This is a genomic window from Brumicola pallidula DSM 14239 = ACAM 615, assembly GCF_000428905.1.
Classification (GTDB): Bacteria; Pseudomonadota; Gammaproteobacteria; order Enterobacterales; family Alteromonadaceae; genus Glaciecola; species Glaciecola pallidula.
This window is the reverse complement of the sequence record NZ_KE386815.1, coordinates 430,487-488,157: the sequence shown is the minus strand read 5'-3', so window position 1 is coordinate 488,157 and position 57,671 is coordinate 430,487. Positions and strand designations below refer to the sequence as shown.

The 57,671-nt window shown below is 40.9% G+C and carries 50 protein-coding genes, 4 tRNA genes, 1 other RNA gene and 1 riboswitch (2 of these 56 running past the window's edge); of the genes, 42 read left to right on the top strand and 13 right to left on the bottom strand.

The window, feature by feature from the left end; genetic code table 11:
* From G399_RS0116140 to G399_RS0116125, 4 genes are all read right to left on the bottom strand, one after another.
* Positions 1-706: the 5' end (the start) of an alpha/beta hydrolase family protein gene (locus G399_RS0116140; RefSeq protein WP_006013907.1), read on the bottom strand. 1,274 nt of this gene lie to the left of the window's left edge; 706 of the gene's 1,980 nt are visible here — the first part of the coding sequence; it begins with the start codon at positions 704-706; its stop codon lies beyond the left edge, outside the window.
* A gap of 76 nt (positions 707-782) precedes the next feature.
* Entirely contained in the window at positions 783-3,971 is a 3,189-nt protein-coding gene (locus tag G399_RS0116135) for a TonB-dependent receptor domain-containing protein (RefSeq protein WP_006013909.1), read from the bottom strand.
* A 524-nt stretch (positions 3,972-4,495) separates the two neighbouring features.
* Positions 4,496-6,583: a M13 family metallopeptidase gene (locus tag G399_RS0116130; protein ID WP_006013911.1), complete on the bottom strand. Its 2,088-nt coding sequence runs from the start codon at positions 6,581-6,583 to the stop codon at positions 4,496-4,498.
* Positions 6,584-6,781: 198 nt separating this feature from the next.
* On the bottom strand, positions 6,782-8,083 hold the full coding sequence (locus G399_RS0116125; protein ID WP_006013912.1) for a GNAT family N-acetyltransferase: 1,302 nt from the start codon (positions 8,081-8,083) through the stop codon (positions 6,782-6,784).
* A gap of 37 nt (positions 8,084-8,120) precedes the next feature.
* Between G399_RS0116125 and G399_RS0116120 the strand changes: the two genes are divergently transcribed.
* From G399_RS0116120 to G399_RS0116055, 14 genes are all read left to right on the top strand, one after another.
* Positions 8,121-8,564 carry a regulatory protein RecX gene (locus G399_RS0116120; protein WP_006013913.1) on the top strand — a complete coding sequence of 148 codons (444 nt, stop codon included), beginning with the start codon at positions 8,121-8,123 and terminating at the stop codon, positions 8,562-8,564.
* 288 nt (positions 8,565-8,852) lie between these two features.
* A complete protein-coding gene (gene alaS / locus G399_RS0116115; protein WP_006013914.1) occupies positions 8,853-11,444 on the top strand; it encodes an alanine--tRNA ligase in 2,592 nt (863 codons plus the stop codon).
* Positions 11,445-11,658: 214 nt separating this feature from the next.
* Complete coding sequence (gene csrA, locus G399_RS0116110) at positions 11,659-11,856, top strand: carbon storage regulator CsrA (RefSeq protein WP_026843809.1); 198 nt, start codon at positions 11,659-11,661, stop codon at positions 11,854-11,856.
* A 192-nt stretch (positions 11,857-12,048) separates the two neighbouring features.
* Positions 12,049-12,141 (top strand) — tRNA-Ser (locus G399_RS0116105).
* 86 nt (positions 12,142-12,227) lie between these two features.
* Positions 12,228-12,304: transfer RNA gene (locus tag G399_RS0116100), tRNA-Arg, on the top strand.
* A 70-nt stretch (positions 12,305-12,374) separates the two neighbouring features.
* Positions 12,375-12,451, top strand: a tRNA-Arg gene (locus tag G399_RS0116095).
* Positions 12,452-12,809: 358 nt separating this feature from the next.
* On the top strand, positions 12,810-13,103 hold the full coding sequence (locus G399_RS0116090; RefSeq protein ID WP_006013916.1) for an OadG family protein: 294 nt from the start codon (positions 12,810-12,812) through the stop codon (positions 13,101-13,103).
* Positions 13,104-13,113: 10 nt separating this feature from the next.
* Entirely contained in the window at positions 13,114-14,889 is a 1,776-nt protein-coding gene (gene oadA / locus G399_RS0116085) for a sodium-extruding oxaloacetate decarboxylase subunit alpha (RefSeq protein WP_006013917.1), read from the top strand.
* A 4-nt stretch (positions 14,890-14,893) separates the two neighbouring features.
* Positions 14,894-16,027 carry a sodium ion-translocating decarboxylase subunit beta gene (locus G399_RS0116080; RefSeq protein ID WP_006013919.1) on the top strand — a complete coding sequence of 378 codons (1,134 nt, stop codon included), beginning with the start codon at positions 14,894-14,896 and terminating at the stop codon, positions 16,025-16,027.
* 184 nt (positions 16,028-16,211) lie between these two features.
* Entirely contained in the window at positions 16,212-19,133 is a 2,922-nt protein-coding gene (locus G399_RS0116075; RefSeq protein WP_006013921.1) for a fimbria/pilus outer membrane usher protein, read from the top strand.
* Positions 19,134-19,245: 112 nt separating this feature from the next.
* The gene (locus tag G399_RS0116070) at positions 19,246-20,235 is read left to right on the top strand and encodes an SPOR domain-containing protein (RefSeq protein WP_006013923.1); all 990 of its coding nucleotides are present in this window, start codon (positions 19,246-19,248) and stop codon (positions 20,233-20,235) included.
* Positions 20,235-20,708: a hypothetical protein gene (locus G399_RS0116065; protein ID WP_006013924.1), complete on the top strand. Its 474-nt coding sequence runs from the start codon at positions 20,235-20,237 to the stop codon at positions 20,706-20,708. The genes G399_RS0116070 and G399_RS0116065 overlap by 1 nt, the downstream gene beginning before the upstream one ends.
* 10 nt (positions 20,709-20,718) lie before the next feature.
* Entirely contained in the window at positions 20,719-21,531 is an 813-nt protein-coding gene (locus G399_RS21365) for a fimbrial biogenesis chaperone (protein ID WP_006013925.1), read from the top strand.
* A gap of 348 nt (positions 21,532-21,879) precedes the next feature.
* Positions 21,880-22,557, top strand: coding sequence for a hypothetical protein (locus G399_RS0116055; protein ID WP_006013926.1), 678 nt, complete (start codon positions 21,880-21,882; stop codon positions 22,555-22,557).
* A gap of 169 nt (positions 22,558-22,726) precedes the next feature.
* On the opposite strand, the gene G399_RS0116050 is transcribed toward G399_RS0116055, so the two are convergent.
* Genes G399_RS0116050 through pspF form a run of 6 tightly spaced genes read right to left on the bottom strand, consistent with a single transcriptional unit; the run spans position 22,727 to position 29,191 of the window.
* The gene (locus tag G399_RS0116050; protein ID WP_006013927.1) at positions 22,727-23,521 is read right to left on the bottom strand and encodes an ATP-binding cassette domain-containing protein; all 795 of its coding nucleotides are present in this window, start codon (positions 23,519-23,521) and stop codon (positions 22,727-22,729) included.
* Positions 23,518-24,534 (bottom strand): oligopeptide/dipeptide ABC transporter ATP-binding protein, encoded by a 1,017-nt coding sequence (locus tag G399_RS0116045; RefSeq protein WP_006013928.1) that lies wholly within the window; start codon positions 24,532-24,534, stop codon positions 23,518-23,520. Before G399_RS0116045 ends, G399_RS0116050 begins: the two co-directional genes overlap by 4 nt.
* A complete protein-coding gene (locus G399_RS0116040; RefSeq protein ID WP_006013929.1) occupies positions 24,534-25,427 on the bottom strand; it encodes an ABC transporter permease subunit in 894 nt (297 codons plus the stop codon). The genes G399_RS0116045 and G399_RS0116040 overlap by 1 nt, the downstream gene beginning before the upstream one ends.
* Complete coding sequence (locus tag G399_RS0116035) at positions 25,414-26,445, bottom strand: ABC transporter permease (RefSeq protein ID WP_026843808.1); 1,032 nt, start codon at positions 26,443-26,445, stop codon at positions 25,414-25,416. Before G399_RS0116035 ends, G399_RS0116040 begins: the two co-directional genes overlap by 14 nt.
* The gene (locus G399_RS0116030) at positions 26,445-28,073 is read right to left on the bottom strand and encodes an ABC transporter substrate-binding protein (RefSeq protein WP_006013932.1); all 1,629 of its coding nucleotides are present in this window, start codon (positions 28,071-28,073) and stop codon (positions 26,445-26,447) included. The genes G399_RS0116035 and G399_RS0116030 overlap by 1 nt, the downstream gene beginning before the upstream one ends.
* Positions 28,073-29,191, bottom strand: coding sequence for a phage shock protein operon transcriptional activator (gene pspF / locus G399_RS0116025; RefSeq protein WP_006013934.1), 1,119 nt, complete (start codon positions 29,189-29,191; stop codon positions 28,073-28,075). Before pspF ends, G399_RS0116030 begins: the two co-directional genes overlap by 1 nt.
* A 201-nt stretch (positions 29,192-29,392) precedes the next feature.
* Here pspF and pspA point away from each other — a divergent pair, with 201 nt between their 5' ends.
* From pspA to maiA, 7 genes are all read left to right on the top strand, one after another.
* Positions 29,393-30,085, top strand: a complete 693-nt coding sequence (pspA, locus tag G399_RS0116020; RefSeq protein WP_006013938.1) for a phage shock protein PspA — start codon at positions 29,393-29,395, stop codon at positions 30,083-30,085.
* A 149-nt stretch (positions 30,086-30,234) separates the two neighbouring features.
* Positions 30,235-30,474 (top strand): envelope stress response membrane protein PspB, encoded by a 240-nt coding sequence (gene pspB / locus G399_RS0116015; protein ID WP_006013940.1) that lies wholly within the window; start codon positions 30,235-30,237, stop codon positions 30,472-30,474.
* Positions 30,471-30,941 (top strand): envelope stress response membrane protein PspC, encoded by a 471-nt coding sequence (pspC, locus tag G399_RS0116010; protein ID WP_006013942.1) that lies wholly within the window; start codon positions 30,471-30,473, stop codon positions 30,939-30,941. Before pspB ends, pspC begins: the two co-directional genes overlap by 4 nt.
* Before the next feature lie 216 nt (positions 30,942-31,157).
* The gene (gene phhA / locus G399_RS0116005) at positions 31,158-31,958 is read left to right on the top strand and encodes a phenylalanine 4-monooxygenase (RefSeq protein ID WP_006013943.1); all 801 of its coding nucleotides are present in this window, start codon (positions 31,158-31,160) and stop codon (positions 31,956-31,958) included.
* A 172-nt stretch (positions 31,959-32,130) separates the two neighbouring features.
* A complete protein-coding gene (gene tyrR / locus G399_RS0116000; protein WP_006013944.1) occupies positions 32,131-33,684 on the top strand; it encodes a transcriptional regulator TyrR in 1,554 nt (517 codons plus the stop codon).
* Positions 33,685-33,902: 218 nt separating this feature from the next.
* Entirely contained in the window at positions 33,903-34,919 is a 1,017-nt protein-coding gene (locus G399_RS0115995) for a fumarylacetoacetate hydrolase family protein (protein WP_006013945.1), read from the top strand.
* Positions 34,920-34,938: 19 nt separating this feature from the next.
* On the top strand, positions 34,939-35,592 hold the full coding sequence (gene maiA / locus G399_RS0115990) for a maleylacetoacetate isomerase (RefSeq protein ID WP_026843807.1): 654 nt from the start codon (positions 34,939-34,941) through the stop codon (positions 35,590-35,592).
* Positions 35,593-35,609: 17 nt separating this feature from the next.
* Here the strand turns inward: maiA and G399_RS0115985 are convergent, their stop codons facing one another.
* A complete protein-coding gene (locus G399_RS0115985) occupies positions 35,610-36,077 on the bottom strand; it encodes an Lrp/AsnC family transcriptional regulator (RefSeq protein ID WP_006013947.1) in 468 nt (155 codons plus the stop codon).
* A 437-nt stretch (positions 36,078-36,514) separates the two neighbouring features.
* Between G399_RS0115985 and G399_RS0115975 the strand changes: the two genes are divergently transcribed.
* Positions 36,515-37,561, top strand: coding sequence for a Glu/Leu/Phe/Val family dehydrogenase (locus tag G399_RS0115975; RefSeq protein ID WP_006010784.1), 1,047 nt, complete (start codon positions 36,515-36,517; stop codon positions 37,559-37,561).
* A gap of 82 nt (positions 37,562-37,643) precedes the next feature.
* Positions 37,644-37,740, top strand: an RNA gene (gene ffs / locus G399_RS21790) — signal recognition particle sRNA small type.
* 28 nt (positions 37,741-37,768) lie between these two features.
* Here the strand turns inward: ffs and G399_RS0115970 are convergent.
* Entirely contained in the window at positions 37,769-38,047 is a 279-nt protein-coding gene (locus G399_RS0115970; protein ID WP_006010786.1) for a late competence development ComFB family protein, read from the bottom strand.
* Positions 38,048-38,860: 813 nt separating this feature from the next.
* Between G399_RS0115970 and G399_RS0115965 the strand changes: the two genes are divergently transcribed.
* From G399_RS0115965 to G399_RS0115940, 6 genes are read left to right on the top strand one after another with little or no spacing between them, the layout of a single operon-like run.
* On the top strand, positions 38,861-39,631 hold the full coding sequence (locus G399_RS0115965; protein WP_006010788.1) for a DUF3450 domain-containing protein: 771 nt from the start codon (positions 38,861-38,863) through the stop codon (positions 39,629-39,631).
* Entirely contained in the window at positions 39,631-40,995 is a 1,365-nt protein-coding gene (locus G399_RS0115960) for a MotA/TolQ/ExbB proton channel family protein (protein ID WP_006010789.1), read from the top strand. The genes G399_RS0115965 and G399_RS0115960 overlap by 1 nt, the downstream gene beginning before the upstream one ends.
* A gap of 1 nt (position 40,996) precedes the next feature.
* A complete protein-coding gene (locus G399_RS0115955) occupies positions 40,997-41,521 on the top strand; it encodes a MotA/TolQ/ExbB proton channel family protein (RefSeq protein ID WP_006010792.1) in 525 nt (174 codons plus the stop codon).
* Between the two features lie 11 nt (positions 41,522-41,532).
* On the top strand, positions 41,533-41,931 hold the full coding sequence (locus tag G399_RS0115950) for an ExbD/TolR family protein (RefSeq protein WP_006010793.1): 399 nt from the start codon (positions 41,533-41,535) through the stop codon (positions 41,929-41,931).
* Position 41,932: 1 nt separating this feature from the next.
* Positions 41,933-42,541, top strand: a complete 609-nt coding sequence (locus tag G399_RS0115945; protein ID WP_006010794.1) for an energy transducer TonB — start codon at positions 41,933-41,935, stop codon at positions 42,539-42,541.
* A gap of 3 nt (positions 42,542-42,544) precedes the next feature.
* Complete coding sequence (locus G399_RS0115940; RefSeq protein WP_006010795.1) at positions 42,545-43,810, top strand: tetratricopeptide repeat protein; 1,266 nt, start codon at positions 42,545-42,547, stop codon at positions 43,808-43,810.
* Between the two features lie 115 nt (positions 43,811-43,925).
* Here G399_RS0115940 and G399_RS0115935 read toward each other — a convergent pair whose 3' ends face one another.
* Positions 43,926-46,148: a tRNA(Met) cytidine acetyltransferase TmcA domain-containing protein gene (locus tag G399_RS0115935; RefSeq protein ID WP_006010796.1), complete on the bottom strand. Its 2,223-nt coding sequence runs from the start codon at positions 46,146-46,148 to the stop codon at positions 43,926-43,928.
* Between the two features lie 79 nt (positions 46,149-46,227).
* Here G399_RS0115935 and G399_RS0115930 point away from each other — a divergent pair, with 79 nt between their 5' ends.
* The 13 genes from G399_RS0115930 to lysS all read left to right on the top strand — a co-directional run.
* On the top strand, positions 46,228-46,641 hold the full coding sequence (locus G399_RS0115930; protein ID WP_006010797.1) for an acyl-CoA thioesterase: 414 nt from the start codon (positions 46,228-46,230) through the stop codon (positions 46,639-46,641).
* Positions 46,642-46,804: 163 nt separating this feature from the next.
* Positions 46,805-46,907, top strand: a riboswitch (TPP riboswitch).
* A 51-nt stretch (positions 46,908-46,958) separates the two neighbouring features.
* A complete protein-coding gene (locus G399_RS0115925; protein WP_006010798.1) occupies positions 46,959-49,148 on the top strand; it encodes a TonB-dependent receptor in 2,190 nt (729 codons plus the stop codon).
* A gap of 12 nt (positions 49,149-49,160) precedes the next feature.
* Positions 49,161-49,418, top strand: coding sequence for a YkoF family thiamine/hydroxymethylpyrimidine-binding protein (locus G399_RS0115920; protein ID WP_006010799.1), 258 nt, complete (start codon positions 49,161-49,163; stop codon positions 49,416-49,418).
* Positions 49,415-50,008, top strand: coding sequence for a nicotinamide riboside transporter PnuC (gene pnuC / locus G399_RS0115915; RefSeq protein ID WP_006010800.1), 594 nt, complete (start codon positions 49,415-49,417; stop codon positions 50,006-50,008). The genes G399_RS0115920 and pnuC overlap by 4 nt, the downstream gene beginning before the upstream one ends.
* Before the next feature lie 14 nt (positions 50,009-50,022).
* Positions 50,023-50,817: a phosphotransferase gene (locus tag G399_RS0115910; protein ID WP_006010802.1), complete on the top strand. Its 795-nt coding sequence runs from the start codon at positions 50,023-50,025 to the stop codon at positions 50,815-50,817.
* 69 nt (positions 50,818-50,886) lie between these two features.
* A tRNA-Trp gene (locus tag G399_RS0115905) sits at positions 50,887-50,963 on the top strand.
* Positions 50,964-51,100: 137 nt separating this feature from the next.
* Complete coding sequence (locus G399_RS0115900) at positions 51,101-51,511, top strand: hypothetical protein (RefSeq protein ID WP_006010806.1); 411 nt, start codon at positions 51,101-51,103, stop codon at positions 51,509-51,511.
* Positions 51,502-51,987, top strand: coding sequence for a GNAT family N-acetyltransferase (locus G399_RS0115895; RefSeq protein WP_006010808.1), 486 nt, complete (start codon positions 51,502-51,504; stop codon positions 51,985-51,987). Before G399_RS0115900 ends, G399_RS0115895 begins: the two co-directional genes overlap by 10 nt.
* A 99-nt stretch (positions 51,988-52,086) precedes the next feature.
* Positions 52,087-53,664, top strand: coding sequence for a peptide chain release factor 3 (gene prfC / locus G399_RS0115890; RefSeq protein ID WP_006010810.1), 1,578 nt, complete (start codon positions 52,087-52,089; stop codon positions 53,662-53,664).
* A gap of 12 nt (positions 53,665-53,676) precedes the next feature.
* Complete coding sequence (gene argS, locus G399_RS0115885) at positions 53,677-55,410, top strand: arginine--tRNA ligase (protein WP_006010811.1); 1,734 nt, start codon at positions 53,677-53,679, stop codon at positions 55,408-55,410.
* Between the two features lie 64 nt (positions 55,411-55,474).
* A complete protein-coding gene (locus tag G399_RS0115880; RefSeq protein ID WP_006010812.1) occupies positions 55,475-56,047 on the top strand; it encodes an NADPH-dependent FMN reductase in 573 nt (190 codons plus the stop codon).
* Positions 56,048-56,193: 146 nt separating this feature from the next.
* Positions 56,194-57,292 (top strand): peptide chain release factor 2 gene (gene prfB, locus G399_RS20910; protein WP_148277391.1). Its coding sequence is split into 2 segments (ribosomal slippage): positions 56,194-56,268 and positions 56,270-57,292, totalling 1,098 coding nucleotides; the frame shifts between segments, so codons are not numbered across the junction.
* Positions 57,293-57,318: 26 nt separating this feature from the next.
* Positions 57,319-57,671, top strand: partial view of a lysine--tRNA ligase gene (lysS, locus tag G399_RS0115870; protein WP_006010814.1) — the 5' end (the start) only. It continues 1,189 nt past the right edge of the window; only the first 353 of its 1,542 coding nucleotides appear in the window; its start codon is at positions 57,319-57,321; its stop codon lies beyond the right edge, outside the window.

The following is a 57,671-nucleotide window of genomic DNA, read 5'->3' as shown; positions in this document are numbered from 1 at the left end:
ATTCGTCTGAACCTTTTGCTCTAACATATAAATTAATAGCAGATGCTGAAATATCGTAACCAGTACCGGCTCTCACATCGCCATCAAAATCGGTAAGGAATCCGCCACTCACCTTTTCGTTTCCACGATAAATAGTGCGTGTTGAACCCGTATTTATATTATATTTTATAACATCTGTTTTACGATCATCATTGATGTCATAACTTAGTAGTATATGCTCAGGATCTGCAATCAATGTTGAGATAATACCATAGTTAGTAAAATTCTCTTTTGCGAAAGGAACTAGCCATTTACCGGTACCATCGGCATTAACAATTGCCCTTTTAGTTACCCAGTAATTCTCATTCCCATCTTGGATATTTTGACGAAAACTGACCATGATTTTTTTATTGTTTAACCAAAAAAAACTAGTTAGTTCCATTTTATCAGCAGCAAAAGTGACCGGTTCCGTAGTCATATTGTCAGTTGGCCTAACTTCCAATATGTAGTCGCCCCGTTTGCTAGTGGCTTTCATGTAACCAATGCTTTTACCGTTATTACTTAACCTTACAGACTTGATTGCAGCCTCAATTGCAAATGCTTCAATTGGCATTTTTATCGATGCTGGCTCTACTTTAGTAACGTTGTCTTCGGCTATTGCATTTTGCACAATCAGCAGTGAAGCAACGCTAAACAAGCCTATTTTAAAAAAGTGTCTCTTTAACATTATCTTTCTCACTTGTAAAAAAAAAGACCCTCGGACTAAAGCCCAGAGAGTCCTTTATATTAAGTAACGCTGCTAATTAAAACGAGTAACTAACCGTTCCAAATACAGTTCGACCAAACAAGTCATAGCCAACACCCAACGGAATGTTACGAGTAGAGAATACACCTGAGTCATCAACTTTCGGTGGAGCTTCGTTGAAAACGTTTCTAACACCTACAGTGACAGCCCAGTTGTCTTGACTATAGTTGATTGAAGCACTGTGCGTGTAGTAGCTAGCGGTGTAATACACAGGACGACATAAAACGTCTAAACCATCGCAAGGAGCATAAGTGGCAAAATCGTCTGGCTCATCTGCTTCACCTTTACCTATGTAACGAGTGGACCAGTTAAATCTGAAATCACTATACGCTATTGCTAAGCGGGCACCTCCTCTCCACTCAGGAAAAGTAGGCTCACCGAAGTTGTCATCAAAGTCACCCAATATATCCTGCTCTGCAGATTTGAGTTTGGTAGCTTGCACATCTAAAGACACGCTTAGTTCGTTTTCACCAACAACGAAATCTTGTTCATAGTAGATATTGAAATCCGTACCTTCAGAACCTTCAAGACCGATGTTAATGAATGAAGCATTAATAGATTGCAGTCGATTAGTCGTGGCATCACGATTAATACTGCCACAGAACGCACTTGAACCGTCAGGACGGTCAATGTTGTTGTAACAATTATTAACAATGAAACCACCACTTGGCTCAGCGACACTGTCAGTGATACGAATGTTATACCAAGTTGCAGATAATGTTAGGTCAAATGCGTCAGTAAACGGTTGTTCAAATATGAAACCATAGGTTTCAGATACTGACCGTTCAGCGGCTAGTGTTTCAGAACCACCCGTGCTTACTTCTGTAGATGTTCCCGCTTCAAAACGATCTTGCGTGTCAGTTTGAAGGCCAAGAGACGTGGGGTCAATACCGTTAGCGGAGCAAGCAGTAAGAATACGTTGTGCACGTTGGTCTTCTGCTGCATCATAAGTTTCGCTTGAATTAATATCTAGTGGATCAGAAATTCTCGCTGCGTTAGGAACAACACAAGGGTCCGATAGCGTTGCAAAACCAGACGTCCCGTTTAAGAAACGTTCACGTAGGTTCGGAGCTCGGTAAGACGTACCACGCGTTCCTCGAATTGTGAACCATTCTGTCGGACGGTAGATAGCTTTTAAGCTAAACGTTGTTTCGGGATCATAAAAACTCTCGTCAGTCCAACGACCAGATGCCGTTACAGTTAGTTCTTCAGCCCATTTTTCGCCTCGTAACAACGGCGCTTCAGTTTCAAAGAACACTTCTTTCAAGTTTCTAGAACCGTCAGCACCTTCATCGGAGAAGTAACCCCATAACAAGCCTTCGGCAGCTACTGGGTTGGCATCTGTAATGATTTCGTCTTTACGGAATTCAGCACCAAGGACTAAAGGCACTATTTGATCATTCCAAGGCAACGTAAATGCATCACCCGTAATATAACCAGATAACATTGTCTGCTTAACTTCAGTTGAAATTTCACGGCTATCAAACAGGTATGCAGTTTCAGCGCCAGTTAATGTACCGCCACCCTCTTGATAGATGTTAGACGAGAATAAGTTTACCGGTACGCAACCATCTGAACCGGTACCACAAGTGATTGAACCATCAGCGTTACGAACAGAAGTATCCAAAGAATTCAATAGATTCGCTTCATTAATACCGATGATGCTGTTATCGCCTTTAGACGCGCTATAAATAGCAGATACTTCATATGTCCAGTTGCCTTCACCGACGTCTGCCAGTATGCCGAGGTTACCTTGCACACCACCGACTAAACGATATTGAGAAACATCAACAACGTTTTTGTCTCTATCCCCTCTAATACTGACAATTGGTTGTACGTCTTGTGAACCGTACGGGAAGCCAACACCAGCGCGGCAATCTATGCCGTTTTCAATGTCTGTACCACATGGGTTAAATGGATTTTCAGCGCTAACGGATTCAAAAAATTGACCACCTGGGCTAAATACGTTTGTGTCACGCTGTGCATAAAGTGCCTCATAGAAGATACGCGTGTCATTATCATCTTGCAGCAAATAGTCACCGTTTGCATACAGGCTCAAACGTTTAAGCGGGCTAACCCAATCTCTTGAATTCACATAGTCGGAACGTTCTAACGAATAGTACGGGTCTTGGAAATTAAAATCTAAGAAACCATCCCCGTTACCGTCCCATATTGCATTATCGATAATGCCATCACCGTTAGTGTCAACTTCAGTAACGAAACCTGGGAAGAACGCTGCGTTTCCTAAGCCGCTTGTTGAATCACTCCAGTTTGGAATGCCGATGTTCGTAGAACCTTCAGTACGGTAAACACTGCCGAAGAAAGGAATACTCATACGATTTGAGAGCGGAAAAATATCACAAGCATCAGGCGGTGTCGTATTTGGACCAATACCACGGTAATCACCGTAAATGTTACCATCGTCGCCTTCATAGACAAATTCTGTACACTCATTAACGTACTCACTTTCGGCGAAAGTTTGCGAGCGACGCTCATTATACTCAGCAGCAATGTTAAATGAATAGTTGTCACCTGACATGCCGTACATTGCTGACAAGATAGTTTGTTCACCACCCTCGTTTGGTGCGGCTAATGTTGCTTGAAAGTCAAAACCTTCTACGTTTGAACGTAATATTACGTTGGAAACGCCCGCGATAGCATCAGAGCCATAAACCGCAGAAGCACCATCGAACAGGTTTTCAATGCGGTCGATGAGTACCGATGGGATTAGATTCAAATCTGGAGAGGTAGGTGCACCACCCACACCAGCAGGAGCAACTCGGCGTCCATTGATTAGCACCAGTGTACGAGCAGCACCAAGACCACGGAAACCAACTGTTGCGGCACCCGGGCCGTTATCTAGTACAAAACCAGAAAATGTGTTGTCAATTTGTTGGCCCGCACTTTGTGAAGCTGATTGCAGCATTTCGCTTGTATCAAACATTCCCAGTTCGCGCGAAATGTCACCACTAATAATTTGAATTGGAGAGGCGTTTGAAAACTCTTCACGCTTTAGACGCGAGCCAGTAACGGCAATACGTTCAACTACTTCCTTGACTTCTTCGTCTTCTTCTTCAAGCAAACTATCAGTTTCCTGAGCGTATACGTTTGGGGCTGCTAAGCATCCTAGAGCGACTAAAACCGCTAAAGATACTTTGTGCAACTTAGTATCGTTACTTTGATTCATGTTGATTCCCTGTTACCGCTTTATAGCGATTAATATTATTGTTTTATCCCAAAAGATATTTTTTGGTTTAAATGTGCAACTTTTGTAATTTCCATGTGTCCTATGCAATGAATGACACCAGTTTCTCTTATAATTTGGGAAGCTTTTGCCATCGCGAAGAACAGACAGATAAAACAGTCGCTTTATCTACGCGGACTAATCTAATCAATGTGGTATGAACAGTCAAACTTCTATATTCAACATTATTGTGCGTTTTTTAATCGAAATCACGTATTTTTTTTAGAATATAGTTATGAAAATAAAAATAGCTAATAAAAACAAAAAGATAAAAAGTGTTTAAATGGTCTGAATTCTTTACAAAAACTTTTAAAAAAATATTTTTTTTAGGAAAATGTAAGCCAGCTTATTGATCGGCCTGTATGTTATTGGTTTTATAAATCCTCACGTTAATGCTAATTTATGTAACTCAGCTGATTTTTTGTTTTAAAAATCTAAATCATTGTCACTTGTAGCTCAGCGCAACATTACCAAATCCGCACACGATCCTGTGGTGCAAGATAGAGTGCATCACCCGGTTGCACATCAAACGCTTTGTACCATGCATCGTGATTTCGTGGTGCTTGGGTTCTGTATCGGCCGGGAGCATGGGTACCTGCGCGAAGTTGATTGAGCATACTTTGTTCTGTGCGCTTTTCTCGCCAAACTTGAGCCCATGCCAAAAAGAAACGTTGATCACCCGTTAAACCCGCAATAATCGGCGCTTCTTTTCCGTTTAAAGACAACTGATAAGCGTGGTAAGCCATCGCTAGCCCACCTACATCTCCAATGTTCTCACCTAAGCTATTACGACCATTCACAAAATTACCCACGATAGGTTCATATTCACTATACTGAGCGGCAAGTTTGTCAGCTTTAGCATCAAACGCAGCGCGGTCCTCCTCCGTCCACCAATTACGTTGAATACCATTGGCGTCAGATTTTGAACCCTGATCATCAAAACCATGTCCCATTTCATGCCCAATAACGGCTCCTATAGCGCCGTAGTTAACCGCATCGTCAGCATTTGGATCAAAGAAAGGGGCTTGTAAAATCGCCGCCGGAAATACAATCTCATTAAACGAACTATTGTAATACGCATTGACTTGCTGCGGCACCATGCCCCAGCGTTCACGATCTGTTTTTAGTCGTTCTCGCTGCACACTTTGAGCTTGGAAAAATTGCCGTAAGTTTCGCACATTACCAATGAGGTCATCATCACCAATTGAGACGCCTTCAAACGATTGCCACTCATCTGGGTAGCCAATTTTGGGATGAAAAGCCATTAGCTTAAGTTTAGCATTCACTTTGGTTTCGCTGCCCATCCAATCAAGATTATCGATGCGTTCACCAAGTGCTTTTCGCAGGTTCTCAACTAAGGTTGCCATCTTTTCTTTGGAGCTTGCAGGAAAATACTTGTCTACATAAACTTTACCAATAGCAAAACCTAATGACTGCGTTCCCGATATTTCGGCAATAGCCCGCTTCCAGCGTGGTCTTGGTTCTTTTTGGCCATTTAGCATGGTGCCATAAAACCCAAAGTTGGTCAGGTATATTTCGTCAGATAGCATGCCTGCGTTGTTACTAATAGCATGATAACGCAAGTAGTCTTGCCAAACTGACAGGGGCTGACTGTTAACCAGTTTGATCATTTCTTTTACCGGGTCTGGTTGGGTAATGTTCAGCTCTGGAATGATATAACCTGAAGACGCAAAATAGGTATCCCAGTCAAAGCCAGGATACTCCTCTAGCAAATCACTGCGAGCAATTTGGTTAAGCGTAAGGTCACGGTTTCTGCGTTTTTCACGGGGCCACTGGAGCGTTGCAATTTTTGTCTCTAAGGCAATGATTTGATCGGCTTTAGTGGCTGCATCGTCAACCTCTATGAAAGAAAGGGTCTGGATGATGTTCTCTTTATAGGCGGCTAAAATATCGTTAAAACGCTCGGTATCTGTTAAATAGTAGCTTCGATCAGGCAGACCAAGACCGCCGGTACCAACCGACATCTGATATGCATTTGGGTCTAGACGGTTAATACCAAGTCCGGCGTTTATTGGACTGCTTACTCCTGATAGCCATGCATTACCAAAAACGGAGGTTAAATCGATAACCGAATCAATATCGTCGATTTGCTCCAATACTGTTTGGATTGGCTGTAATCCTTTCGCATTTATTGTATCAATATCCATGTAAGCATTGTAGAAGTTAGCAATGAGTTGTTCTTCAAACGACAAGTCTTTTGCTTTGCTAATGTTATTAATAATTTGCTTAACACGTTCTTCACTGCGATCAGCCAACACAGAAAAAGCACCATAACGTGTTTTATCCGACGGCATTTCAAAATTGTCATACCAAGTGCCACTGGCATACATGAAAAAATCATCACCGGGCTTGATAGCTAAATTACGCGCGGCTAATTCAATCCCAAAGACCCCTAACTCAGGTTCACTGGTTGATTGCGCTAATTTGGTTTGAATATTTTGCGTTTTTTGTTTGGCGGCCATATTGGTTGTTGAATCACAGGCACCAAGGATAAAACTGCTGGCGATAGCCATGGCTAAAATCGATTTTTTCATGAATTCTCTTTTGTCGTTTATTTCTAATTTGAATTTTTCGTCAAATTGTTGCTTGCTGACTTACCGTGCATAAGTATCTTAATGATGATGACTGCGTTAGTCCGTAACTAAATCGTTACTTTTTGTGTCAAGTGGACCTACCATGCCGATAAGTAGGCCCAATTAGGATGTGCAAGTCGATTTTTAAGCTTGTTTAATTTAAGCTTGTTTAAAGGGAAGCACACTTTCGCTTTGTTGTTTATATTGTTGAATACCTATTTTTTCACGTTGCAAAAAGTCAAGCACAGCGGCTTGAAAATCGGGGTGCTGTAAATAATGATTTGAATAGCAAAAGGTAGGTTCAAACCCCCTCAGTATTTTATGCTCGCCTTGTGTGCCGGGGTTAAATTGGCGCAGTTTCTTTTCTATCGCAAAGTCTATCCCCTGATAATAACAACATTCGAAATGCAAGCCTGACACGTCCTGCAAAGCACCCCAATAACGCCCGAATAATTGCTGGTCATTGTAGAAAAATAGTGCGCTGGCGATACATTGTTCTGCATGATAAGCCATCACAATCATTATATTGTCTTGCATGTTGCTTTGGAGATAATCAAAAAATTCGCCAGTTAAATAGCCGTTGTGTCCACTTCGTTTCAAATAGGTTTGTTGATAGCACAAATAAAAGTCATCCAACACTTCTTTCGTTAGCATGTCTCCGGTTAACCTTTTGATAACGACGGTGTCAGTCTCCGATATTCTCACTGCTGCCGTTCTTTCTTTGCGAATAGAGCGACGCTTTCTTGAGGTCATTTGCTGCATAAAATCATCGAAATTATTATACCCTCTATTATGCCAAACAAATTGCACGCTGAGACGCTGTAATAGCTTGTCCTTCGCGAACTGGTCGCTTTGATACTCTGGCAAAAATAAGGAATGAAAAGATGAAGCGTGTGCTTCCTTCAATATATTGTTTGTGCTTGTGGTAATAAATGCTGTTATTTCGTCAAATGAATAGCCACACTCGTTATCAATGAGCAGGCGGCTGCCAGTAACTGGAGTAAATGGAATGCAAGCAACTAGTTTAGGATAATAGGGAATTTGATGATGTTGATATGCGTTAGCCCAAGCGTGATCAAAAATATATTCACCGTAGGAGTGAGTTTTTAAGTAACAGGGAATGAAACCGATGAGTCTGTTGATTGAACCGCTGGCTTCAATGACATCATGACTGGCTGCAACCACATTTTGTCTAGTTTCAATCACATCTTGTTTTTCGACGTTGCCTTCGATACCCTTTTCTTCGGTACCTCCTTGATTTGTTTCAGGATGCTCATAAATGCCAATATGATAGCTGTGCCAGCCTGTTTCGCCATTGACGCATTTAGTTTCTTCTAGCCCTTTGAGGAAAGCATAGCTTAAGAAAGGAGTTGAATATTCTTTATCATGATCGGACAGTTGTTGCCATTGTTGTTGAGTTATATCATCTACACTAAGGATAGGTTGCCAGCTTAACGCCATATTAGAAATTTACTTATTAGGAAGTATATTAGTCACTATGTCAGATAACGATGCAAAGATCATTAGACACAAATTAACTCGACTATTGTCTCGCCGCGAGCATAGTCAAACAGAACTGCGTAAAAAGTTATCCGATTTGGACGTTGACATGACGTTAGTCGACGACACGATTGCAAAATTTGCTAAAAAAGATATTCAAAGTGACACTCGTTATGCTGAGGCAGTTGTGCGCACGGCTTACCGAAAGGGCAAGGGGCCTGTCTTTATTGAACGCACATTATATAATCATGATATTGATTTGCAACGGGTAAGAATGCTTGTTAATGATGATAGTTTTGATTGGTTTGAGTCCTCAAAAGCAGTCAGAATGAAACGATTTGGTGACCCGTTACCAGATGATTGGACTGATAAACAAAAGCAAATGCGCTTTTTGCAATACCGTGGTTTTACGCAAGAACAAATTAAATACGCATTTGAGTGAAAGTTTAGGAAAATAGGGGGCTTAAGAGGCTTAACAAACTCACCTTTAACATGATATCTTCTATTCATATATAAACAGCATTTTTTGTTTTGATTTTCGAAACGCGTCGCAAACACCAACGTAAAACATGATTTATGACTAATACCGCTTGATAACACTCCGCTCTGTAGAAAAAAGCGCTGTGTTAGCAACGGTTGTAAACATAAATCCAGCAATGGTGAAAGCAAGCGGGATCAAGATAAAAGCTGTTTCAACATCTTTCCCACATAGAACGATTTAGGAACATAAATGGTACGCTCTACAGCCGAATTACGACGCACTTTCTTTGAATATTTTCAACAACATCAACATCATCTTGTTTCAAGTTCATCGCTTGTCCCACATGATGACCCAACGTTGCTATTTACAAATGCTGGCATGAATCAATTTAAAGACGTTTTTTTAGGGGCCGAACAGCGCAACTATACGCGCGCAGTGTCATCGCAACGATGTGTTCGTGCTGGCGGCAAACACAATGACTTAGAAAACGTTGGCTACACAGCAAGGCACCATACTTTTTTCGAAATGTTGGGAAATTTTAGTTTTGGTGACTATTTCAAGGAAGAAGCGATTAAATTTGCATGGCAGTTTTTAACTGGCGAACTCGGATTAGACAAAGACAAGTTGTTAGTAACGGTGTATCACGAAGATGATGAAGCCTTCGATATATGGGAGAAAACAATCGGTATACCTGCCGAGCGTATTATTCGAATTGCAACCGCTGACAATTTTTGGTCAATGGGCGATACCGGACCATGTGGTCCTTGTTCTGAAATTTTCTATGACCATGGCGCAGAAATTTGGGGTGGACCTCCGGGCTCACCTGAAGAAGATGGTGACCGTTTTATTGAAATTTGGAACTTGGTTTTCATGCAATTTAATCGCCAGAAAAATGGCGATATGTTGTCATTGCCTAAACCGTCGATCGATACCGGAATGGGCTTAGAACGTATTTCAGCGATACTCCAAGGTGTTCATAGCAACTATGAAATTGATCTATTTCAAAGCTTAATTGCTGCGGCAGCAGAGATTGTCGGATCGCAAGATTTAGAAAATAAATCATTACGCGTTATTGCCGACCACATCCGTTCATGCAGTTTTTTAATATGTGATGGTGTAATGCCATCGAATGAAGGTCGCGGTTATGTATTGCGTCGTATTATTCGCCGTGCTGTGCGGCATGGTTACAAAATGGGCGCAGATGACATTTTCTTTTACAAGCTAGTCAACACATTAGTATCCGAAATGGGGGATGCCTATCCTGAACTAGTGCAGCAGCAAGCAGTGGTTGAAAAGGTGCTTAAAGTAGAAGAAGAACAGTTCTCAAAAACGCTAGAACGCGGTATGGCTATCTTAAATGATGCGCTTAGCCAATTAGAAGGCAAGCAAGTGCCCGGTGAACTCGTATTTAAATTGTATGACACGTTTGGCTTTCCAGCCGATTTAACCAACGATGTTGCGCGTGAACAGGGATTGACCATTGATGAAGCCGGATTTGAAACGGCCATGGCACAACAAAAATCACAATCCCAGTCGGCGAGTAAATTCGGTGCTGATTATGCGAGCGTGTTGAGTATTGAGCATAAAACTGAATTTACGGGTTACACCGACGCAAACGGTGCATCTACTGTGATGGATATTATTGTTAATAATGCAGCCGTAACCGAGGCTAGTGACGAAGCATTAATATTACTTAAACGAACTCCTTTTTATGCAGAGTCTGGCGGTCAGGTAGGCGATACCGGTTTTATGTCATCGAGCAGCGGTAAAGCGCATGTTATCGATACGGTTAAGCTAGGCCAAGCTTTTGCGCATAAAGTGAAAATTGAGGGTGTTATTAAGGTGGGTGACAAGGTCGAACTTGTTGTTGACCAAGCACGCCGTGATCGCATTAAAGCGAATCACAGTGCTACACATTTATTACACGCAGCTTTGCGTCATTTGTTGGGCGACCATGTCGCGCAAAAAGGATCCTTAGTTGATGCCGAAAAACTGCGTTTCGATTTTTCACATTTTGACTCTATTTCTGCTAAGAAACTGCTTGAAATTGAAAACTTAGTCAATGCTGAAATTCGTTTAAACAATGCATTGACGACTCAATTGATGGAACTCGATGAAGCAAAAGCATCTGGCGCAATGGCGTTGTTTGGTGAAAAATATGATGAAAAAGTACGGGTTGTAAAAATGGGTGAGTTTTCAACTGAATTGTGTGGTGGCACGCACGTTGCTCGAACCGGCGATATTGGCTTGTTAAAAATAATATCTGAAGGTGGCATTGCATCTGGCGTTCGTCGTATAGAAGCGACAACTGGGCAAATGGCGCAAGACTTTGTGAATGACGGATCTGACAAACTTCATGCTATCGCGAGCTTACTAAAATCAGATAAAACCTCTGTCGTTGACAAAGTATCAACGGCTTTACAACAAATTAAGCTACTAGAAAAAGAGCTTAATCAGCTTAAACAGTCAATGGCTGGACAGAAAAGCAAGGACGTCATGTCCAATGTGATTGATGTGCAAGGCGTCAAGCTCCTTGTGGCGAATATGCAAGGCATCGAACCCAAGGCACTGCGTGGCATGATGGATGACCTTAAAAATCAACTGCAATCCGGTATTATCGCTTTAGGCGTAGCCAGTGACGGTAAAGTAAATTTAATTGCCGGAGTAACCAAAGATCTGGTCGGGAAATTTAAGGCTGGTGATTTAGTGAATCATATGGCGAGTCAAGTGGGTGGTAAAGGGGGTGGCAGACCGGATATGGCACAAGCCGGTGGAACAGAGCCGGAAAATCTTGATAAAGCGCTTGCGTCAGTAAAAAACTGGCTTGAAGGTAAGGTTTGATATTGGGTGAAAAATATTTTGTTACAAATTAGCCAGATTAAACGGAAAAAGTAGACTTTTGTATAATATATAGGCAAAAATTTTAGATTTTCTTTGGTAAAAATTAACTAATTAAAGTATATTTAAACCTGTTAATGGTCAATGTCGTACAAGATACATAACAGTTCTTCGATTCAGAATGATTAACCGGATTTAAACTAAAAGGAGCGACAACATGCTTATCTTGACTAGACGCGTAGGGGAAACTTTAATGGTAGGTGACAATGTCACGGTGACTGTTTTAGGCGTCAAAGGAAATCAAGTGCGAATTGGTGTTAATGCACCGAAGGAAGTTTCAGTTCATAGGGAAGAGATTTATATGAGAATACAGGCAGAGAAAGGCAACCAACCTGCTGTTGAAGACGAAGGGTAGTGTTTGTATTATCGCAGTGCCATCAAATTAATGGCGAAGGAAAACTCGGGTCATTCTGAGTTTTTTAATTTTTGTAGGTTGAAAACACAGCGTGTTGGTTAAAAAACTAACAAACGATCAAAGACAGTGAAAAAGTTGCTAAAAAAGCATTGACTTATACTACTCAGAAGGTAAACTTCCGCCCCACATTTAGGAGAGGTGGCCGAGTGGCTGAAGGCGCTCCCCTGCTAAGGGAGTATAGGGTTTATAGCCCTATCGAGGGTTCGAATCCCTCCTTCTCCGCCATTTTTTAATGGTATAAATGTGACGTTATTAAGGTTAAGTTTTACAACTTAATCGCAGTAACAATTAAGTAGTAACAGAAACAACATGCGCATGTAGCTCAGCTGGATAGAGTACCTGGCTACGAACCAGGCGGTCGGAGGTTCGAATCCTTCCATGCGCACCATACATCGTTGGTAGCAAGTTTAGTAAAAAGTTTAGTAGAAAGTTTAGTAGAAAGTTTAGTAGAAAGTTTTGCGCATGTAGCTCAGCTGGATAGAGTACCTGGCTACGAACCAGGCGGTCGGAGGTTCGAATCCTTCCATGCGCACCACATTAGGGTCCTTCGGGGCTTAAAAAAGCCTTAGTCTTTACTAAGGCTTTTTTTTTGCTATTTGTCCCATTCTGACTATCCACACAATACGTATTGTAATGTAAAGGTTTGCTAATGTAAGAAAGCAGCCAACCTCCCAGATCGATATATCGCGCACTGTTGGTGGATAAATAAGGTTATTTGCGTAATGAGCATTAAAAATTCGTAAATAATGAATAATAATTGAGAAACTATCGATTGCAGTGCATAAAATTATTGTTTTTATTCATTTGCAAAAAAATATTTTCGATTGTAATTGTTTTCGTCGCGTGCTATTTATCCTAGCCAGATTTTTGGAAGTCCTCTTTAAGGCAACATCATGTCAACGCAAATGAACGACCAACTAATGGAAGCCGGCATTTTACTTGCCGTTGGTATGTCAGTCGTGTTTGCATTTTTAATACTCCTAATAGCTGGTATCCACGGCATTGCTTGGTTCTGCCGTAAATATCCGTCTGCTGAAGTTATTCCTCATGCTGCACACAATCGCACTATACAAGATCGCACTACACAAGATAACAATAAAAAATCACCTACGTCAGTGAGCCCTCAAGTCGCCGCCGCTATTACTGCAGCCGTGCATACACACAGACACACAACTTTAAAATCATAGGGAACACATTATGTCCAATCCATTAAAGATCACCGAACTGGTCTTGCGAGATGCGCATCAGTCTTTACTTGCAACTCGCATGCGCTTGGACGATATGCTCCCGATTGCAGCTAAATTAGATGATGTAGGTTATTGGTCCGTTGAGTCTTGGGGCGGTGCTACTTTTGACGCTTGTATTCGTTACTTAGGTGAAGACCCTTGGGAGCGTATCAGAGCGCTCAAAGCAGCAATGCCTAAAACCAAACAACAAATGTTATTGCGCGGTCAAAACTTACTTGGTTACCGTCACTACGCTGACGATGTGGTGGAAAAATTCGTTGAAAGAGCTCACGCTAACGGCGTAGACGTGTTCCGAATTTTCGATGCAATGAACGACGTGCGAAATTTAGAAACTGCAGTTAAATCGGCAATTAAAGTGGGTGCGCATGCGCAAGGTACGATTTCTTATACTGTCAGCCCTGTACATAATTTAACGTTATGGCTGGACATGGCAAAACGCCTAGAAGACATGGGTGTGCATTCGATTTGTATTAAAGATATGGCGGGCTTACTTAAACCATACGATTGTGAAGCACTTATTACGGGATTAAAAAAATCCGTTAATGTGCCTATTGCTATGCAATGTCACGCGACCACAGGTTTAAGTACAGCAACTTATCAAAAGGCAGTTGATGCTGGTATCGATATGTTAGATACCGCGGTGTCGTCGATGAGCATGACTTATGGCCATACTGCCACCGAAACCATGGTGTCCATTGTTGAGGGTACCAATCGCGACACCGGCTTAGATATTGAGAAGCTGGCCGAGATTGCGGCTTACTTTCGTGTAGTACGTAAAAAATACGCACAATTTGAAGGCTCCTTAAAAGGCGTTGATGCGAGAATACTTATTGCGCAAGTGCCGGGCGGCATGTTGACCAACATGGAAAGCCAATTGAGAGAGCAGGGTGCTGAGGACAAATTCGACGAAGTGCTACTTGAAATACCCCGAGTACGTGAAGACTTGGGTTTTATTCCGCTAGTCACACCCACTTCTCAAATCGTAGGTACCCAAGCAGTATTGAACGTATTAACAGGCGAGCGCTACAAAAGTATCACCAAGGAAACGGCGGGTGTGCTTAAAGGTGAATACGGTGCTACGGCAGCCCCGGTTAACAAAGAACTACAAACACGTGTGCTCGAAGGTGGAAAAGCAATTACCTGTCGCCCTGCAGATGAAATTGCGCCCGAACTCGTCAAGTTAGAAGAAGAGCTAGATGCGCTGATTGAACAAAAGTCATTGCGTATTGCTAAAGATAAAATTGATGACGTGCTGACTTATGCCTTATTCCCGCAAGTTGGCTTAAAGTTCATTGAAAATAGAGACAATCCAAGTGCATTTGAACCCGCTCCAACTCAGGAGTCAGCGGTTATTGAAGCAACTAGTGCCGAGCCATTGGCTGGCGATGCTGGCGCCTACAAGGTGCGCGTTGAAGGTCAGGTTTATCATGTGGAAGTTGCTGAAAACGGTGAAGTCAGTAATATCGCCGCAGCATCAAATAGCCCAGCGTCAGCCCCGGCGCCAGTTGGTGAAGGGACTGATGTCGCAGCACCTTTGTCAGGCAACATCTTAAAAATTCTGGTAGCACAAGGACAACAAATCAACGAGGGTGATGTTATTTTAATTCTCGAAGCCATGAAAATGGAAACCGAAGTAAGAAGTGCGGTATCTGGTGTTGTACAGCAGATAATAGCCAAAGAAGGCGATGCCGTTCAGGCAGGTCAAACAATGATGGTCATCGGGTAGACTCATGGAAAAGTTATTAATTCTCTGGGATAGCACATCAATTCCGCATTTTGAACCGGGTCAAATAGTAATGATGCTAGTTGGTTTTGGTTTGCTCTACTTAGCCATTGTACGCAAATTTGAGCCACTCTTACTGTTACCGATAGGATTTGGTGCCCTCCTGACTAATATACCCTTAGCCGGCTTTAGTGAAGCGGGTGGGCTGTTACATTATATTTATTACGTTGGTGTCGATACAGGCGTGTTTCCGCTGCTGATTTTTATGGGTGTTGGCGCGATGACAGATTTTAGCGCATTGATCGCTAATCCTCGTATGCTATTGCTTGGGGCCGCTGCTCAATTCGGTATATTTGCAACTTTGTTTGGTGCGATACTATTAAATGGCTTGCCTTGGTTTGATTTTAGCATGCAGGATGCATCAGCAATTGCCATTATTGGCGGCGCCGATGGGCCAACCGCCATATTTTTGGCATCCAAGTTAGCTCCAGAACTGTTGGGCGCTATTGCCGTTGCCGCCTATTCTTACATGGCCTTAGTACCGATCATCCAACCGCCCATTATGAGAGCCTTAACAACGCCTGAAGAGCGCAAACTGCCTATGGCTCAACTACGCGTTGTGTCTAAGAAAGAAAAGATCCTATTCCCGTTAGCTGTGTTGGTCTTAACCTTAATATTTTTACCCGCAGCAACCCCCTTGGTTGGTATGTTCTGCTTTGGTAACTTGCTTAAAGAATGTGGGGTCGTGGATCGCTTAAGTTATACAGCTCAAAACGAACTGATCAATATTGTAACCATATTCCTTGGTCTGGGTGTGGGTTCCAAACTCAGTGCCGATAAATTTTTGACGGTTGAAACGCTGGGTATTTTAGCGCTAGGTGCGGTTGCGTTCTCAATCGGCACTGCAACCGGGGTATTGATGGCAAAATTAATGAACAAGCTCAGCAAAGACAATATTAACCCACTAATCGGTGCTGCAGGCGTTTCTGCTGTTCCTATGGCAGCGCGAGTGGTGAATAAAGTTGGGCTTGAATCTAATCCACATAACTTCCTACTAATGCATGCCATGGGGCCAAATGTTGCCGGCGTATTGGGGTCGGCGGTTGCCGCGGGGATATTGTTGGCGCTGGTTGGGCCTTAATTTTTAACTGATTGGTTGGCGCGTATTTTTCTAGGCATTAGCCTAGCCTATAGCTTCTAAAATTTCAGCTTGCAAAAATAATACGAATAACGCATCTAGTCGAGATTTTTTATTTGAAGGACTAGTTGGAATGACTTTTGCTTAATCCAAATATTACGATAAATTTATTTATGAGTATTTTGATTTGCATATAGCGTTCCCTCTTCATCTATTCACAAAAGCCACTGTTGCATCAGCTTTTCTGCTGTGTACAGCTTTTTGGGTAAGTGCACAGCAAACTTCAATAAACGCCGCGCTTGAGCGTTATCAGCTTGGTGAGGAACTTATATTTACACTGCAAATTGATAATCTCAGATATGGAGAGCTGTTTGGGGTCGTGCAAGAGAAAGGAGTGATGATTTCGTTCACTGAGTTTATCACAATGCTGGATTTTCCTATTCAACGACAAAATAAGGAAGATTATGTGTATTCTGGATGGTTTATTAACAAAGACAACGCTTTTGAACTAAGATTATATACAACAGCTCGTGGTCAAATCATTGGTGAGGTCAAAATCGATGATGATCTCAAATTGTTAAGTTATTCTGATGTTTATGATTTTGCAGGTGAGCGGCTTTTTGATATCACCCAAATGGCAAGCTGGTTTGGCATTTCTACTACACTTGATTATCGAGATCTAATAATACAGGGTAAGCCTAAGGTTAAGCTTCCCATTCAATTAAAGTTTGAAAGAGGGAACCGAAAGGTTTTTAATTCATCAAGTCGAACGCTTAAATATCCAAATTATGATTTTGGCTACCATTGGCGGTCGCATCAACTAATCGATGCAAGCGTCTTTTCACAATACGCAAACGACGAAGTTAGAAGTTCGTATAGTGTTATTGGTATTCAAGACCTTGCAAAATTATCTACTCGCTTCTATTTCTCGGGCTCAGAGCAGGACGCCCTCCAGCAAGCTGAATTAAATTTTCAAAGACAATCGCCTGAAGGTAATTTATTGGGACCACTCAATGCGACCAATATTAGTTTTGGCGACATTTTACCCACTCGCACAGGGGGCAGTTCAAGTAGCCAAAGTTTAGGCGTATCTATTAACAACAATAAACTGGGTGCTAATTATGACAGCGACATTACGTCTATAAGAGGCTTAGTACAAAATAATTGGGATGTTGAACTTTATCAAAACGACGTACTGATAAGACAAGCCAATAATGTGAGTAATGGCCGTTACGATTTTGTTGATATTCCGCTCTTTACAGGCTTGAATAAATTTGAAGTTAGGAAGTACGGTCCTCAAGGGCAATTGGAAAAAGAACAGTTCGAACGAAATGTTGACGGTAATTTGTTCTCCAACGCTCCTAGCTACAATGTTTCGTTAACGCGGACCAATTCGACTTTGTTAGGCGTTAGTGACACTGACGGTTTGGCTAATGATTGGAATCTATCAGGTAACTACGGCTATGCTGTCAACAATTGGTTGTCAACAAGTGTTGGCCATTCTTTATTTTTAGGAGATTCAGACCTTGCTAATAGTTACAATATTTCAAGTTCAGCAAGAATCTCGAGTAGACTACTGGGTAATTTGGGTTTTGTTTACTCTGACACCGGCGCAACGTCATTGCGTGCCAGTATCCAATCAAGGTACTTTGACCAAAATCTAAATATCAGTGTTGCGAGAAACCTTGATGCTGATAGCCAAGAATCAAAACAATTTTCGATATTAATGAACGGTAATATTTTTTCTCAACCTTGGGGCAGTGTTAGCTATACAAATGACTATCGATATTCTGAGACAAAAAATGATGTTGCGAGTACCTTTTTTTCCAATGGCTTGACCTTCGACAGTCGATATCTCACATTTAACCATTTGTTGAACTATCAAAATCAAAAATCAAGTGATGGCACTGAAACTGAGTCTACGACAGGCTTAGTTGCGCTTGGTTCTAGAATCAATAGAGTCAATGCCCGGTTGAATGCAAATTATGATTCAACCGCTGATTTTCAGTGGATATCTTATGGCGCAGGAATAAGTTGGAAGTTTGCATCCAAATACTCTACACGACTTGCCTATCAAAAGTCAGCGATCTCTGACAATGAAAGCATTTCCTTCGGTGTCGATTGGCGTGAGAAAAGCTATGCGATTAACACACAATTAAGACACGATACAAGTTCGGGGTTAAATGTTTCTGTGAACGCGCGATTTAGCTTGTCTGAAGCGCCCGTTAGTCAAGGATACTTAAGCACAGACTCTAGCTTAACTTCAGATGGCGTTGTTTTAGTAAGGTTATATGAGGATAAAAATTTCAATTTTATCTTTGATGAAGGCGATCGGCCTCTTGAGGATGTAAAAGTAACAGCTAGCCAATTTAATATTAGCGCTAAAAGTGATCACGAAGGTATAGTAAAACTGCGAAGACTAAACTCGTTTCAAAATACAGACCTACAAGTTGACTTAACGACCTTAGATGACCCATATTTAATTCACTCCACTGAAAGCACTGCTGTTACGCCGAGGACAGGTTTACTGACACTAGTCAATTATCCTTTCATACAAAGTACTGAAATTGATGGTGTGATTGTTTACATTGACGAGTACGGAGAAGAGAAAGAACTTCCTTACACTAATGTTGAGCTTAAAAACTCAAAGGGAATTACGGTTGCCTCTGCAAGAAGCGAGTTTGATGGTTACTTTTACATTAATAAAATACCGCCAGGAAAATATGTCGTTGCAATAGACGTAGAATCTTTAGATTCCTTAAGTCTTAGCTTTAACGACAAGGTTGAACTGCATTTAGATCAACCAGGAGCTTTCATCAATGGTGTTAAACTGACACTAAGTCAACAAAATATTAGCAATGGTTTTTTAAGTTATATCGCAGACTTTTCAACTGTAAAGGTGGCAAATACGTATCTTCGAATTTTGAAGCAACGCAGCGCTAATAATCCAATATTGAGCAATGCTTTTCTAAGCCACGATAAAAAGTCGGATAGATATTTTATCGGACTTGCTTTGTTTTCAGAGGACAATGCAGCCGAACAGCTTTGTCAACAAATTAGCAACGATGTTAAATCGTGTAAAATTCGCTCGCATAAAATACTATACTAAAACCTTGGCGCGTATTTTGCTTATCTTCATATACAGAGTCTACCGATTGAGTCACCTGACAAAAAAATGACTCAATTATTTATTAAAACATACATCAGATGGAGTTAACTTTATGAACTCGTTTTCAAGAAGCATACTGACTTTGTTTCAAGCCATGGTTTGTCTGCTTGCTGTTACTGGGTGTGGCATGTTGCGTTCTTCAATAGTAAGTGACAACAGTAAAATTGATGCAGAGATTGAGCTAGCAGAAAGATCACAAGAGTTAGCAACTGAATTAAAAGATTTTCAAGCATTAAAACCGAGCTTAACTCGGTTGGTTGCTTTAGAGTCAGATTTAAACTTTTTATTAGACGAAGTAAGTCGATTTAGCGAGAGCAACCCTGTCGTATATAACAAGTCAAGTAGAACTCCCGCTAGCGAATTATCAAAAGTACCCTCGGGTAACAATGTAGTCTATAAATCGGATGGTTCTATGGCGTCTAGTGCTGATAGAAAGAATAACAATAACAACAATGTAAGTGAATTTGAAACTAGAAATCTTGAGTTCGACCTTTTGCGTCTGCAGCAAAACCTTGCCTCAGCTAAACCAGGTTCAAGTTCTTTGAGCGTTGGGGAATTCTCGTCGCGAAGTAATAATAATCAAGATGTAGAAGTGGCTTCTGCGAAACAAATCCTGACTATTGATAAATCACGAAACAATAAATTTCAGGGCAATCAGGGACCCAATGAAATTGTGGGCAATATAGAAAACATGACCCCAAGTAAGTTTTCATCCCAATCTCCAACAAACGAGAAGTTACCGATTGTTGATAAATGTGCAAATCAGCCAACATCGAATAGCAGTAATTTTGCTCTCCATCTGGCTTCATATAAAAATTTGAATAACGCTAAATCGGGATGGGTCAAGTTGCGTCAGAAATATGCTAGCACTTGGTGCGACGCGTCTGCAAAATTGGAAACAGTGAACGTAAAAGGAATCGATTATTTTAGCTTACGTGTCGGTGGTTACGCTTCCAAAAACGTGGCGAACCAAATGTGCTCAAGAGTTAGAATTCAAGGGGACTATTGTCAAGTTGCTAGCTTTAGTGGTGTGGAAATCTGATGGCAATAGCACGTTTTTGTTTTCTTTTGTTAATCCTGATGTCAGCGTCAAACTCTTTTGGACAAACACCGCTGCTTGAGGAGATTACAAAAGTAGACTTTGGTACCGTTGCTATTGTGAATAACGACAGTCCTCGAAGAATTATTTTGGATCGTGCCGGAAATTATCAAGTAGGCACTGGTATCTATATATTGAGAAGAGGGCAAGCAGGTTTATATCGAATCAGCGGCTTTGCGGGCAACGTAAGACTGTTCATTACAGTAACCGCTTCTCAAGGCTCAACAACCACAGAAGATTTTTCGCCTGAACAGTTCACTATTATTTCTTATGATCACAGCGAATCAGTGACAACCAACGGATTAGGCGTTACCGAGTTTTTGGTAGGAGGTATTATCGAAACAAGTGGATCGGGCACAACAAATTTTAGAGACACAACGTATACAACTCAATTGCGAGTTTCAATAGATTTTTAGAGGTTTTACTATGTTATATAAGCTACTACTTTTTACCTGTTTAATTTGTTCACCATTGTTTGCAAACGCTGATCTCTTGGTGTCACCAACCCGGATTATTTTTGGAGAAAGAGACCGAGTTAAAGAGGTTATCTTAATCAATACCGGCAATTTTAAAAGAAGTTATCGAATAGAGTGGAGCGAAAAAGCGGTTTCAAAAACCGGGCAATATTTAGAGATAAACGAGGGAACTCCTGATTTTGCTGTTAGTCCATTTATTCGATATTCTCCTCGACAGGTGTCTTTGCAACCGGGAGAAAGACAAGTTGTTAAGTTACTTATTCGAAAGAATAACCAAATGAACTTGGATGAATACCGCTCCCATTTAAGGTTTTTGGCTTTGCCTGTTGAGACAAAAGCGCCAGAACAATCTGAAGTGGCAGGTATGGCATTGCGATTAGATGTACTTACCTCTTACACAATTCCTATTCTCTACAGAACAGTTGAAGTTCAACCTCAGATAAATATAGTGTCGGTTGACATCAAAAAAAATGCTGTCGACAAAACAGAAATATTTGTGACACTAAATAAGAAAAGCAGTACGAGTATCATAGGGTCATTGTTTGCATACATAGAAGACAAAGAAACGGGCAAAAGAATAAGAGTAGGGGAATTAAACAGTGTTCAGATGCTCCACGAAACAGAGCAAACAACGGTCAAGATTATATGGCAAAACTTCGAGACGTATCTCCCATATAAAGGTAATCTTGAAATTGAGTATTTGGGAAACCAAGAGTTTACAGGGCTTGTATTTGATAAAAGCACAAGCAATATTTCAATTTAGGCACTTTCAGAGAGGGTTAATTCTAACCCTTTTTTTTCATTCTCGAATTAAACTTTACTCTTTTAGCTAAACATTATATTGAATATGACGATCACAAATTAGTTGTTTTGCAATGTACATCGTTATATGAAAAAACAGTTCAAAGAACGTGGGACCAGTTTGAAAAGCAAATAAAACGTGTTTACTAAAAGTTTCAATTTTTTATTAAGGTTTTTCAAATTTAGTCGATATAGTTTTTGTTAGGCAGCAAAACCTTACGATCAAACTTTCACGTTTGAGTTGACACAGAGAAGGCAATAATGCAATCGACTGTGTCGTTTAACTTTTAAAGAGTATTTGGAGATTTCCATGTTAAAACGCAATCAAATTATTAAATCGTTTTTCGTTTCTGGGTTATTAGTTGCAGGTTCTGCTTCTTATGCTCAAGACCCAATCAACACCGACGCAACAGTTGTTGTTCAAAACACATTCGCATTTGCACAAGATGCAGCATTGAGCTTCGGCACACTAAGAGCAAATGCTGATTCTAGTGCTGCAGATTCCGGCGGTGATGGTTCCGCTACTCCTGGTATTACAGTAGCAACTTATACGGTTCGTCCTGATAGTGCAGTAACTATACCTGTAGTAAGACAACTTACTTCTGCTGGTGCAGCGGTTACGGGTGATGAAGCTACGCCAGCATCTATGAGTGTTCTAGCGGCGGGCAGTGCAGCATCGTATACAGCGTCTGGTGCATCTCCGTTCACACCGATTCAAATTCTTGCTTCAGGTACAAGTGATTCAACTACGTTGATCAACGCACTTGCTCCACCTAGCGCACCAAACTTTACTGTGGATCAATTCTTGTTTGAAGAAGTGGGTACCGCAGGTGTGGGTAGCGTAGAAGGCGCTACGTTTACTACTGATGTTAACGGTTCTGTGTCATTCAACGTAGGTGCAACAATATCTACACCAAATGCTGCAACAACTGTCGCCTATGCGGATGGAACTTACACCGGAACATTTACAGTAGAAGTATCTTACTAAGATAAGCATTTAAACGTTTAAATGCATTAGCCAGACGTCATTCGAAAGCCAGCATAGCGCTGGCTTTTCTTATGCCAAGAAAAAAATAATTGTTTGGATATTAAGTAGTGAAGAGTCAATAGAAAGGAGAGGTTAGGGTTATTTTGTTGATAGAACTTGTGAAATATACTCAAAACTGCTCAAAATGCTTATCCACCAAACTAAAATGCGAATCAATCAATTTTCTGGTAACTTCATGTTGCGGATCATCAAAAACGCTTTTGCTTGAACCTGCCTCAATCACCTTACCTTTATCCATTATCATGACTTTGTCGCTAATATGACGAACAATGCCCAGGTTTTGTGAAATGAATACAAACGCCATACCGAGTTCTTGTTGGATGTCGAGTATGAGGTTGACCGTTTGTGAACGTACAGAGGGGTCTAAGGCGGCAAATGGTTCATCTGCGACTATTACCTTGGGGTCAAGTATCATCGCTCTAGCGAGCGAAACGCGTTGCTGTTGACCATCTGATAACATATGTCTGTAAAAATAGTAGTGCTCTCGCAATAAACCGACTTTGACTAATGTTTGTTCTATTTTAGTTTTGCGTTCTTGCTGATTAAGCTCAGTGTTTAATAATAATGTTTGGCCAAGCACAGAACCAACCGTAACCGCCGGGTTTAAGCTATATTTAGTGTGCTGGAGTATGAGTCTAATATCGTGGTTGCGTGTTTTCTTATCACTCTGCTCAGCCTTTTTTCCTTCCAGCAATATACTGCCTTGCTGCGGTGTTATTGCGCCTACCAGTGCGCGCGCTAAGAGCGTTTTGCCTGAGCCATTATGACCGGTGATCGCGAGGGTTTCACCGGTATTCAATACGAAGTCGATGGGGCCGACGATGAATTCGTCAACGGGCTTAAAGATAGAGCGTCTTACCCGATGAGTATAAATTAGGTTTTTGACTTCCAATACAGGGATCATTGCTTGTTCTCTAAATCATCGTCTACTGGTGAATGCAGCGGAAAGTGGCAGCTATATGAATGTTGGTGTACCATTTTTTGTTCGGGAACTTTTACACATTCTTTGCGCGCATTAGGGCAGCGAGGACCCAAACGGCAGCCGATAGGCAAGTGTTTTAATGTTGGGATAGTGCCCGGCAGGGCGACTAAGTGCGATTTAGGAGGCAAATTGATTTGAAAACTAGGTGCACTATCCAGCAATGCCTTGGTATAAGGATGCAAAGGTCGACGGTGCAAATGCTTTACCTTGCCCGATTCGACTGTTTGTCCGCAATACAACACGGTCATCGTGTGAGCCATGCTAGAAATCGCAAGTAGGTCATGGCTTACAAATAAAATGGCGAGCTTTCTGGTTTCATTTAAACCCGATAATAAGCGTAATATTTGATTTTTCGTGGTGCTTTCCATACTTCGGGTCGGATCATCGGCAATCAGCAGTTCAGGCTCTGACACAAGTGCCATTGCAATCATAAATTTTTGCGCAATATCAGCGGCAATTTCATGCGGATAGCGTTGCATACATGCTTCGTGATTTTTAATCCCAACCTTATGCATTAAGCCAACAGCAATTTGTCGGCGTTGTTTATTGCGATGCCAAAACATGCCTTTGTCGAGTAATTCTTCTGGAATACTTTCTTCCAATTGAGATATCAAGGTTGCCGATGGGTCAAGTGATGATGTCGGATCTTGAAAAACCACCGCAATCTCACGACGCATTATGATGCGGCGTTGTTCATTAGACATGCCCAATAAGTTTTGGCCTTTCCAAGTTAAGCGGTCTGCAGTGATAATCCAATGGTCGGGTATTGCGCCAATAATAGCTCTTACGATCAGGCTTTTACCTGACCCTGATTCACCTACAAGTGCTCTAATTTCACCGGTTTCGACAGTTAAACTGACTTTATCCAAAGCCTTTACAAATACCGAACCGGTGTCTATCTCAACGGTTAGGTTTTTAACATCAAGAAGTGGCATTAGTGAATTAACCTATTGCGCAATGCGTTGCGAAGTCCTTCGCCTACAATATTGATTGAAAGTACCATTAAAAAGATACAGAACCCTGGCAGCGCAACTAGCCAAGGAGCCGAATAAGCAACTTCGAGGCTTTGCGATAAACTAGCACCTAATTCAACAACCGGGCTTTGGGCTCCCAAATTTAAGAAACCTAAGGCTGAAATATCGATTATTGCCACGGATAAAGCTAAGGTACTTTGCACCACTAAAAGCTCAAACATACTGGGTAATATTGATGACCAAAATATTCGAGTCGAACCTGCGCCATCTAATTTGTCCAATAATATATAGTCTTTTTTCATCTCCTCGCGAACAAAGGTACGAGTTTGATGGACGAATTGAGGGATCAACGCCAAGATAATCGCCCACATACTATTCCACAAACCAGTACCTAATATTGCCACAATAATAATTGCTATGAGTAAGGTTGGCACCGCCATTAAAGAATCCAAAAGGTGATTTAGAATACTGGACTTAATGCCTTTATTTATACCGGCGAACGTTCCGAGGGCAACACCAATAGTAGCTGCAATTAAGACTAAAAAAATACTCGAACCAAAGGTAACGCGGCAACCGTATAGTGTGCGTGAAAATACGTCACGACCTAAAGCATCGGTACCGAATATATGTGAAATACTGCCATTCCCTTCCCAGGCCGGTGGCAATAATATGGTATTCGTATTTTGCACGTTAGGATCATACGGCGCTAGTAGGGGAGCCAAAATAGCGATAGCGCAAAATAACAACAGGATCGCGGATCCGATAAGAGCAAAGTGACTGCGTTTGAATTCGAGCCAAATATGCATCACTGGGGAGGGATGAAATTCCTCCTGATAGAGATTAAACTGCGCCACGTTGAAACTTATCCCTAGCTGGGTCGATTGCTCGACTGATGAATTCAATGGTTATAGTAAGCGTAACAACAAATACAGAAACAACCAACATGCCTATCCGGATAGCTGGATAGTCACGCTGATAGATGGCTTGAATAATCCAATTACCAATTCCAGGCCAAGAAAAAATCGTTTCAACAACCATTGCATTGGTGAACAGTGTTGATATTTGCATTGCCATTAATGGTAAAATAGGTAGCAACGAATTGCGTAAACCGTGTTTGAAGAAAATCTGCTTAGTGGTAAATCCGCGAGATTTAGCGGCTTCAATATAGCCTTTGTTCATTTCATCCATAATTGAACGACGTGTGAATCGAATAAAAATAGCAGTCGTCACCAGTGCTATAGACGCTGTTGGCAGTATAAGATGCCTTAGCGCATCTAAAAAAGCATCCTTTTTATCAGGAATATCGGCACGCATGATATCCCAAAGAATAAATCCACTGCTGTGTGGTATGTCATACAAAAAGTTTACGCGTCCAGAAAGTGGCAAATAACCTAGCTGCAGGCAAAATATAGTGATAAAAATTAATGCAAGCCAAAATACGGGAAATGAATAACTCACGACACTAAAAGTCACAACGCCAAAGTCGAAAGGCTTGTGGTGCCAAATGCCACCAATAAAGCCTAACGGGATACCAACAAAAATAGAAACTAATAAAGCGTAGGTGATTAATTCAATGGTGGCAGGGAAGGCAATGCTAATTTCTTCTAACAGGCTGACTTGCGAGGAGCTACTTACGCCCCAGTCGCCGCTAATTAGATTTTCTAGATAATACCAAAACTGCACAAAAATAGAACGGTCTAGTTTGAAAACGGCTTCAAGTGCAACTCGTTGTTCATTTGATTGCGGCACAATCCCTGATATGTTTGTTAGGGTATCACCGGGAAACATGTAGGCTAAAGAAAACGAAATAATAACCAGTATGGCAATAGTCAAGACCATTAAGTTGATATATCGTAGTAATAAATTGAGCATTATTTACGCACCACATCGTCAAACCGGATACCACCAAAAGGGTTGATGGTCAAGCCTTCAATTTGATTGTTTACGGCTTGATATTGGTATGCATGAGCAATAGGTACTAGAGGTGTCTCTCTAAATATAATTTGATTGGCTCGATGATAAAAAATACGACGCTCATCGGAGTCCTCTATTTTCAACGCACTTTCAATCAGGGCATCATACTCTGGGTTGCACCACTGTGCTCTATTTGTGCCTGAGGGGATTGCCGCACAGGTTAATAGTGGACGATAAAAATTATCTGGGTCACCGTTGTCGGCAGACCAACCAATAAGCACCGAATCATGCATACCGGCTGTTAGATTTTCTCTAAACCGCGCCCAATCATAGCTAACAATGTTAACAGTAACGCCAACGTCGGCTAAATATGTACTCATTAACTGTGCCATTTTCATTGCGTTTGGGTTGTATGCACGTTGCACTGGCATCGCCCAAATATTCATTGTGAAGTTGTCGGGAATGCCCGCTTCATCTAGTAATTTTCGAGCGGTCACTGGGTTATAACCAGTATCCTGCATATTAGGTTGATAGGCCCAAGAAGCGGAAGGAACTAAACTTTTTGCTCTAGTGGCTTGGCCAAGATAAACCGCTTCAAGCAACGATGTGTTGTCGATTGCTAGCGCCAGAGCCCGACGCACTTTCGGATTATCAAAAGGAGGTTTACTGGTATTGAATGCCCAAAATCCAACATTTAAGCCTGGTCTTTCCAATAGCGTCAAGTCGTCTCTGTTTCTTATTATTTCAAGGTCGTTTTGTGATGGAAAGGCCACTGCGTCGCACTCACCTGTAATTAACTTTGCTACACGCAACGAACTTTTAGGTGTAATATCAAATACTAAATGTTCAGGTCCAATGGTATCTAAAAAATAATCACTGTGGCGTTGATAGCGAATAAATTGATCTTTACGATAACTAACGAATTTATAAGGGCCGGTGCCAATAGGAAGTACATCTATATTGCTTGGCGATCCTTCAGCCAGCAAATTCATGCCATATTCTGCCGATAAAATCACCGAAAAGTCAGTCGCTAAGTTTGCTAAAAACGAGCTATCTGGCTTATACAATGAAATCTCCACTCGATAGCCATTTATTCTAGTAACGTCTTTGATTGTATTTTTTAAGCCTAAACTTTGGAAATAGGGATAACTACCGCCGGATACTTCATGATAGGGGTGTGAGGCAACACGCCAGCGATCAATACTAAATACCACGTCGTCGGCATTAAAATTACGCGTTGGTGTAAAATAGGGTGTATCGTGAAATTCAACGCCTTTGCGCAACTGAAAAGTATAGGTTAGGCCGTCATTACTGACTAGCCAACTGCTGGCTAAGCCGGGTTCTATTTCACCGTTGTCAGTATTGAATTCAAGCAATCGGTCATAAATCTGATGCGAAGAAGCGTCCGCAGTGGTGCTCGATGTGTCTAGTTGTGGGTTAAATGAGGCGGGACTACCCTCTGAACAGAAAGTGATGCCTGCTTGGGTTATTTGGGTCTTTTGTTTAGAGCAACCCAACATCAATATCAGACTGAAGCTCAGTAATATTGCGCTTTTTATTATACGTAGTTGGGCATTTGGATTCATTATTCGTCGGTTTTATCTAATAGATTGTATTTCTTTAAATATCCTCTCAATTGATGATACGTCAATGAAAGCTTTTCCGCAGTTTTTTTCTGATTAAATTGTGCATCTTTTAACGCGCTATTCAACATGTGAATTTCAAAGTCTTGCGATTGCTCCTTTAAGTCAATCGGAAAATAAAGGTTTTTCTCTGCCGGAGAGACCGATACGGTAGTTGTTGCTTCGTCGCTTGACTGTGCAATAGAATCAAGCAGAGTATTATTGTCTACAGGCGCTGAGCTATTCATTGCGGAGTGCACAGCCGATGTCTGTATCGCAGTCCGTATACGTTGTTGCGGACGAAACTCGGATAAAAAGGGATTGACCACAATGTCATGTACTGGCAAATTCGGATTAGTTCGATAAACTGCGCGTTCTACAACGTTTTTTAATTCCCGAACATTGCCGGGCCAATTATATTCTAATAATGTTTTCTTCGCTTTTGCGGTAAACCCACTAAATAATTCCATTTCCAGCTCACGTGCCATACCAATCGCAAAATGCTCAGCAAGCATCATGATATCTTCTTGCCTATGCCGCAGCGGTGGGATCGTAATCACGTCGAAGGCCAAGCGGTCGAGTAAGTCAGCTCTAAACTCACCTTGCTCTGCTAGCGTTGGTAAGTCTTCGTTTGTGGCTGCCACCAAACGCACATCAACTTTTACCGTTCGAGTGCCACCAACACGCTCAAACTCACCATATTCGATGACACGCAGCAGTTTCTCTTGGACCAGTGCGGAGGTATTGGCTAGTTCATCCAAAAACATGGTGCCGTTGTCGGCATATTCAAAGCGACCTTCTCTTCTTTTTGCTGCACCGGTAAATGCACCTGCTTCATAACCAAAGAGTTCACTTTCGAGTAAGTTGTCATTCAATGCTGCGCAATTAAGTTTTACGTAATTTTGTTCCCAACGCTGAGATAAAAAGTGGAGTCTTGCGGCAATTAATTCTTTACCAGTACCGCGTTCGCCAATGACCAAAACGGGCTTATTGAGAGGGGCAATTTGGGAAACTTGTTCCAATACGTCCATAAAGCTATTGGCTTGACCCAGCAAATTATCCTGCTGCTTAAAGCGACTCATTATGATTTCCTTGAAAATTAGTCAATTTCACTAAAATATAGTCTACTTGAAAATAAATAAAAATCCTCAATTTCTTTAATAATTTTTTTATCTATATAAATCAATATTTTGTGACGTTTTGATAAGTTGGCAAGCATATTGAATAGAGTATACTAAATTAAACAACAATTTTTTAGTTTACACCAACAGAGGTAATTGACGATGGGTATATTTTCACGTTTTACAGATATCATAAACTCTAACATTAATTCGCTATTAGACAAGGCTGAAGACCCTGAAAAAATGGTTCGTCTTATTATTCAGGAAATGGAAGATACACTGGTTGAAGTTCGTTCAGCATCTGCAAAAACCATTGCCAACAAGAAAGACGTTAGCAACCGAGTCGCGCGATTAACTAATGAAGCTTCTGAGTGGCAGGATAAAGCAGAACTGGCTTTGAGCAAGGATCGCGAAGACTTAGCAAGAGCTGCATTACACGAGAAGCAGAAAACAGCTGAGTCGGCTAAATCATTAAAGCATGAGCTTAGTTTAATTGAGAGTGAGCTTGCGAAATTGCAAAGTGAAACTGGTCAGTTGCAAGAGAAGTTAGCTGACGCGAAAACTCGTCAAAAAACGATTCTGATGCGCCAGAAGACAGTAAGCTCGAGACTTGAAGTTAAGAAGCGTCTTGATAGCAACACCGTTGATAATGCTATGGGGAAGTTTGAACAATTTGAGCGTAAAATTGACGACCTAGAATCACAAGTAGAAGCTTATGATATTGGTAAAAAAACGCTAAAAGATGAATTTGCTGAGTTAGAAGCGGGTGGTAAAATTGATAATGAATTGGAAGCATTAAAGAAAAAAATGCAAGCTAACACTGAAAAACCAGCAGCAAAAGTGAAAAAATCTTAATTCTGGTATAACCTTAGTAATACAGTACAGCGCATTTTATTAACAGAGAATTTTACTAACAGAGAATAGTGTCTCTATCAGAACAAAAGCTGCGGTACATGGAGTGCCGTATCATTCTCTCCTTCTAATCCGTCACTAGGAGAACTATCGTGGGCGAATTATCAGTTATTTTTGCAGGCGTTCCTTTAATTTTATTTACTTTGTTTGTTGCTCCTATCTGGCTAATTCTGCATTACCGCAGCAAAAAACAAGTAAAACAAGGATTGTCTGAAGAAGAATTTGCGACATTACAAACGCTCGCAGAAAAAGCAGAGCTAATGTCCGATCGAATTCGAACCTTAGAAAGTATTCTTGATGAAGAAACGCCGAAATGGAGAGAAAGAGCATGAAAACTGGAACCTCACTTTATCGCGACCCGAAAAATGGCAAAATAGCCGGTGTTTGTGCTGGTATCGCCGATTACTTTAAGTTAGAAATTTGGTTGGTGAGAATTTTAACAGTGACCGCATTTTTTTTACTAGCTGGTCCGTTTATGTTTGTTGCCTACATAGCAGCTTGGTTTATTTTAGATAAGAAACCAGATGGCTATTCTCAAATGGCAGGCGATAACATGCATTCGAGTTCAGTTAATTCAGGATCCGCCCACAAAGTTTGGCGTAAAACTGGTAATACAGGATCAAATGCAGAACACAAAATTGAAGTTAAATCTCGTGTTTGGCAAGCAGGTGAACCGCCCAGAGAAGCATTTTTTGATATTCAAGAACGGTTTAGAGTGGCTGAGTTGAAGTTACGTAAATTAGAAGGCTATGTCACTTCTAAAGAGTTTGAACTAAATCGAGAGATTAGTAGACTGTAAGTCTTTAAATTACACAAGATAGATTTAAAACACCTCCCTTTTTAATACCACATTTAATGTGGTATTTTTTGTTTTATTGGGCTTGAGCATCGTTTTTGTAAAGTAAAGATTACAAAACGATATTTTTGGCTTGTTATGGGAAAAGCTGAGATCATCATTATCGGCTAAAAGTTAGTTACCATCATGTGGTCGAAATTAACTGAATGATTAAATGTTATGTTAAGTGCACCGCTGAAGAAAACGCAGTACGTTTCTCGCCAATCGGACGAAAATGGCATAATTCACTGGTCAAATGATGAGAATGAAATTTGGCAGCAGTTATATAAACGCCAAGTTGCTTTATTGCCTGGACGTGCCTGCGAACAGTATATGCAAGGTCTTGACCTGTTAAAATTATCGCAAGATCGTATTCCCCAGTTAAAAGATATTGATGAAGTCTTAATGCGTGAGACAGGCTGGAAGACTGCTGAAGTGCCCGCTCTAATTAATTTTACAGACTTTTTTACGTTATTGGCCAATAAACAGTTTCCGGTAGCGACGTTTATAAGAAATAAAGAAGATTTTGATTATTTGCAAGAACCGGATGTTTTTCATGAAATATTTGGCCATTGCCCTTTGCTAACTAACCCTGCTTTTGCTAATTTTACTCATACATATGGTAAATTAGGCTTAGCCGCTAACAAAGAAGATAGAGGGTATTTAGCCCGGTTATATTGGTTTACAGTGGAATTTGGTTTGCTAAAAACCGCAGATGGGCTGCGCATTTATGGTGGCGGTATATTGTCTTCACCGGGCGAAACTCATTATGCTTTGGAGAGTGAAATACCCTTTAGATATGATTTAAAACCGATTGATGTTTTAAGAACGCCATATCGTATCGATATTATGCAGCCGCTTTATTTCCTGCTTGAAGATTTTGATAATTTAATTGATATGGCCGAAATGGATATTATGGCGCTGGTAGAAGAAGCTAAAAAACTGGCTTTATTCGCGCCTAAATTTACACCAAAAAATTAACTCGCCGGTTAATTTAGAATAAAGAAAGCGCTGAGTCTGTCTATTTTAATATGTAATAGAATCTGTCAGCGCTCACACTAGATATTGATCTAGGCCCACAGATAAACGTATATTCTAGCAACGAAGTGAATTTAATCACCCTCGGGTGAATTTTCGGATATAGACTACACTCATGCGATTGGAAATAAACTGTCAAGATAGACTTGGAATTACGCAAGACGTCCTAGATATTCTAACCGAATATGACATCGACTTGCGCGGTATAGAAATTGATGAGACAGGTAAGATTTTCCTCGATTTCCCCACCATTGAATTTGAAAATTTTCAACATCTAATGCCTAAAATTCGAAGGATTAAAGGCATTACCGATGTTAAAACGACGCCATTCATGCCGATCCAGCGCGAAAGAAACCAATTACGAGCGCTGCTGCAAACATTGCCTGACCCTTGTTTTTCGACTGATACTTCCGGTAAAATCATTTTATTTAATGATGCGGTTGCCAGAGGACTTGAACTCAAGCGTGAGCAAATACTGCAATTGAACATCGACGAAGTTCTACTTGGGTTCAACATTACAAAATGGCTAGAAGGCAAAGAAATATATGCCCAAACTCATCGGGTTAAGTTTATAGAGCAAGATTACATTGCTGATATTTTGCCTGTCGATGTGCCAGACAACGACAAAACGGTGCTTGCGGGAGCCGTTGTGATACTGAAGTCGGAATCCCGATTAGGCAAACAACTCAACGTCTTCAATAAAACAACGTCAAACTGTTTTGACACTTTTCAAGCGGTAAGTCCGGTAATGAAAAAGGTGATACGTGATGCAAAGCGCATGGCTGAACTGGATGGACACATGCTCATTTATGGTGAGTCCGGTACGGGCAAGCAAAGCATAGCAAGGGCTTGTCATGATAGCAGCCCCCGTGCTGAAGGCGAATTTCATATATTGAATTGTGCGTCTTTACCTGATGATGTGGCAGAAACTGAATTATTTGGCATTGAACAGGGCGAGTTTTCTGGTGCAGAGACTAAAACAGGGCTAATTGAATTAACTTCTGGCGGCACTTTGGTGCTGGATGAAATTTCCGAAATGTCGCAGCAATTGCAATCTAAGCTACTGCGGGTTATTGAAGACGGACATTACCGCAAGGCGGGTCAGAAGCAACCTGTAAAAGTTGATCTTCGAATCATCTGCACGACTTGCAAAGATTTGTCTGAAGCAGCCGAAATTGGTACGTTTAGAGAAGAGTTATATTATCGATTAAACGTGCTTGCACTGGTACTTCCCCCGCTTCGCGAGAGAAAAACTGATGTTATTCCACTGTCAGAAAGCATTGTTAGACAACACAGTAACAAGCTCGGTATTCGTTCTCCTAAACTGAGCAAATCCTGCGTTGACTATCTGCAAGCTTATCCTTGGCCAGGTAACGTAAGACAATTGAAAAATGCCCTCTACAGAGCGATAGCTTTAATGGATGGCAATGAAATTACAAAAGAAGCTATTCAACTGCCGAGCTGCAGTACCACGGTAAATTATATTGATGAGAATTTTGAAGGCACATTGGAGCAAGAAGTTAAAAAGTTTGAGAAGGATTTACTCAAGCGGCTTTACCCGTCTTATCCGAGTACTCGCCAATTAGCTCGTAAGCTTGGATTAAGCCATACAGCAATCGCCAACAAGCTCCGTGAATATGGTATCAGTAAGGCAACTGTAAAGTATTAGTTACAATGTATTCCTTTAGCCCCACGTTTTGGGGTTTTTTTTTGGCTTTTTTTCAAGCGGCGAGTACACAAGTTCGGGGTGTTTCATTCTCTTTTCAGCGTTATAATAAGTATAAATCAATAGCAACTCGAAAATGGTGTTGAATAACCGAGTAAAGCAAGCTTTACTTTCTTTTAAAGCTGTTCAGCGAACGATGACATAAATTAAAGGTTGAATGAATGAAATTAGCGACTTATAAAAACAATACACGAGATGGCAAGTTGATGCTCGTGAGCCGCGACTTAACAAAAGCAATTGAAGTTGCTGATATTGCAGTAACTATGCAGCAAGCATTGGACAATTGGCATGGCATTCAACCTGCACTCCAAGCGCGTTATGAAGTCTTAAATGCAGATGGTTTGGGTGCTGAAAATTTTGATCAATCGCTTTGTGAAAGTCCATTGCCTCGTGCGTTTCAGTGGGCCGATGGCAGTGCATATGTTAATCATGTGGAGCTTGTTAGAAAAGCACGTGGTGCAGAAATTCCAGCCTCATTTTGGACTGATCCATTAATGTACCAAGGCGGTTCAGATGATTTCATTGGTCCTCGAGACGACGTGTTATTGCCCTCAGACGAGTGGGGAATAGATTTCGAAGGCGAAGTGGCGGTTATTACTGATGACGTTCCAATGGGAGTATCAGCAGAAAATGCAGGGCAGCACATAAAATTGCTGATGTTAGTTAATGATGTTTCGTTACGTGGTTTAATCCCTGGTGAGCTAGGCAAAGGGTTTGGATTCTTTCAGTCAAAACCAGCGTCCGTGTTTTCCCCTGTTGCAGTTACTCCTGATGAGCTTGATAAAGCATGGTCTGGCAACAAAGTACATCTGCCGTTAGTGTCGCATTACAATCGTGCGTTGTTCGGAAAACCACAAGCTGGTGAGGATATGACCTTTGATTTTGCCCAACTAGTCGCTCATGCTGCAAAGTCTCGTAACTTGGGTGCGGGTGCAATTATTGGCTCAGGAACAGTCTCAAATAAACAAGATACTGAGCACGGATCTTCGATAGCGCAAGGTGGTGTTGGGTATTCCTGTATTGCCGAAGTTAGAATGATAGAAACCATTCGCGATGGCAAACCGTCGACGCCGTTTATGTCATTTGAAGACTCTATTCGAATCGAGATGTTTGATAGCGCAGGACTGAGTATTTTTGGCGCAATTGACCAAGTCATTAAGAAATCTGCTGCACACTAGCGGCCGAGAAGGAGTAATAATGAGTCTTAAATTATATGGTTATTGGCGTTCATCTGCATCTTATCGCTTAAGGATAGCGATGTATTTAAAACAGCTTGATTTTGACTACGTGCCTGTGCATTTGGTGAAGGATGGAGGCCAACACCGGAGTCATGCATACAGCAGCATAAACCCCTCAATGTTAGTACCTACTTTTGTTGATGATGACGAAGATATTGTGCTTAACCAATCGTTAGCAATTATAGAATATTTAGATGATAAATACCCTAATACGCCAGCGCTGCTGCCTACTCATGCGCTAGATAAAGCCAGGGTAAGGGCTCTTTCACAAGATATTGCTTGTGACCTTCAACCCGTTACAAATTTGCGGATTTTACAAAGCCTTAAGTCTGACTTTGAAGCCAGCAGCGAACAAACTGAAACTTGGTGCGTGAAATGGATTGAACAGGGATTTAGCGCATTAGAAAAGAGACTCGTGACGCGTTCAGGTAAGTATTGTTTCGGTTACGATATAACACTAGCTGATGTCTGCCTTATTCCGCAAGTATATAATGCGCTGCGATTTAGGGTCAATATGCAGCGCTTTCCATTGATTCAAAAAATTTATGACAATTGCAATGAATTAGAGGCTTTTCAAAAAGCCAAGCCTGAAGCACAGTCAGACGCAGCCTGAGGCGGCAATGACAGAGTTTATATATTTTTAATAGGAAGCTCTGTCGTATTTTTAACTTGTTTTAGTGCAAATGTAGAACTCAAATGATCAACTAAAGGAAGGTGCGTGAGTTTATTTTTGAGCAGTTGCTCATATTCTTCAATACTTTCCACAATAACCTTTAACAGATAGTCTTTTTCACCACTAGTGGTGTGACATTCAACTATTTCGACAATTTCTTGGACGGCTTTTTCAAAATCGACAAGTGAATCACCATCATGGTTTTTTAGCGTAACATAAATGAAAACTGAGACACCAAGATTAAGTTTCTTGTTGTCTAGCAGCGTTACTTTTTGACGAATAACCCCGTCAGCTTCCATGCGTTTAACTCGGCGCCAGCAAGGAGTATGGGATAAACCAACATATTGGCTTAGTTCTGCCATTGATACCGTTGCGTCTCTTTGCATTACTCTTAGAATTTCTCGATCAAACTTATCTAACTTCATTTTTATTCCGTGGTGAGAGGTGTATCACTTATGTCTCGACCATTATAGGATAGATATCCTATAAATAGAAAATAATAAATACATTTAGTGAACAACTATTTTCTATATAAGTGTAAATCGCAAGATACGTCCTCTAAATCTTCGGCTACAATCTGCAGTGAGTTATAGCATCAAGAAATGCACTATTTAGAAAAGCACTATTTAGAAATGCACTATTTAGAAATGCACTATCAAAAAATGCATTGTCAAAAAATGCATTATCAAAAAATGCACTATCAAAAAATGCATTATCAAAAAATGCACTATCAAAAAATGCATTATCAAAAAATGCATTATCAAAAAATGCATTATCAAAAGATGCATTATCAAAAACATGAAGATTAACAAAATAATAGTAACAATGACAAAAAATAACAATTTCAACAATTAAGGTACATATGTCAGTTTTCGACCACCGAGAGTTTGCAGAGCATGAACAAGTTTCGTTTTACCATGATAAAGCAACAGGATTAAAAGCAATTATTGCTGTGCACAATACAAATCTAGGCCCCGGGTTAGGTGGTTGTAGAATGTGGAATTATGCTAATTCTGAAGAAGCGTTGACCGATGTACTGAGACTATCCAGAGGGATGACTTACAAGGCAGCAATGGCCGGGTTAGCGCAAGGTGGCGGCAAAGCAGTTATTTTTGGCGATCCTCGTAAAGATAAAACGCCTGACATGATGCGTGAAATGGGTCACTTCGTTGATACCTTAAAAGGTAACTACATTACAGCCGAGGATTCGGGCATTGCGGTGTCTGACATCTTATTAATGTCTGAAAATACAAAACATGTCAGTGGTACCTTTTCCAAGTACAGTTTTGACGGCAGTATTGCGGATGGTAATCCTGCCCCAGCAACCGCTTATGGTGTTTTTGCTGGTATAAAGGCGGCAGTCAAACACGTCTACCAATCCGACTTACAAGGTAAGAAAGTCGCGATTAAAGGCGTGGGACATGTTGGCATTAGGTTAGCTGAGCACCTCTACAATGCGGGCGCCAAGCTTTATGTGGCTGACATATTTCCTAGCGGTGTTAACCAAGCGGTCGCTGAATTTGGCGCTATCGAAGTTAGCGTCGATCAAATCGATTTGCTTGATGTTGATGTATTTGCCCCATGTGCCTTAGGTAACGCGATTAACCATCAGAATATTGATCATCTCAAAGCCCGAATTGTAGCTGGTGCAGCAAACAACCAGCTAGCGTCAGACGAAATGGGGGTTAAATTAACCAACAACGGTATTTTGTATGCACCGGATTACGTCATTAACGCAGGCGGTATTATTGACATTTATCATCAGCGCTCAGACAGCAATGTAGATAAATTACGTCAGCATTTAAACCAGATTGGTGAAACTTTGCGAACGATTTTTGTGGAAGCAGAGGAGAGCGGGTTAGCTACGGCTAAAGTGGCTGACTCGATAGCTGAATTAAAATTTAAATAAATTGGTTTGTAGCGGTTGCAAGTAATCGCAGAAATCGGCATACTCCACGCCGTCTTGAACTCAAGACGATTTCTATGGTGAGCTCTGGTTCTCTCGCAATGATATTTTGGAAACTCGGTCAGGCCCGGAAGGGAGCAGCCGTACCGAAGGACTTATGTGCCGAGATGTGGCTGGGGCTTGCCACCCAATCTCCTTTTTTGAACATTTCTATTCGGTATCGTCACTTTTTGGATGCGTTTCTAAATACTTAACCACGTTGCTTATGGCATGCGATACGTTCATTTCCATTTGTCTGCGCTCTGACATCGGTAAATAAAATGCCATGTCCACTTCAAATCGAATATATCGGGGCGGTAATTGATTCAATACCAAACAGGTAAGGTCGGCTAAAAAGTCAGCTGTCTTGCTTTGACTAAAGCCAAGAGTTTGAATTTTGTCTAACACCAAATGTTCATAATAGTTGTGAATGTCTTCATCTAATCTCATATCTTACACCATTGTTGGTTTATCGTTACTGTTTATAGTTTAAGACATATCGGCTAAAAATACGAAACCAGAATGCTATATAGCTATTTATTATTTTAAATCCAAATCTATATAAAGTATTTCCGTATTTTGTTAAAAACTCGAATTCGGTAATAATTGCAGTCGCAAAGACAACGATGAGGCAAATTGTTTAATTGATGCAGGAACCTCTATCTAATATGAAGGTCGTAATATCTGTACTGATTAGTAATATAAATGCTATGGCAGCTTCATGCGGGTTTGTGCGTCGCTTTAATTATTTAATAAGCCACGAAAAAAGTGTCCAAGTCCTCTTAGTACTAATGATGCAAACGCGAGGGCTTTGCACAAAGAATATGATGAATAAGCTCATTAATATCAACTGTTGCTGAATATTTTAGCGCTAGTAAAGCATCGGAAGGAACTCGCATTGTAAAATTAGTATTTTGTATTTACACACTATTTTTAATTGATGGTATTTTTGGAATCGCAGATTGTTGTAAAAATCAAGTAAAAAAGTGCTAATTGCTTAATTTAATTCTATGCATTTATTACCACTATTTTTTTATTAATTTTTTATTAATTTTTTATTAATTTTTTCATTAATAAGGGGCATAAATTGCGTAATAATTTAAAAGTTAGCCTATCCGTTTTCTTGACATTCACATAACATCCTGTGACTATCTAAGGCGAGTGCATCGTTCTAATGAATGCACGACTATGATTATTATAATTACGACGTCCTTTATTTATAAGGGCGTGAACATCAAAACTATGGTTGGGAATATGTCCAAAATGAGCAAGAGAACTCAAATAGCATCATGCATTCTGGGTGCGTTAGCACTGGGGAATGCTTCGATTGTCTCTGCAGATCAGCTTCGGGATTTACAAAATGAAGAAGCTAAGATCCATAAAGCAGCAGCGCAATCTCAAGAAAAAATTAATAACCTTTTCGAACAATCACAGGAATTATTGGCGGAATATAGAAACGTCATTGATTCGACGGAAAGCTTAAAGGTTTATAATGACTACTTGGCCAATTTAGTGGCAGACCAACAACGTGGCATTGATTCACTGCAACGTCAGATTGATTCAATTGATGAGACTAAGCAAAACATCGTTCCATTGATGTTTAAGATGATAAACAGTCTTGAAGAGTTTATTAAACTCGATATTCCAATCAATATCGAAGAGAGAACAGCTCGCGTCCAAAGACTTCGTGACGTTATGTCTAACTCAAGCGTGACAGTTGCGGAACGTTTTCGCCTTGTGCTTGAAGCATATCAGACGGAAAATGAATATGGTTCAAAAATTGAGACTTACGCCGGTACTATCGAAGATAGTGGTCAGGAAATATCTGTTGATTTCTTTATGTTAGGTCGAACTGCTTTACTAGCGCTGTCAAAAGATCAAAAGCATGCTTGGGCATGGGACAACGATGCACGCAGTTATCAAAAATTAGGCGATAAGTATCTTAACTCTATTATTCAAGCAGTGCGCATGGCGCAAGGCTTAGTGCCTGAAGATCTCATCAAATTACCAATTAAAGCTGCGGATAAATTATAATGAAAACAACAATTAAAACACTTGTTGCTGCAGCGACAATGGTTTGTGTAGCGTCATTTGCACAAGCACAGTCGTCAACAACATTGCAAGACCTACTGCAAAAAGTAAAACAGGAAGGCACAGTTCAATCCCGTGTTAATGAGCAACGTGAAGCAGAGTTCCGCGAAGACCGCGCTGACAAGCAAGGCCTTTTGCGTAAAGCTCAAGCTGAAATGCGTGCGGAAGAGACGCGCGGTGATCGCTTGGCCAACTCATTTTCTGCTAATGAACAAACATTAATTGATAAAGAAGTTGAATTAGACATAGCAACGGGTGACCTTGGCGAAATGTTTGGTGTTGTGCGTCAAGCTTCTGCTGATGCGTATGGTAGAATTTCTACTTCAATCGTTAGTGCTCAGTATCCTGGTCGCGACGTATTTTTAGCTGATATGGCACAAGATTCAAAAGGTCTGCCAAACATTGGCGAATTAAGAGAGCTGTGGTTTTCCCTGCAAACAGAAATGACAGCGTCTGGTCAAGTTGAAAAATTTGAAACAGAAGTTCTTAATCTGGATGGCGGTAAAGGAATGCAAACAGTCTTGCGTATTGGCACATTTAACTTAATCGGAACTCAAGGTTATTTGGTTTACGATGACTCTAATGGCACTGTGCAACCATTAGGTCGCCAACCAGACGGTTATCAAGTTGCAACAACTCAAGATATTTTTAATGCGACAGCATCGGATGGTTTCATTCCGGTCTTTGTTGATCCGTCCAGAGGCGCGATCCTGAATCTGTTTAAGCAAAAAGCAACCATGATCGAAAGATATCATGCTGGTGGACCGGTAGGTTATACAATTACGGTCATGCTAGTGATAGGTTTGTTAATTGGTTTATACAAGTTCCTAACGCTTTCTACTATTGGCGCAAAAATGAGCAAGCAGCTTAAGAACATTGATACGCCGAATACTAAAAACCCATTGGGTCGTATCTTAACTGTGTATCAAGCAAACAAAGCAGCTGATGTTGAAAGCTTAGAACTGAAATTAGATGAAGCTATTTTGCGTGAATTACCGAGCATAGATAGAGGTATCAACATCATCAAGATATTTGCGGCAATTGCCCCTTTACTCGGTCTATTAGGTACGGTACTTGGTATGATTGAGACATTCCAACAAATCACTTTGTTTGGTACAGGCGACCCAAGGATCATGGCTGGTTCAATTTCTATGGCACTTGTAACAACAGCTCAAGGTATTATTGCAGCGTTACCACTTATTTTGGTGCATAGTTTTGTTGCTGCAAAGGCGAAGTCAATTGTTCATGTATTAGATGAGCAAACAGCTGGCTTCATTGCAACTAGCGCAGAGTCGGAGAAAGCTTAATATGTTGTACCTGATTGGATTATGGGAATCTGTCAGGGACTTTATCGCTACCGGCGGTGACGTGTTGTATTTCGTCGCTGCTGCACTCGTCCTAATGTGGATTTTAATGGTCGAGCGTTATTGGTATTTTAGTTCAGTATTTCCAGGGGTTAAGAAGCAAATTATAGCCGACTGGGATGCGAGAAAAGATACTACTTCATGGTATGCGCATAGAATTCGTGACACGTGGATTTCACAAGCGTCAGACGCTTTGAATGCAAGGTTGATTATTATTCGTACATTGGTGGCCATGTGTCCATTGATTGGATTATTAGGCACTGTAACCGGCATGATCGGTGTATTCGAGAGTATGGCAACGCAAGGCACTGGTAACCCAAGAATAATGGCTGCTGGTATTTCGATGGCAACAATTCCGACGATGGCTGGAATGGTTGCAGCTCTTTCTGGACTGTTTTTCAGTTCACGCCTTGAAGCGAAAGCTAAAATGGCAAGAGAGAAATTAGTCGATAGCCTGCCACATCATTAAGAGAGATTATAATGGGTCGTAAAGTAAGAGTTGAGGAAGAAGACGCTCAGATCGACATGACGCCGATGCTGGACGTTGTCTTCATAATGCTAATATTCTTCATTGTAACGACTGTTTTTATTAAGCAAGCGGGCATAGATGTTAATAAACCTGATGGCGAAACTGCAGTGTTAATGAAGAAGGCAAATATATTTATTGCGATTACCGCAGATGGCAATGTGTGGATGGATAGACGAGAGATTTCAGTAGAAGCTGTCTCGGCTAACCTTGAGAAACTATTGTCAGAGCAACCTTCAGAAGTTGTCTTTATTCAGGCCGACACCAAAGCCAAACATGGCGTTGTGGTAAAAGTTATGGATCAAGTGAAGGAAGCCGGTATTGACCGCGTTGCAATTGCGGTAAGGGGTTAACATGGTTAGAATTATAGTTTCCATTTTACTTGGTGCATCAATTGCGTTTGGTTTGTTTGTTGTTATGGCAAAATTGATCGAAAACGACGGAAAAGCGATGGGTGCGCTGCCCCCTCCACCGGTTATTGACATTGTCATGCAAAAGCCTGACGATGAGCTACAGACTCGTGTGAGAAAGCCGCCACCGCCACCACCGCCACCGCAAGAGCCGCCAAAGATTGAGTTGGTTGAACCTGACCAAGCTGATCCAAATGCATCTGGCTTTAGTTTGTCAATACCCTCTGTCGATACAGGTGGTATAACAACGTCAGTAGGTGGTATAGGTGCAATGCGTGATGGCGATGCATCGCCAATTGTGCGTATACCACCAGACTATCCGCCACAAGCAGCTCGCGATGGCAAGGAAGGTTGGGTACGTTTGTCATTCACTATTAATGAACTGGGTGGCGTGGAAGATGTTGACGTAATTGATGCCGATCCAAAACGAATCTTTGACCGCAATGCCAAGCGTGCACTTCGCAAGTGGAAGTACCGTCCGAAGATCGTGGATGGTGTTGCTCAAAAACAATTCGGGCTCGAAGTTCAATTAGACTTTAAGCTAGGAGAATAAGCCATGAAATTTAAATCTCTCAAAGCTTCATTGTTGATCGGTTCGGCGCTTGTGATGGGGTCGTATTCGACCCTATCAATGGCACAAGCCAACTTAGCAATTCAGTGTCCTGGTTATAAGCCAGCAAAAACACAATTGTTAGGTCAGAAAGTAGGTAAGAAGCTAAACAAAGCCTTCGAAGCTTATAACCAAGATTTGGTCAAGGAAGCGATTGATTTGCTATACGAAATTGAAGCTGATGACCCATTTGACAGAGCATCTGTTGATAGGTTTTTAGGCCAATTACTGGTTTCAGAACCAGGCAAACGGTTAGAAGCAGCTGATTATTTAGAACGTGCGGTAATAACCAAAATACTAAACGATAACGACCACGCTCCTATTATCAAGTTAGTTGGCGATTTAAAGTACGAAGCCGGCAAATATGAAGAAGCGATAATGTGGTTCGAAAAGTGGATGGCGTTTACTTGCAGGGATGACGGGATGACGTTTCTTAAAATTGCCAATGCTTATAAAGAGATGAAGCAATTAGATAAAGTTATCGCGCCGGCAGACAAGGCAATTCAGTTCTTGGATCCGGCAAAAGAAACCCCATATGCGATAAAAATGAGTGTTTACTATGATCAGAAGAAATATCAGGAAGCCATCGATGTTATCGAAACGGCGCTCCAAGTTTTTCCTGACTCGGAAGCATGGTACAAGAACGCAGGTTTGTTTTATCAGATTACTGAGAACTACAAAATGGCGCTTACTATGTTTGAACTCGCTTATATGCAGGGTCACTTAACAACCGCGACTCAGCATAAACAGCTGGCTCAATTGTATAGCGTAAATGGTATACCATACCGTGCTACTGTATTGATGGAAAAGCACATGAAATCAGGTTTAATACCCAAAGATAAAGTTACTTTATCTGCGGTAGCGAATTCTGCTTTTCAATCTCGCGATTTCAAGAAAGCGGCATCGTATTTTGGTCAAGCTGCAAAGTTTTCATCAGATCCAGAACTTTATCGTAGACAAGGTTCAATGCTGTTAAGCGCGGGTGATTACAAAGGCGCAGTTGAAGCGTTGCAGATGTCACTGATCGATAATGAAGAAAGCAAAGGTAAAGTGCATTTTGCTCTTATCGAAGCTTATTTCTATTTAGGTGATTACAAAGCAGCTCTGGCCGCTGCACAAGAAGCTAAGAAAGATACAAGCCTTCGCAAAAACGCGTTAGCTTGGGAACCTTACATAAAGACTAAAGCCTCAAATAGAGGCATTCAAATCTAACTTGGTTCACAACATAAAAAGCTCCTTAACGGAGCTTTTTTTTGTCTAAAATTAAGTCATTGGTAGGATTCATTAAGGGCTACTTTATATTTTAAGCAATATTATTGTTAAGAAATTACGGCGGATGGTTAACCGCTTCTATGGTATTTGTTAGTTTGAGTTTGAGTTTCGAGAGTATTTGTTGTTTATTTTGTTTGGACAAATTCTTTTGGTGTGCTTGTATAAATAACGTATACAATTCTGTTGAAGCATATATATTTAGCTTATCTAACTGATAGTAAATACTTGCAGCAGCGTTAACGAAAGTTCGTTTGTTATTAATAAACTGGGTGCTGCGTAAATAGTGGGTAGTAGCAGGTGTAGCATGCTTATCTAATAAAATGTTTGGCTCTAAGCGATGCTGAATAACGATTTGAGTCAGTAAAACCGAGTTAATGTCTTTACTGTTTTTTAATAGGTGTTTTAAAAAGTAGTCGATATCGTTTATTGCCACATTACGGTAAGAATCAAAAGTATCGCTTGCTTGTTCGGTTAACGACATGAACATGATGCCACTATGTTCGCCGCTGGATGTATCTCTTCGAGCGCCAATTTTTAATAGTGTAAAAGCTTGTGATTGCCAAAAGTAGCTTAGTTCACTGGTTAAACCAAACGACGTGGATAAGAAGTCAACCGCACTTTGCTGTGCCAATATTCTAATTTCTTGTAGTAACATTTTACCAAGTCCCAGTCGCCGGAGGTCTGGCTTGACTGCAATGCGACTGATGCGCCAACTGTTGGCTGTCATAAACCATCCATCACAGAATGTCATCGCTAGGTTTTGAGCAACTAAATGCCCGTTAACCCGTCGTTGTGAGCATATGATCTTGGCTAACAGTGAGTCGTTTTCACAAAATGCAATATTGCCTTCCTGTGCAATAATAGCAACTGCAGAAATTGCAAGGCAAGGAGCATTGATGTCAGCACTGTTTGTCAGCACCACAATATGTTGCTCTGATGCGTCAAGAATTCGCATTAAGTCATCAGGAGTGGTTTGGTAGTGACTCTGTATTAGCAAATTAAATACTTGTCCCAATATTTGCTCATTTTTAATTAGCCAGAGTTTATTTAATTGATGAAAGTACGAGTGTGTGGCTTCTATCTGAGTGTTGTGCAACAGGGAGTCGGTGGGCGATGTCATGTAGTTATTCTGGGCTGTTGTGTCTTTAACAAAGGGGGCAAATATAAGACTAAATACAGTTTCTAAACTATCCTCGTTGTACCACCGCAATGGCTTATGTAATTCAACACAAGTCAGTGCGTCACTCAGTATCTTAAGTTTAGGTAAAACACGTATTCTGAAACCCAGTCCACTTCCTTCATATCCAGCAAGCGTAGTTGCCATAACAACATGAGCAAAGTTTTGACAGGCATACAATACAATTGATGGGGCGATTGCTGCAGCTTCGTCTACGATTAATAGAGCGGCTTTTGGTAAGTGGCCTAATTGGTCTGGTGCAATAAACGTCAGTTCAAGTTTGCTGAGTTGTTGGCCGCTGCGGCGGATCGTATTAATTGTGTCAAGATTCGAATTCGCTATGGCCTGCTTATATTCTATTTGTGCTCGTTGCGCGTTATTAATATGCGGTGCGGTGATATAAATACGAGTATCCTCGCCTTGAATAGCGAATGCAGCTGCTATTTGTCCTAACAATGTGGATTTCCCTCTACCGCGTTTAGCGGTTATAAGCGCAATTGATTTGTCGTGTTTAGCATTACTTAACACCGATTTGAATGCCATTTGCTGTTGCGACGTTAAGGCCCCTAGTAAATGTTCATGCTGCGTATTTTGCCTCGTATAAGCGAAGGGTAGATGCGCAGTGTTTGGGGTTATGTAGGCAATATTCAAATCTTTTAACAAGATTTCTTTCATTCTTGAAATGAACAGGCTCGTTGCATGCTGGGTATTGTAGCTAAAAGCGATACCTGAATGCGCAGCCTCATAATGTTGCCATTCCTTTAAGTCTGGACACATGATCACGAGTAAACCAGATTTACCAATAGTACCTTCTACCGCATAAAGAGCGCTGGGCTTAAGACCATCGAAAGCATTGTAAATGACGAGCGCATACTCAGTTCCTAATTGCTGTTTATATTGAGATATTTGGCACGACGTTACAAAATTTAATTGGGCGTTGTTATCAAAACTCAAGACAGCATTACTTAGTAACAAGGAAGGGGCTTTTGTTTGTGCAAGCAGACATGCGGTTTGCCGTTGACACCAATCAAGGTCGCCAGAAATTAGCAATAATTGTCTATGACTTGGTTGCTGTTGTCTTTTTGCTAACCAATCAATCATTAATTTGCCTATCAATCTGTGTGCTCTCTTTTATAATGGGTATTGCGAACCTATTTATTCTACATTGATAAGGAAAAAAATGCGTTTTTTATCCAGACGTTTAGTAATGCCAAATGATTTGAACTATGCGAATGCTTTGTTCGGTGGAAGGGCACTAGAGTGGATTGATGAAGAGGCTGCGATCTATGCCATTTGTCAATTAGAAACAAACTGTCTAGTGACTAAACATATTGGCGAAATATCATTTGAATCGCCTGCCACACAGGGCGACATAGTTGAATTTGGATTAGCGACCAAAAAAGTAGGTAGAACCTCAATTACAGTAACTTGTTTAGTGAGAAATAAGGCGACAAAGAAAACCATCTGTTTTGCGGATGATATTGTATTTGTGAGAGTAGACCCAGTAACAAGGTTGCCTGTCGAACATGATAAAACAATGGAGGGCTTGTTATTACAAACAGAACAGGAAATGAGAGCGTTAAATATAGAGTAGAGTACCTAGTTCCGATAAGCAATAAGGTGCTCGCGAGACCTTCAGTGTGCTTGTTTTGTAACAATTATGTTAACTAGAGACTAGAATATGAAAATTAGTCAAACGATTGATTTACATTCTATTTTTAATTGATATCATAGCATTTAACGCGATAATTAAATCGCGTTTAGCCAAGGGGTGCAGCTATTTGCTGCTGAGATTCTATTGAGAACCCTTATTTACCTGATCCGGTTAGTACCGGCGTAGGAATGGTTGTATAAACACATCAATTACCTGCTCCAACACCGGCTCTTTTCTACCGATATGAAGAGAACCAAATGAAAAATACAAAAAAACTAAATCAATTACCTAACGTCACAACATCAAGTCATTACAAAAAATTATTTACTGTAAATAGAATTGCTAGTGCAATAACACTTGCCGTATTAAGTGCGGGCATGGGTCTTACGGCGGTCGCAAATCCCATTGCCAGTGTCACTTTAAATACTGATGCTTCTGCTAATAAGGCTGCAAATATTGGCATTGAACGCATAATAGTAACATCCGACTTTAGTCAGCGTAGTCCCGGTAATCTAGCCAGTAGCGTTGTCGTAATTAGTGAGCAATTGTTAGATTTACGCCAAGCTGAACACCTAGAAGATATTGTTGGTATCGTACCTAACCTGAATTTTAGCAGTGGTGCTTCACGCGGCAAATTCATTCAAATTAGAGGGATAGGCGAGCGCAGTTTATTTGCCGAACCAATTAACGCGTCGGTCGCTCTTATTGTTGATGAAATTAATTTTTCCGGATTAGGCGGCTTAGGTGCGCTATTTGACGTTCAACAAGTAGAGGTCCTGTCTGGACCACAATCGACTGGATTTGGTGCGACAGGATTGGCTGGCATCATTAAAGTAGTCAGTAACACCGCGACTGATAGCCAAGAAGGCTATTTGCAAGGAAGTTTCGCAGAATACAATACGCAACGATATAGCGCCGCCTATTCTAAGCAAATAGTAGACGGTGTAAACGCGCGTATTGCTATGCAGCATGTTAAGAGCGATGGTTTTGTAGAAAATATTTACTTAAACCGCGACGACACTAATAATATTGACGAGTTTAATGCCAAACTTGCAGTCGACTATGTTTTGTCAGATACAGCAGAACTTGAACTTAAGCTTTATCATTTTGATGTCGACAACGGCTACGATGCGTTTTCATTGGACAACGACAACAAAACACGTTCCGATGAGCCAGGCTTTGATCGCACCGAAACGCAAGCTGCAAGTATTAAGTACATACAAGACTTAGGAGAACACTCGTTTACCCTTTCGCTTACTACGTTAAATGCTGATCTTGATTATGGTTACGATGAAGACTGGACCTTTGTTGATTTTCATCCCGGAACGTATAGTTCGTTTGACCAGTATAAAAGAGAGGTACGTAACCAGACGGTAGACGCAAGATACGCTTCTACTGATGCTAGCTCTCCTTGGGTAATCGGCTTTTATTATCAGCAAAGTGAACAGGATCTTACTCGAATCTATACTTATGCCGCTGCAGACTTTACCAGTCTTTATGAACCCAACTCAATTGCCATATATGGTGAACGTAGTTGGCAATTATCTGAACCATTGTCAATTACAGCAGGTGCAAGGGTAGAAAAGTTTGATGCCGATTATGTTGATAGTAATAATTTTGTTGAAGTACTCGACGATAGCTTATTGGCAGGTAAATTAACGGCGAGCTATGCACTGCAAAAAGCGACATTCTATTCAAGTATTTCGCGTTCTTATAAGGCAGGCGGATTCAATGCAGATGAGCGGGTCTCGGAGCAAGACCGATTGTATTCTCCAGAATATAACTGGAATTATGAGCTTGGTATTAAAGGTAAAATAGACACCTCAAGTGGTATTAAAGCAAATTTGTCGCTTACTTTCTTTTACATGCAACGAGAAGATGCTCAAGTGAGTGACTTCTCTGTGTTGAACAGAGAGGATGGTAGCGGTGCAGTTGAATTCATCGATGTGATTGGAAATGCAGATACCGGTATTAACAAGGGTATCGAAGTTTCAAGCAATTGGCAGTTAAACGACCGACTGAGTGCTGTAGTCAACGTCGGTTATCTTGACGCAACCTTTGGCAATTATCAGCTTGTTGATGGCAGTTTTGTAGATAAACAATTACAAGCTCAGGCTCCTAAAATAACGTTTTATACGTCCACTAGTTATGCAGTCACTGACAACATCATTTGGGTAGTTGAATTTGAAGGTAAAGACCGTCATCGTTTTTCTGTTGGGCACAATGAACGAGCGCCATTCACTGCAGTATTTAATACCGACGTTAATTGGCAACAGGGAAATATACTAGTGCAACTATGGGCCAAGAATATATTTGATAGGGAACTACCTACAAGAGGTTTTGGTGGATTCAATAATGATCCTAGGGACGGCTACGAAGGGTCAAAACCATACTATCAATTTGGTCAGGAGCGCCAACTTGGTGTGACTGCAACCTACCGTTTTTAAAGGAGAAGTAAAATGAAACTTGTCGTTGATATTTCCTTGTATCCATTAAATGAAAAGTACATAGCTCCTATAAAGGGTTTCATTGATAGACTAAATGAAGACGTGCATCTTGAAACCACTACGTCTGCAGCGAGCACTATTATTAGGGGTGAATACGAGCATGTTATGGCCGTCTTAGGCCGAGAGATGAAGCAAACTTACAGCGAAACCGGCCAAGCCGTGTTCGTTTGTAAGTTTTTAAATGGTGATAAAATGGGCTCAGGTGAGTGACTGAGTTTTTCGATATAGCCGCGCAGCAATTCCAGCAGCAGAGTTTGTTGGAATTGCTTGCCGTGGTGCTCTCTGTGCTATACGTTATCTTGGCAGCAAGACAAAATATATGGTGTTGGCCTTGCGCTTTTGTCAGCACTATTATTTTTGTTTATCTATTTTGGGAAGTCACTTTGATTTTTCAAATGCTATTAAACTTTTATTATATCTTGATGGCGGTGGTCGGTTTTTTGAGTTGGAAGGAAGTAAAAGACAAACCAACGCTGGCTATTACTCGTGTGGGCGTCAAAGCTCACTTACTCTTGATTGGTGTTGGTATTGCTGCGACGCTGTTATTAGCTAAAGTTGGCGAGCATTGGTTCTCTGGCGATTGGGTATGGTTAGATGCAGGAACTGCTGTATTTTCTGTTATTGCGACAGTAATGACAGCACGTAAAAAAATCGATAATTGGGTTTATTGGTTAGTTGTCAATCCTGCCAGTGGGTATTTAATGTTTCAGAGCGGACTCTACTTGGTCTGTCTATTGATGTTTTTGTACACTGCCATGTCAATTTATGGATTTTTAAATTGGCGTAAAAATTTAACATGAAAGCGGGGCGTTAAGTGCAAAATGATGAGCTAATTAGGCTATTAAAAACGCCTCTCGGTTTAACTGAGGATGCAATAGTATATCCATTATCGGGTGGTGCAATTAATCGTTCTTACTATCTGAATGATGATTCTAAGGAATTTATGGTAAAGGAGTTTCAAGGTGAAAGCTCACTTTGCATCGACCGTCAGGAACGCTTTGAGTTACAATTAAGCCTCTTTAATAAGCATTTGGCGCCCAAACCTATCTATTTATCAGTTGATACAGGTATTTATGTTGAACAGTGGATAAAGCAGCATACAAGCCAAATGTTGTTAGTGTTTGATGATCGACATATACATACCTTAGCTACCGCACTGACTCGTGTGCACAAGAGTAATATAAAAGCCAAATTGGTTGATTTACCAAAAGAATGGCATCAGTATTTGACGACGTTGGTAAATCCATCCCTTTGTTTAGTTGATGAGATAACAAAAGAAACCGAAAAATGGATTAGAGGCAGAGAATTGGCCTCGCATGATCAGGTTTTTTGCCACAATGACCTTGTATGGGCACACTTGTGTGTGCCGACTAAACTAATTCTTGATTGGGAGTATGCAGGTATTGGAAATCGCTATTTTGATATTCTTTCCTGTGCCAAAGTAAATAATCTTAATACTCAACAGCACGATTTGCTATTAACTACCTACGCCAAGAAAAATAATATTCCTATCAATGTAGTCTATGACGGCTGTTCTCAGCAGGCCAGTTTTATGGAATTAACTTACCAATTGTGGCACCAAGCGGTTGGTATTGCGCCTAAAATTTAAGCTGTCATGCAATTGATGTCATAAAATTCTTTCTTTTTTCATTCGTCAACGTATACTCTGCCTGACTGCAGGGGTGTAGTTCCAATTGGTAGAACAGCGGTCTCCAAAACCGATGGCTGGGGGTTCGAGTCCCTCCACCCCTGCCACTTTCTTATTATTCCAATTTGCGTGGGCTATTTTGCTATCACTCATCATTTTAGCTACAAAAACCTTTTATCAAATTCAGATTTTGGCTATGCTTAGTTGACGCAATAAATAAGCAAAAAATTAAAGGGTAGCCACATTGTATTCGCCTAAACCGAGTCCGCTGCAAGCTAGCAGCAGTGCATCTGAAGAAAGCGCCTCAAAAAATAGCCTCTTGAGTGATTATCAGAAGGCAACGCTGCAGGCGATGGGTATCGTATTGTATGAACTACGCGACGATACTTGCGATATCGAATCGAATAATCCTGCCATTCAGCAAGCTAAGTTTATTGATCAAGCCGACACATTTATTAAACAAATACTGGCTGTTTTTAATGTCACTAGTATTGCCGAACTCGGACTTACTTGGCAAATTCAGGATAGTGAAACTATTATTTTGAAAAATAATATACTCATGACACCCGATGCAAATACATTGACATCACCGTTGTTGAAAAAACAGTTGTGGGAAGCCTTACAAGATCTGTTCATGACACAAGAATGGTCGTAATATCAGCGTTTACTGAGGCAGAGGTTGCGCTTGCTTATTGTATCTTTAAAACTGATAGAGTGAATCCTTGGGCGTATAGTACGTTTGAAAAAAGCGCCTTAAACAGTATTTCTTTAGTCGCCAAGAAAAATGAAATTACGGTTGGCTTTGTGTTGTTGTCGAGTATTTTAGACGAATTAACAATCGAAGATATCACAGTGCAAGTTAATCAGCGAAATAAGGGTATCGGTCGACAATTAATTCAATCATCATTTATCCTAGCGACCCAAATGCAGCAAATTGTTATCTATTTAGAAGTACGATTTAGTAACACGCCTGCTATCGAACTTTACCGTTCAATGGGATTTGAACTCATCGGCCAACGTAAAAATTATTATGAAACCGAAAGAGGTCAGGAACATGTGACACATATCAATAATAAAATTACGGTCATTGCACCCCGAGAACATGCCTACATCATGAAAAAAATCTTATAGCCTTTATCTTCATTTAGCATTCAAAAAAAGTCTCGAAGAGGGTACAATTCGGGCCTTTGAATTTGCGCCCTTTAATTTACGCCAACTTAACGAGATATTATGAGTTACCAAAGTGAGATAGAGAAACGTCGTACTTTCGCGATTATTTCTCACCCTGATGCGGGTAAAACCACTATTACAGAAAAAGTATTGTTGTTCGGAAATGCCATACAGGTTGCGGGCACGATCAAAGGTAAAAAATCTGGACAGCATGCCAAATCTGACTGGATGGAAATGGAGAAAGAGCGGGGCATCTCGGTGACCACCTCGGTTATGCAGTTTCCATATCAAGATCACTTAATTAACTTACTTGATACTCCAGGTCATGAAGACTTCTCAGAAGACACCTACAGAACATTAACGGCAGTTGATAGTTGCTTAATGGTCATAGATGCTGCAAAGGGAGTTGAGGCCCGCACAATAAAGCTTATGGAAGTCACTCGTTTGCGTGATACGCCAATTATTACCTTCATAAATAAGTTAGACAGAGATACCAGAGATCCTATCGACTTATTAGATGAAGTTGAAGATATCTTAAAGATTAAGTGTGCACCTATTACCTGGCCAATCGGTATGGGTAAAGAATTTAAAGGTGTTTATCACTTATTGCGTGACGAAACTATTTTGTATAAAACAGGTCAAGGTCATACAATTCAAGAAACAAAAATTATCAAAGGATTACATAATCCGGAGCTGGATACTGCTATAGGTGTTTATGCTAAAGAATTACGAGATATGCTGGAATTAGTGCAGGGCGCATCCAACGAATTCGATCTTGAGGCGTTCTTGGCTGGTGAATTAACACCGGTTTACTTTGGTACAGCGTTAGGCAACTTTGGCGTTGACCACATGCTGGATGGATTAATTGAATGGGCTCCCAAGCCACAGAGCCGAGAACATGATACCGGACGTGTCGACAGCAGCGACCAAAATTTCAGTGGTTTTATCTTTAAAATTCAAGCAAATATGGATCCTAAACATCGTGATAGGATTGCTTTTTGTCGCGTTGTGTCGGGTAGATATGAGAAAGGCATGAAAATGTACCATAGTCGTATAGGCAAAGATGTGCGCATAGCGGACGCCGTGACCTTCTTAGCTGGCGATAGAAGCTTACTGCAAGAGGCTTATGCAGGCGATATTATTGGTTTACATAACCATGGCTCGATTAAAATCGGCGACACATTCACCTCGGGTGAAAAATATCGATTTACGGGTATTCCTAACTTCGCTCCCGAATTGTTTAAGCGTATTCGGCTGCGAGATCCTCTAAAACAAAAACAATTACAAAAAGGCTTAATACAGCTCTCTGAAGAGGGCGCAGTGCAGGTATTTAGACCATTGCAAAACAATGACTTAATTGTAGGTGCGGTAGGTGTTCTGCAATTTGACGTGGTCGTCTCTAGGCTTAAGGCTGAATACAACGTAGATGCCATTTATGAGGGTATTGCCGTGTCTACTGCGCGTTGGGTATATTGCGACGATGCCCGCAAGTTAGACGAATTTCGGCGCAAATCTGAGGTGAATTTAGCTTTAGACGGCGGCGGTAATTTGGCTTATATTGCACCAACTATGGTCAATTTGTCTTTGTCACAAGAGCGCTATCCACATATCCAATTCACCACTACCAGAGAACACTAGGTTTACTACAATATGAATATTCATAATTTACTCAGCGCTAGATTTTCCCACGCTATTCAAGCAATGGGTATTGATGATGCTCGTATTCCGTTGAGCAGAAGCACAAGACCTGACTTTGGTGAGTACCAATTTAACGGTGCGATGGCATTAGCAAAGCAGTTAAAACAGAAGCCACGCGATATTGCAGAGCAAATTTTAGCTAATGTGAAATTGGATGATATAGCTAGCAAGCTGGAAGTTGCAGGACCTGGTTTTATTAATATTTACCTAAAAGATGAATGGTTGTCGGCTTGGTGTGAGCGTGCTTTGCAAGATAAAAAACTGACCATTGAGGCGCATGAAAGTAAAACTATTGTAGTGGACTATTCGTCTCCAAACCTTGCTAAAGAAATGCATGTAGGGCATCTAAGAAGCACTATCATCGGTGATGCCGTTGTTAATGTGTTGGAGTATTTAGGGCACAAGGTTATTCGCCAAAATCACATGGGCGATTGGGGCACACAGTTTGGTATGTTACTCGCTCATTTGAATGATAAATTACAAAAATCATCTTTCGCTGAAACCGCACTTTCTGATCTGGAAGACTTTTATCGTGAAGCTAAAGTTAGATTTGATAACGAAGATGGTTTTGCCGATCGCGCTCGTGATTACGTGGTTCAACTGCAAAGCGGAGATAGTGCTTGTTTGGCACTTTGGCAACAGTTTATCGATATCTCAATTCAGCACAGTGAAGACGTATATAAAAAGCTTAATGTTAGCCTCAAACGCGAGCATATCATGGGAGAAAGCAGTTATAACCATGATTTAGCGAATGTGCTTAGCGACCTAACCGAGAAAGGTATTGCTGTTGAATGCCAAGGCGCGAAGGTTGTTTTTATGCCTGAAATGATAAATAAAGAAGGTGAGCCTGCTGTTTACATAGTGCAGAAATCCGGCGGCGGTTACTTATATGCAACCACCGATTTAGCCGCAATTCGATATCGCGCAAGCCAATTGAAAGCACAAAGAACCTTAATATTTACTGATGCCAGACAAGCACTGCACTTCAAACAAACAGAAATAGTCGCGCGTAAAGCGGGTTATTTGTCTGCCAATGACAGCTACGAGCATTGCCCCTTTGGTATGATGTTAGGCAAAGATAATAAGCCGTTCCGAACTCGCTCTGGTCAAACCATAAAATTATCAGACCTACTTGATGAAGCTATTGAACGAGCCGCGGTGTTAATTAGTCAGCGCGAATCGGGTCTAAGCATCAGCGCTAAACAGCACGTTGCAGAAACAGTCGGTATTGGTGCTGTAAAATACGCTGACTTGAGCAAAAATAGAACAACTGATTACATTTTTGATTGGAATACGATGTTGAGCTTCGAAGGCAACACGGCTCCTTATTTGCAATATGCCTATACACGTGTAAAGAGCATTTTTAGAAATGCACAGCAAGATATGGATACATATTTTGCTGCAGTGTCAGTCGTTTCAATTCAAGAGCATGATCTGGTTGTTAAGTTAATGCAATTTGATGAAGTACTTGAATCAGTATGTAAAGAAGCGACACCGCATATTATGTGTGCTTATTTGTATGAAGTTGCGAGTTTATTCATGCGATTCTACGAAGCTAATCCGGTGTTAAAACCAGAAGTCGGTGAGAAAGATAGAAACAGCCGTTTAGGTTTATGCGCATTAACAGCGAAAACATTAAAAGCAGGACTTGATATCTTAGGCATTGACACCTTAGAAGCCATGTAGGTTTACGTGCTAAAAAGACCTTATTTGACCTTATATAATAATTGATTAATTTACAGGAATTAATATGCCAAAAATACTTGCCTTTGCCGGCAGCGGTCGCAAAAAATCATATAACTTCAGCATTGCTAAATGTGCAGCTAAAGGAGCCAATCAGGATGGTATTGAGGTAACCGTTATTGACATGTCAGAGTTCGATATGCCGATTTTTAACGAAGATCTTGAAGCAGCTCATGGTCTTCCTGAAAATGCCAAAAAGTTCAAGCAACTGCTAATGTCCCACGATGGTTTTATTATTGCTAATCCTGAATATAACAGTGGTTATAGCGGGTTATTAAAAAATGCGATTGATTGGGCGTCACGTAAGGAAGAAGGAGAAAAACCGTTGCAAGCTTTTAAGGGCAAATATGCCGCTATAATTGCTACTTCTTCGGGCGCTTTAGGTGGCATAAGAGGCTTAGTGCCTCTGCGCATGTTATTGGGGAATATTGGCATGCATGTTTTACCAAATCAGTTAGCTGTTGGCGGTATTGGAAAATTAGTAGATGAGGAACAAAACGTGGTTGATGAAAAAACCAAAACAAACCTGTATGCAATTGGTCACACATTGGCCGAAGCACTTCTGCAGGCAGCAAAATAGCTTAATTTTAATAATTCACAAGGTTGCAGATCGCTTTGAACATAAAATTTCGGCTTTCTGGTTATTTGCACCTTGTTCCACCTATTAAATTCATCATAAATTCTGTAATATCCATGCTCTCAATTTTTTAGTCAAAATAGTCATATATGTTCGAAATTAATCCAATTCATGCCGCTATTGCCGATGTTCGTCAAAGAACTGAATCGCTTCGGGGGTATCTTTGACCTTGATGTCAAAGTAGAGCGTTTAGAAGAAGTCTCAAGAGAGCTTGAAAATCCTGATGTTTGGACTAATCCAGAGCAAGCTCAAGCCTTAGGCAAAGAAAAAGTATTACTTGAAGACGTGGTTTTCACTATTCATAAGCTGACTCAAGGCACAGATGACGTTGAAGGTCTTCTTGAGCTTGCCGTTGAAGCTGACGATGAAGAAACCTTAAATGATGTACAAACAGAATTAAAAGAATTAGTTGTGTCTTTGGAAAAGCTTGAATTCAGAAGAATGTTTTCCGGTCCTAATGATGCTAACGATGGTTATTTGGATATACAGTCAGGCTCGGGCGGCACAGAAGCGCAAGATTGGGCGAATATGTTACTGCGCATGTATTTGCGATGGGGTGAGGCGCACGGTTTCAAAACTGAACTGATCGAAGTTTCTGCTGGTGATGTTGCCGGCATCAAAGGCGCAACGATACGTTTTGGGGGCGAGTATGCCTTTGGATGGTTACGCACAGAAACTGGCGTGCATAGGCTTGTTCGAAAGTCGCCTTTTGACTCAGGCAGTCGCCGACACACATCTTTTGCATCGGCATTTGCTTACCCAGAGGTGAGTGATGATATTGAAATTGAAATTAATCCAGCAGACATCCGCATAGACACATATCGCGCGTCTGGCGCAGGTGGTCAACACGTTAACAGAACAGATTCTGCTGTACGAATAACGCATTTGCCAACCAACATTGTCGTGCAATGTCAAAATGACCGCTCGCAGCATAAAAATAAAGACCAAGCATTTAAACAATTAAAAGCCAAACTATACGAATACGAGCTACAAAAACAAAACGCAGCAAAACAAGTAATGGAAGATGGTAAGTCTGACATCGGCTGGGGTAGCCAAATACGCTCTTACGTATTAGATGATTCTCGTATTAAAGACTTACGAACCGGCGTTGAAACAAGAAATACACAAGCCGTATTGGATGGCGATTTAGATAAATTCATTGAAGCCAGCTTAAAGTCTGGCCTTTAGTAACATAGCAATTAACAGGACTACTCATGAGTGACCATCAGCAAGATGAAAATAAGTTGATTGCCGAGCGTCGTGGCAAGTTAGCGCAAATACGCGAAAACTGCCCTTCTAACGGTTTTCCAAATCAATTTGATCGTAAGCATTATGCACAAGATTTGCAGACAGCCTTTGGTGATAAAGAAAAAGAAACGTTAGCCGAACAAGCAAATATTTTCAGCATTGCGGGTCGTATTATGGCGAAACGAGGGCCGTTTATGGTCTTGCAGGACATGACCGGGCAAATTCAGTCTTATGCGTCCAAAGATACGCAAAAAGACATTAAAGCCAGATATGGATCTTTAGATATTGGGGACATCATTGGTGTTAGCGGCATTTTACA

Excerpts from the sequence above, each read along its gene's own strand:
- G399_RS0115895 (WP_006010808.1), top strand. The coding sequence starts at position 51,502 with ATGGTCGTAATATCAGCGTTTACTGAGGCAGAGGTTGCGCTTGCTTAT.
- G399_RS0115960 (WP_006010789.1), top strand. The coding sequence starts at position 39,631 with ATGAAAACAACAATTAAAACACTTGTTGCTGCAGCGACAATGGTTTGT.
- G399_RS0115995 (WP_006013945.1), top strand. The coding sequence starts at position 33,903 with ATGAAATTAGCGACTTATAAAAACAATACACGAGATGGCAAGTTGATG.
- G399_RS21365 (WP_006013925.1), top strand. The coding sequence starts at position 20,719 with ATGTTATATAAGCTACTACTTTTTACCTGTTTAATTTGTTCACCATTG.
- pspA (WP_006013938.1), top strand. The coding sequence starts at position 29,393 with ATGGGTATATTTTCACGTTTTACAGATATCATAAACTCTAACATTAAT.
- G399_RS0116080 (WP_006013919.1), top strand. The coding sequence starts at position 14,894 with ATGGAAAAGTTATTAATTCTCTGGGATAGCACATCAATTCCGCATTTT.
- G399_RS0116050 (WP_006013927.1), bottom strand. The coding sequence starts at position 23,521 with ATGATCCCTGTATTGGAAGTCAAAAACCTAATTTATACTCATCGGGTA.
- G399_RS0116030 (WP_006013932.1), bottom strand. The coding sequence starts at position 28,073 with ATGAATCCAAATGCCCAACTACGTATAATAAAAAGCGCAATATTACTG.
- G399_RS0116135 (WP_006013909.1), bottom strand. The coding sequence starts at position 3,971 with ATGAATCAAAGTAACGATACTAAGTTGCACAAAGTATCTTTAGCGGTT.
- G399_RS0116065 (WP_006013924.1), top strand. The coding sequence starts at position 20,235 with ATGGCAATAGCACGTTTTTGTTTTCTTTTGTTAATCCTGATGTCAGCG.
- G399_RS0116045 (WP_006013928.1), bottom strand. The coding sequence starts at position 24,534 with ATGCCACTTCTTGATGTTAAAAACCTAACCGTTGAGATAGACACCGGT.
- G399_RS0115945 (WP_006010794.1), top strand. The coding sequence starts at position 41,933 with ATGGTTAGAATTATAGTTTCCATTTTACTTGGTGCATCAATTGCGTTT.
- G399_RS0116130 (WP_006013911.1), bottom strand. The coding sequence starts at position 6,583 with ATGAAAAAATCGATTTTAGCCATGGCTATCGCCAGCAGTTTTATCCTT.
- phhA (WP_006013943.1), top strand. The coding sequence starts at position 31,158 with ATGTTAAGTGCACCGCTGAAGAAAACGCAGTACGTTTCTCGCCAATCG.
- pspC (WP_006013942.1), top strand. The coding sequence starts at position 30,471 with ATGAAAACTGGAACCTCACTTTATCGCGACCCGAAAAATGGCAAAATA.
- alaS (WP_006013914.1), top strand. The coding sequence starts at position 8,853 with ATGGTACGCTCTACAGCCGAATTACGACGCACTTTCTTTGAATATTTT.
- G399_RS0116035 (WP_026843808.1), bottom strand. The coding sequence starts at position 26,445 with ATGCTCAATTTATTACTACGATATATCAACTTAATGGTCTTGACTATT.
- G399_RS0116055 (WP_006013926.1), top strand. The coding sequence starts at position 21,880 with ATGTTAAAACGCAATCAAATTATTAAATCGTTTTTCGTTTCTGGGTTA.
- G399_RS0115935 (WP_006010796.1), bottom strand. The coding sequence starts at position 46,148 with ATGATTGATTGGTTAGCAAAAAGACAACAGCAACCAAGTCATAGACAA.
- maiA (WP_026843807.1), top strand. The coding sequence starts at position 34,939 with ATGAGTCTTAAATTATATGGTTATTGGCGTTCATCTGCATCTTATCGC.
- G399_RS0116120 (WP_006013913.1), top strand. The coding sequence starts at position 8,121 with ATGTCAGATAACGATGCAAAGATCATTAGACACAAATTAACTCGACTA.
- G399_RS0116090 (WP_006013916.1), top strand. The coding sequence starts at position 12,810 with ATGTCAACGCAAATGAACGACCAACTAATGGAAGCCGGCATTTTACTT.
- prfC (WP_006010810.1), top strand. The coding sequence starts at position 52,087 with ATGAGTTACCAAAGTGAGATAGAGAAACGTCGTACTTTCGCGATTATT.
- G399_RS0115880 (WP_006010812.1), top strand. The coding sequence starts at position 55,475 with ATGCCAAAAATACTTGCCTTTGCCGGCAGCGGTCGCAAAAAATCATAT.
- G399_RS0115920 (WP_006010799.1), top strand. The coding sequence starts at position 49,161 with ATGAAACTTGTCGTTGATATTTCCTTGTATCCATTAAATGAAAAGTAC.
- G399_RS0115975 (WP_006010784.1), top strand. The coding sequence starts at position 36,515 with ATGTCAGTTTTCGACCACCGAGAGTTTGCAGAGCATGAACAAGTTTCG.
- G399_RS0115985 (WP_006013947.1), bottom strand. The coding sequence starts at position 36,077 with ATGAAGTTAGATAAGTTTGATCGAGAAATTCTAAGAGTAATGCAAAGA.
- G399_RS0115970 (WP_006010786.1), bottom strand. The coding sequence starts at position 38,047 with ATGAGATTAGATGAAGACATTCACAACTATTATGAACATTTGGTGTTA.
- G399_RS0116125 (WP_006013912.1), bottom strand. The coding sequence starts at position 8,083 with ATGGCGTTAAGCTGGCAACCTATCCTTAGTGTAGATGATATAACTCAA.
- G399_RS0116070 (WP_006013923.1), top strand. The coding sequence starts at position 19,246 with ATGAACTCGTTTTCAAGAAGCATACTGACTTTGTTTCAAGCCATGGTT.
- G399_RS0115930 (WP_006010797.1), top strand. The coding sequence starts at position 46,228 with ATGCGTTTTTTATCCAGACGTTTAGTAATGCCAAATGATTTGAACTAT.
- G399_RS0115950 (WP_006010793.1), top strand. The coding sequence starts at position 41,533 with ATGGGTCGTAAAGTAAGAGTTGAGGAAGAAGACGCTCAGATCGACATG.
- G399_RS0115940 (WP_006010795.1), top strand. The coding sequence starts at position 42,545 with ATGAAATTTAAATCTCTCAAAGCTTCATTGTTGATCGGTTCGGCGCTT.
- tyrR (WP_006013944.1), top strand. The coding sequence starts at position 32,131 with ATGCGATTGGAAATAAACTGTCAAGATAGACTTGGAATTACGCAAGAC.
- oadA (WP_006013917.1), top strand. The coding sequence starts at position 13,114 with ATGTCCAATCCATTAAAGATCACCGAACTGGTCTTGCGAGATGCGCAT.
- csrA (WP_026843809.1), top strand. The coding sequence starts at position 11,659 with ATGCTTATCTTGACTAGACGCGTAGGGGAAACTTTAATGGTAGGTGAC.
- argS (WP_006010811.1), top strand. The coding sequence starts at position 53,677 with ATGAATATTCATAATTTACTCAGCGCTAGATTTTCCCACGCTATTCAA.
- G399_RS0115925 (WP_006010798.1), top strand. The coding sequence starts at position 46,959 with ATGAAAAATACAAAAAAACTAAATCAATTACCTAACGTCACAACATCA.
- G399_RS0115955 (WP_006010792.1), top strand. The coding sequence starts at position 40,997 with ATGTTGTACCTGATTGGATTATGGGAATCTGTCAGGGACTTTATCGCT.
- G399_RS0115965 (WP_006010788.1), top strand. The coding sequence starts at position 38,861 with ATGAGCAAGAGAACTCAAATAGCATCATGCATTCTGGGTGCGTTAGCA.
- pspF (WP_006013934.1), bottom strand. The coding sequence starts at position 29,191 with ATGAGTCGCTTTAAGCAGCAGGATAATTTGCTGGGTCAAGCCAATAGC.